Here is a 56,697-nt window from a genome sequence, read left to right as displayed (position 1 = left end):
CGCCGCTCGGCCTCCGCGCGCAGCTCCCGTTCCGCGCGCACCGCTGCGGCCAGGGCTGCGCGGGCCGACTCGGCCCGCGCCTCGGCGGCCTGCCGCGCCACCTCGTTGTGGTGGCGCTCGATCGCCAGCGCGGCGGTGCCCGCGAAGACCCGGATGAGCGCGAAGTCGTTGTCCCTCGGGGCCCGCGCGGCCGGGTGGTACATCGCGAACGTGCCCAGCAGGCTGCCGTCGCGGGCCAGGATCGGCGTCGACCAGCAGGAGCCCAGCCCGGCCCGCCCGGCCAGGTCGCGGAAGTCGTCCCAGAACGGGTCGGTGGCGATGTCGGTGACGATGACCGGTTCACGCCGGTGGGCGGCCGTCCCGCAGGAGCCCACGCCTTCGCCGGTGGCGATGCCGTCGATGGCCTCGTTGTAGAAGGCGGGCAGGCTGGGAGCGGCGCCGTGACGCAGGTGCAGGCCGTCGGGGTCGGCCAGCAGCACGGACACGTAGAGCTCCACCGGCGCCAGTTCCTCGATGCACCGGGCCATCCCGTCGAGCACCTCGGCCAGCGGCGCCTGGCGGGCGATCTGCTCCAGCAGCGCGCGATGTTCGGCCATCAACCGCTGGGCGTGCTTGACCTGGGTGGTCTCCACACCGATCACGCGGACCCCGTGCACCTCACCGGTCGCGCCCCGGCGCGGCTCGCAGGTGAGGTCGAAGGACACCTCCCGCTCGTGCGGGCCGCTGCCGAGCACGACCCGCACGTCACGGTCGGTGCGCGGCTCGCCGGTGCGGTACACCTCGTCCAGCAGGGTGCCGAGCCCCTGACCGTTCTCCCCGAAGGTGGCCTGGAAGGCCGCATTGGCCGTCTCGACCACGTGCGCGGGGCCCGTGAACTTCGCGAACACCGCGGTGGACTGCCCGAACAGCGCGCGGACATCCTCGTCCGCGGTCTGCTCCTGCCTGCCGAACGCCCTCATGGCCGCCCTCTCGCCATGCGTCACCGGCTCGCTGCTCGACCTCGGACGCTGCCTCTTGCCCCCGCGCCACCGCGAGGTACCGAAGATCGTACGCAACGCGCGAAACCCCGTCTCAGCCAGCGGCGGTCGCCCGGGGCTCGGCGCGGTCCGCGTTGTCGACGTCGAGCAGGGTCAGCAACGACTCCACCTCGCCTCCCCGGAACGCCTCGCGCTGACGGTCCGCACCGCCGCCCCTGCCGTCCAGGAGGCGCAGACCTCGTTGTACCGCAGGCAGATCACCGTTCGCCTCGAACACCGGCGTCAACCGGCGCACCAGGTCGTCCAGCTGCTGCCGCACCGGCCGCTGCTCACCGGACCACACGTCGAGCGTGCTGCCCCGCAGACCTTCGTTGGACGCGCCCCAGCAGGCCTGGCGCAGTGTCTCCTGTGGAATCGGCTCCGCCTCCACGCCCCGTCCGACGTCGACGACCGCCTGCGCCACGAGCGCCCGGACGAGGGCCGCGAGCAGCACCGCCTCGTCCACGGTCGCCGCGACGTCCGAGACCCGCACCTCCACGGTCGGCAGGTCGGTGGCGGGCCGGACGTCCCAGTAGATCATCGCCCGGTCCAGCGCCGTGCCCGCCGTGATCATCGTGTCGCAGAGTTCCTCGTACTGCTGCCACGACTCGAAGACCGGCGGCGGCCCGGACACCGGCCAGCGCGACCACACCGTCGAACGCCAGCTGGCGAACCCGGTGTCCTCACCGCCCGAGAACGGCGAGTTCGCGGTCACGGCGGCCAGCACCGGCAACCACGGACGCACGTGGTTGCACACCTGGACGGCGGTCTCCCGGTCGGGCACGGCGACGTGCACGTGACACCCGCAGATGAGCTGTTGTTCCGCCAGCGCACCGAACTCGCGCGCGATCCGGCGGTACCGCAGGCTGTCCGTCACCTCACCGGTCGCCTCGCCCAGCGGGGGCGCCCCGACAGCGATGGCCCGGCAACCCGCCGTGCGCGCTGCCTCCGCGACGAGACGCCGCGTCTCGAGCAGCTCCCGGCGAGCCTGTTCCACGTCGCGGCACACGGTCGTGTTGATCTCCACCTGCGCGCCGGTGAGCTCGCGCTCGAGGTCGAGTCCCAACTGCTCCCGCGCGACGGCGACGACCTCGTCCGCCAGGTTCACCGGGGCGCCGGTCTCCGGGTCCACGAGGAGGAACTCCTCCTCCACCCCTACCGTCGGACACCATTCGTCCTTCGATGGCGGTCTCTCCACGTCACACCGTCCTGCTCATAGGGAACCGCCGAATACCCCTTTTCGGTGAACGGAAACCACACCTTCGCGTGGACAGCGAAAGGCGGGACCGGCTGATGCCGGCCCCGCCCTGAGAACACCTCGTGGTCACGCCGTCACGGAGTGCTTCCCGTGGGTCCAGGACGAGGCGTCGCCGCCGTCGCCCGCCGGACCGGAGTGGCCACCGGTCGTGCTGCTGTGGTTGGAGGCGTCGCCGGTCGAACCCGTGGCACCGGTGTCACCGGAGTCGCCCGAGGTGACCTCGGTCCAGGACTTGGTGCCGTGGTTCTTCCAGTCGTGCTTCCAGCCGGAGTGCTTCCAGCCGTGGTTCTTCCAGCCGTGGCACTTGTCGCCGCGGTGGTCGTTCCACTTCTTGTTCTCGGTCTTCACCACGGCCGAGTTGCCGCCGGTGTCACCGGAGTTCCCGGAATTGCCCGAGTTGCCGGTGGTGGCGTTGTTCGAGCTGGTGGCGTTGCCGCCGTCGCCCGAGTTGCCGCCGTTGCCCGCGGTGGCCTCAGTGGAGCCGTTGTTGCTGTGGTGGCCCCACTTGCCGTGGTTCCAGGACTTCTTGCCCTGCTCGGTCACTGCCCAGGCGCCGCCGCCGTCACCGGCCGGGCCGGAGTTGCCGCCCTTGGTGGCGCTGTGGTTCCCCGCGTCACCGGTCGAGCCGGTGGCACCCGTGTCGCCGGAGTCGCCCGACGTCACGGTGGTCCAGGACTTGCTGCTGTGCCACGACTTGCCGTGGCCCTTGTCCGAACCGGTGGAACGCACGACGGCCTTGTTGCCGCCGGTGTCGCCCGAGTTCCCGGAGTTGCCCGAGTTGCCGGTCGTGGCGCTGTTCGAGCTGGTGGCGTTGCCGCCGTCGCCCGAGTTGCCGCCGTTGCCCGCGGTGGCCTCAGCGGAGCCGTTGTTGCTGTGGTGGCCCCGCTTCTGGTCCTTGCTCACGGCCTTCGCGTCGCCGCCGTCACCGGCGGGACCGGAGTTCCCACCCACGGTGGTGCTGTGGTTGGAGGCGTCACCGGTCGACCCCGTCGCGCCCGTGTCCCCGGAGTCACCCGAGCTCACGTTCGTGTGGCACTCCGCCAGCACGCAGACGCCGTAGGCGCTGTTGCCACCGGTGTCACCCGAGTTGCCCGAGTTGCCGGAGTTGCCCGACCGCGCGGTGTTCGAGCTCGTGGCGTCGCCGCCGTTGCCCGAGTTGCCACCGTTGCCCGCGGTCGCGCCGGCGTTCTGGGTGCGGCCCGCGGCGGTGGCGTCGCCACCGTTGCCCGCGGCACCGGACTTGCCGCCCACCGTGTTGCTGTGGTTGGAGGCGTCGCCGGTCGAGCCGGTCGCGCCCGTGTTCCCGGAGTCACCCGAGCTCACGTTCGTGTGGCACTCCGCCAGCACGCAGAGGCCGTAGGCGGTGTTGCCACCGGTGGCGCCGGAGTTCCCGGAGTTGCCCGAGTTGCCGGACGTGGCGTTGTTCGAGCTGGTGGCGTTGCCGCCGTTGCCCGAGTTCCCGCCGTTGCCACCGTTCACGACCGAGTGCACGACGTCGCCAACGCCGCCGAGGAGACCGTTGCCCCCGGTGTCAGCGCTCGCCATCGCCGTTCCGAACAGGAGGAAGCCTCCCGAGAACGCTGCGGCCATCAGGCCGCGCCGTACGTAGCTGTGCATTGCCGAACCTTCCTGTCAAACAAGCTTGGTGATCTGCCGGCTTGGTTGTCAGGACTGCTCAACTGGGATGGTTCCGGCCGTAGTAGTAACACCACGACCCGTGGACCTGGTGGTCAGGACCCACGACGAGCGACTCGCCGTGCGCGTGAACCCCCTGGCCCGCTGGGAGATCCGACACCGCCGTGCTCGCCGATCCGTTCGACGAGACCGATCCCGTCGTGCCGGGCAAAGCGAACGGCACTTCGGGCAGCGGCTGCTGCTGCGGCGCCTCGATCGGTGGCGCCACGTCAGGTGCGGAGATCTGTTGCTGCTGCGGGAGAAGTGCCACCGCAGCTCGGTCGGCCGGCACCACAGCGTGCGCCTGCGGCACGACGGCCGTGGCCTGTGGCGCGTCCGGCACCTGCGGGACCGGTGGGGCCTGCGGCACGTCCGCCGGAGCGGAAGGCCGTGCCACCAGCGGTTCCGCGATCCGCGGTACCACCGGCAGGTCCCGCACCGTGCCTGCCACGGGGGCGAGCAGCGGCGCCGTGACGGGCTGGAGTGGTTCCAGCACCGGACCCACCACCCTCACCGCGGAATCGACCACGGGTGCCAGCGGTGCCAGCAACGGTTCGGTCGCCGGCTCGGCGGCCGTCAGCACCGGCTTCAGCACCGGATCGGCCACCGCGGCGACCTCGCGTGTCACTGGCGCCAGCGCGTTGGTCACCGGCGCGACCGCTTTGGTCACGGGTGCGACCGCGTCAGTCACCGGCGTCAGCGCTCCGGTCACCGGTGCGACCGCGTCGGTCACCGGGGAGACGAGACCGGCGACGCCGCCCAGCAGGCCGGGCGAGTCGTCGGCGCTCGCCACTCCCGCGGAGAGCAGGCCGAACCCGATCAGGAACCCGGCCACGCCGAGCGTCCGCCGCAGAACCGTGGAGCATGTCGACTTCATGTAATCACCCCCTCTCGATTGATCAGCACCTGTCATCCGGGTATTCGGAGTCCCTCAGGAGCCGGTTCACTCGAAAGTGGAGAAATTATTTCGTCGCAGATCAACGGCCGCAAATAAATCGAAACATCTATTTCCAACTACTTTGCGACATATTTCGGATCACCAGATGTCAACTCACAGTGATCAAGCCTGTGTCGCCATGACGCTGACGATCCAGGTGACGCCGAACCGGTCGGCCAGCATCCCGAAGCCGGGTGAGAACCGCGAGGGGCCGAACTCCTCGATCACGGTCGCGCCGTCGGCGAGCCCGTCCCAGACCGGGGTCAGCTCGTCGACGCGCTCCCCGCCGACGGACAGGAAGAAGCGCTCCTCGGTGATCGTCGTGCCGTTCTCGCGGCGGGTCTTCGGCTCGCCCTGCGGCAGCGGCTCGGTCGCTCCGGGGACGTCGTAGGCGAGGACGCGGAACCCGTTCTCGGCGACGACCTCGCCGAACACGACGTTGCCCGCGCCGGGAACCTCGGCGGGCATGCCGAAGTCGCCGTAGGTGACGACGTTGAGCCGTCCGCCGAAGACCGAGCGGTAGAACTCGAGGGCCTCCCGGGCCTGGCCGCGGAAGTTGAGGTGGGGTGCTGCGTTGAGTGCCATGGGAGCGACTCTGTCAGCAGTGGCGGACAGGGAACGTCCGCTTCTCGTGCGAAGCTGGATCCATGCCGATCGCCGCGTCGACGACCACCTCGGGACGTCTGCTGTCGTTGCTGTCCCTGCTGCAGGTCCGCCGCGACTGGCCGGGGCTGCAGCTGGCGCGGCGGCTCGGCGTCAGCGAACGCACCGTGCGCCGGGACGTCGACCGGCTGCGCGAACTCGGCTACCTCGTCCACGCGGTCAAAGGTCCCGACGGCGGCTACCGGCTCGAAGCCGGCAGCCAGGTGCCGCCGCTGCTGTTCGACGAGGAACAGGCGATCGCGCTCGCCGTGGCGCTGAGGATCGCCGTCGGCACCGGCGCGGGCATCGAGGAGGCCGCCGCCCGCGCGCTGGCCACCGTGCGGCAGGTCATGCCGTCCCGGCTGCGGCAGCGCATCGACGCGCTGGAGGTCGAGCCGGCCGGGCGCGGCACGCAGGTGGACACCGACCTCCTGCTCGCGTTGAGCACGGCGGTGCGCGCCTGCGAGGAGCTGCGGTTCGACTACCGCTCCCCCGGCCGGCCGGAGTCCGAGGGACCGCCGCGCCGGGTGCAGCCGCACCACCTCGTGGTCCGGGCGGGCCGCTGGTACCTCGTCGGGTGGAGCCCGGACCACGAGGACTGGCGGACCTACCGCGCCGACCGGATGACGCTCCGCGTGCCCAACGGACCGCGCTTCACGGCCCGGCAGGTCCCCGGCGGTGACGTCGCGACGTTCCTGTCCGCCCGGTTCAAGGGCTCGGACGGCGCCGACGCCTGGCCGTGCCGCGGCGAGGTGGTGCTCGACCTGCCCCTCGCCGACGTGGCGCCGTTCGCCGGTACCGACACCGCCGAGGAGGCAGGTCCCGGCCGGACGAGGCTGCTGACCGGCGCCTGGTCGTGGGGCGCGCTCGCCGCGAAGGTGGCCCGCTTCGACGCCGACGTCGAGGTGGTCGGACCGCCCGCGCTCCGCGAGGCGTTCGCCGGACTGGCCCGGCGCGCCGCCCGTGCCGCGTCGGATCACCCCGGTTCGTAGAGGCTCGCGATCGCCCTCGCCTGCCGTGCCAGGGCGTGACGCGCCTCCTCGGGGCTGAGCACCTCGACGCCCGCGCCGAAGGCGAGCAGGGTCTCGACGTTGCGCAGCGAGCGGAAGCGCAGTCCGACCTGGCTCCAGCCGGGCTTCTGGGCTTCGACCGGGCCCTCGGCGAGATCGGCCTGGTGCACGCGCAGGAACAGAGCCAGGACGTCGTCCTCGACCAGGGCGGTGACGGCCACCGGCGAGGGCAGGTCGTCGATGCGCCGCCGCAGGGCGTCCCAGGCGTCGTCGAGCTCCACGCCGGGCCGGCGCCGGACGGGGTCGGCGAGCACGACGGCCGACTGGGTCCGGTCGACGCGGTAGAGGTTCGGTTCGCCGTCATGGTCCGCGACCAGGTACCAGACGCCGGCCTTGTTCGCGAGGCCGTACGGGTCGACGGTGCGGGTGCGCACCCGGTTGTCGCGGCCGTGCCGGTAGCGCAGCCGCAGCCGCCGGTCGGCGAACACGGCTCGCTGGAAGACGTCCAGGTCCGCAGACCCCGGCGCGCCACGCCAGCGGACGGGGTCGATCAGCACGCGCCTGCTGGTCAGGTCGGCGCCGTCCCGGTGCGGGGCGGGCAGCGCGGCCATGACCTTGCGCAACGCGGAACCGAGCGCCTGGCCGAGACCGAGGTCGGTGTGCGCGGACCCGGACAACGCCACGAACAGCGCGCGGGACTCGTCGGCGGTCAGGCCGGTGACGTCGGTGCGGTAACCGGGCAGCAGCGCGATACCGCCCTGAGGACCGCGGACGGTGTAGACGGGCACGCCCGCCGCCGACAGGGCCTCGAAGTCGCGCATGATCGTCCGGGCCGAGACCTCCAGGCGCGCGGCCAGGTCGGTCGCGGACAGCTGCCCGTGGGTCTGCAGGAGCAGCAGGATCGAGAGCAGGCGGTCGGACTTCACAGCGGCGAATCTCCTCCCCGTACATGACAGAAGATGTCATATAACGCGCGCGAAGCTGTGGTCATCGGGTCGCGACGAACGTGATCCGGCCTTCGGAAAGGGACGTTCATGACCACCACCGCTCTCACGATCGCCCGCGCCTATGTCGAGGCCTGGACCAGCGGCGACGCCGAGAAGGCGCTGAGCATGGTCGCCGACGACGTCGTCTGCGAGGCGCCCTCCGGCCGGATCGAGGGCATCGACGGCTACCGCCGTTTCCTCGCGCCGTTCGTGGGCAGGATGCTCCGCGGCGAGGTCCTCGACGTGCTCGGTCACGACACCCGCGCCGTGACGGTGTACTCCGTCGACCTGCCGTTCGTGCGGAACCTGCACGGCGCCGAGCACATCACCGTCACCGGCGGCAGGATCAGCCACGTGATCAGCGTGTTCGACATGTCGCCGATGCTCGCCGCCCAAAGCTGACCCCGCGGGAGCCCGTGTCCTCAATGGACTCGGGCTCCCAGTTTGCCGTTCACCCGGACGGGTACCTGGACAGTTCTTCGACAGGAGGCTGACGGTGGATCCAGGACCGCTGCTGTACGCCGGAGCGGGTCTGGCCACTCTCGCCGCCGCGCTGCTGCCCCGGCTGCTCGACCGGGCACCGGTCTCGATGCCGATGCTCTTCCTCGGGGCGGGCGCCCTGACGTTCACGGTGGCGGGGCCACTGCCCGATCCCGACCCCGTCGAGCACAGCGGCGTGCTCCTGCACCTCACCGAGATCTGCGTGATCATCTCGTTGATGGGCGCGGGCCTCGCGCTGAACCGGCGGGTCGGCCTGCGCGGCTGGGCGAGCACCTGGCGGCTGCTCGCCATCACCATGCCGCTGTCCATGCTCGCCGTCGGCCTGCTCGGCTGGGGCGCCCTCGGCCTCGGCGTCGGGGCCTCCGTGCTGCTCGCCGCCGCGCTCGCCCCCACCGATCCGGTGCTCGCGAGCGAGGTCCAGGTCGCCGAGCCCGCCGAGAACCCGGAGTCCGACGAGGACGAGGCCAGGTTCGCACTCACCTCGGAGGCGGGCCTCAACGACGGGCTGGCGTTCCCGTTCACCTACGCCGCCATCGCGATCAGCGTGGCCGGGGTGGCGCCGTCGGCGTGGCTCGGGCACTGGCTCGCGGTGGACGTGCTGTGGCGGCTCGCGGCGGCGATCGCGATCGGCCTGCTCATCGGGTGGGCGCTCGGCAAGCTGTTCTTCTCGGCGCCGTCGGAGAAGTTCCGCCTGGCCGAGCACGCCGAGGGTTTCGTCGCGCTCGCGGCGACGTTCCTGGCCTACGGGATCACCGAACTGGTCGAGGGCTACGGGTTCATCGCGGTCTTCGTGTGCGCGTGCGCGATCCGGTCGGGCGAACGCCGGCACGGTTACCACCAGGTCCTGCACCGCTACGTCGAACAGGCCGAGCGCATGCTCACGGTGCTGATCGTCTTCCTGCTCGGCGGCGCCGCGGCCACCGGGCTGCTGGCCGGCGTCGGCTGGACGCAGATCCTGGTCGCGGCCGTGGTGCTGCTGCTGGTGCGGCCGCTCGCGGGGTGGATCGGCCTGCTCGGCGGCAGGACCGGCCCGCGCGAGCGAACCGTCATCGCGTTCTTCGGGGTGCGCGGCGTCGGGTCGTTGTTCTACCTCGTCTACGCGTTGCAGAAGGGCGAGTTCCCCGAGCAGGACACGCTGTGGCAGATCGTCGGGCTCGTCGTGATCGGCTCGATCCTGCTGCACGGCGTGTCCGCTTCACCCGTCATGTGGCTGCTCGACCGGAAACGGCAGCGGAAGGCCCAGGCGCAGCACGAAGAACCTTCCGACACCCACGTGTGACCGGGGGCGCTCCGCGCGTGGTCCGTGCGGGCGAAGGTGTCGCCCCCGGACCGGCGCGCGGGAAGCCGCTGGGCGTCACGCCACCTTGGTGGAGCCGGCGTCGACGGTCCAGTTCGACCCCATCACGCTCGGCATCGTCGGCGACGACAGCAGCAGCACCGCGCGGGCGATCTCGTCCGGCTCGATCATCCGGCCGGTCAGCATGCCCAGTTCCTCGGGCAGCCCGCCCAGCAACGTGGCGTGCTCGACGCCGAAGGCGCCGGCCACCTGCGAGATGTAGCCGCCGTCGCCCGCGATGCTGAAGGTGCGCGTGAGCGACGGCGAGACGGCGTTGACCCGCACGCCCTGGGGCCCCACCCGCTCGGCCAACGCCCTGGTGAACATGTTCAGCGAGGACTTGGCCGCCGCGTAGGGCAGCGGGGTGGCACCGGGGGCACCGATGCGGCGTGCGGTGTCGGAGCTGATGTTGACGATGGCACCGCGTGCCTCGAGCAGAGCCGGGAGCGCGGCTCGGGTGACGCGCACGGCGGAGTGCAGGTTCATCTCGAAGACGTCCTGCCAGATCTGGTCGTCGCCGTCCAGCACGTTGCCGATCGACCCCTCCGGCAACGTGCCGCCGCCCGCGTTGTTGACCAGCACGTCCAGCCTGGGCTCGGCCCCGAGCACGGCCTCGACCACGCGTCGCGGCCCGTCGGGCACGGAGAGGTCGGCGGCCACGAAGGTCGCGCCGGTCGCTTCGAGTTCGGGCGTGCTGCGCCGCGACACCGCCGTGACCAGCGCTCCTTCCTCACGGAACGCCTGCACGACCGCGAGGCCGATGCCCTTGCTGGCACCCGTGACGAGCACGTGCTTGCCGGCGAGATCGAGATCCATGGTGCACAACTCCTGTGGTTCGACGTGTCTCCTTAAATGCAACATGAGAGTCTCACTTCTGTCAACAAGCGAGACTTGCCTGTCGCACTTACGCTGATCGTTAGGCTGGGTCACCACCCTGGAGGTCAGATGAGCGCGCCCACCCCGCCCCGTCCCGTACGCGCGGACGCCGAGCGCAACGTGGCGCGCATCCTGGAGGCCGCCAAGATCGTCCTGGCCGAGGACCCGACCGCGTCGCTGGAACGGATCGCCGACGAGGCCGGGCTCGCCCGCGCCACCGTCCACCGCCGCTTCTCGTCCCGCAAAGCCCTGCTCGACACGCTCTTCGCACAGCTCGACGAGCAGTACCGGCGCGCTCTCGAACAGGCCAAGGTCGACACCTCTCCCCCGCTCATCGCCCTGCACCGCGTCACCGAGCTCGTCATGGAGATCAAGTTCAGCCACCGGCTGATCGTCGACGTCGTGAACGGGACGAACTCGGGCCACGGGTTCCTCAGCGACGAGGTCCAGGAGGGGGCGAAGCTGCTCTTCTCCCGCCTGCACGCCGCCGGCACCATCACCGCGGCGTGCCCGTCCTGGTGCCTGCGCGTCTACCTGGCGATCCTCGACGTGGTGCACCAGCTCCCGCCCGGCGCGCCGGAACTGGGCGCCGGCGACGACACGGCCGCGCGCACCGACCTCCAGGTCTCGACGGTCCTGGGCGCGCTCGGCGGACCCGGTCCTCAGTAGACGCGCCCCGGAAAAATCTCCGCGAGGTTTCTGTTATCCCCGGGCTCCCGGGACATCTCCTGGTCAGAAGAACCCTGACCGGCACGTGAGGTGTCCGGCGCGACGACCGTGCTCACCTCACCGCGCCGTCTCGCCCTGCTCGAAAGGATCTCAATGCCCTCCACCTCCAAACTGCGGCGGCGCGTGTGGATCGCCGCTCTCGCCGTGGCGGGTGTCGCGGCGTCCGCGGTGACCGCGAACGCGATGTTCTTCACCCCGCCCGCGAAGCCCCAGGCGAGCCAGACCTCTTCACCGGCGGCCACGCCGTCGCCGACCGCCACCGCGAACACCACGACGCCGCTCCCGGCCGGCACGCCCGCCCCGCCCGCCGAGACGACGAAGGCCGCCGTCGCCCCGACGACGCCGCAGGAGCCGATCCCGCCGAACGCGGTGCGCGTGGCGGAGTTCGTCGCCGAGTGCCCGTTCACGCACCGGCTCCCGGACGACCCGATCGTCCTGCCGAACCTCCCCGGCGCCTCGCACATGCACAGCTTCTTCGGCAACGACTCCACGAACGCCCACTCGGACGTCACGAGCCTGAGCAAGGCCAAGAGCTCGTGCAGCCCGAAGGTCGACCTGTCGTCGTACTGGGTGCCGACGTTCCTGGTCGACGGCCAGCCCGTCGAACCGACCGGCACGACGTTCTACTACCTCGGCGAGGGCGTGCGCGACGACGTCACCGCGCGCATCCAGCCCCTGCCGTACGGACTGCGCATCGTCGCGGGTAACGCCAAGGCCACCGCGCCGGACGACAGCACGAGGTCGCGCTGGTCCTGCCTGCACGCGGGCCACGTCGGCTCGTCCAAGGACTTCGTGAACTGCCCGGCCGGCACCATGATCGAGTCCTATCTGGACTTCCCGCAGTGCTGGAACGGCAAGGACCTCGACTCCGCGGACCACAAGAGCCACATGGCGTACCCGGTCGCCGGTGACTGCCCGTCCACGCACCCGGTGCCCGTGCCGAAGCTGCGCCAGGTGCTGCGCTACCCCGCGAGCGGTGACCCGGCGCGGTTCAAGCTGTCGTCCGGGCCCGGCTTCACGATGCACGGCGACTTCTTCAACGTCTGGCCGGAAGCCGAGATGGCACAACGCGTCCGCGACTGCATCAACCGGATCGTCAAGTGCGGACCGGACGGCCGCCCCTAGTGCGAGCCCTCCTCATCGCCGCGGTCCTGGTGGTGACGGGCTGTGGAGCGCCGGTGTCCCCCGCCGGCGCTCCCCCGGTCGAGCTCGGCCCGACCGACCAGGCGTTCGCGGATCTGGTGATCCCGCAGAACGAGTCCGCGCTCGCCGCCCTGGCCCTGACCGCGGACCGGCCCGGTTCCTCGCTGCGTCCGGTGGCGGACCGGGTCTCGTCCCGCTACCGCGACGAGCTGGCGCAGGTGCGGACCCTGCTCGCTCAGGCCGGTCGGCCGGAAAGTGACCAGCACGACGGCCACGACATGCCCGGCATGATCACGGCCGCCGAACGGGCCGCCGTCGGGTACGCGCAGGGAGCCGACTTCGACGAGCAGCTGAAGGTGTTGCTGCGCGCACAGTTCGAGGAAGCGCGCACGGTCGCCCGTGCGGAAATGGCATCGGGCAAGAGCACACCGTTGCTGGAGCTGAGCGCGCACATCGACAGCACGCGCGCGGAGTTCCTGACGTTGCTGAAATGACCGGTGCCGTCCCCGGGGACGGCACCGGTCATCTGGCCGATCTGCCTACGAGGCCAGCGGTTTGTCGCCCTGCACACCCCAGGCGACGCTGAACTGGTTGCGCACGAACCACTGCCCGGTCGACGGACGCCAGACCGCGAGGTCCCCGACGCCGTCGGCGTTGTAGTCGCCGGGCACCGGCACGTCGCCCTGCTGACCCCACTGCGTCGAGCTGACACCGCGGACGTGCCACTCGCCGGTGGACGGGCGCCAGACCGTCAGGTCGAAGCTGCCGTCACCGTCGTAGTCGGCAGGCACCGGCACGTCACCGCTCTGTCCCCATGGGATGGACACGACGACCCCGAACATCGCGACGTAGTGCCAGGTCCCGGTCGACGGACGCCACACGGCAGCCTGCGCCGCACCGTCACCGTCGAAGTCGAGCGCCAGCGGGATGTCACCCTGCTGGCCCCACTGCTGCGTGAACTGGTTGCGCACGAACCACTGCCCGGTCGACGGACGCCACACCGCGACGTCGGTGATCTGGTCACCGTTGAAGTCGCCGGGCACCGGGATGTCTCCCGGCACACCCCACACGACGGTGAACTGGCCGTGCACGAACCACTGCCCCGTGGACGGACGCCACACCGCGACGTCGGACACGCCGTCGCCGTTGTAGTCACCCGGTACCGGGACGTCGCCCTGCTGACCCCACTGGGTCGTGCTGACGTTGCGCACGAACCACTGGCCCGTCGACGGTCGCCACACGGTGGTGTCCGTGCGCTGGTCGTCGTTGTAGTCGCCGTCCGGCCCACCGAACGTGAAGCGCGAGTTGAGCAACAGGTTCGGCGATTCGGGCCCGGGGTTCACCACGACGTCCTTTGTGGACCCCACGAACGCCATCTCGAACCACACCGAGGTCGGTGAGGCGTTCGGGCCGCGCTGCAGCTGCAACGCGGCGACACCGGCGGCGTGCGGTGCGGCCATCGACGTGCCGCTGAGCACCCTGGTCGCCGTGTCACTGGCGTTCGACGCCGACGTGATGTCGTCGCCGGGCGCGAAGATGTCCACGCAGGAGCCGAAGTTGCTGCCCCCGCTCGACCAGTCCGTCGGCCGCACGTCGTCGCGGTCGGTGGCACCGATGGTGATCGCGTTCGGTGTCCTGGCCGGTGAGGTCGTGCAGGCGTCGCGGTCCGCGTTGCCCGCGGCGACCGTGTAGGTGATGCCCGAGGCGATCGACGCCTCGACCGCCGCGTCCAGTGCCGCACTGGCACCCCCGCCGAGGCTCATGTTCGCCACGGCCGGGCGCACCGCGTTCTGCGTCACCCAGTCGACACCGCTGATGACCCCGGCGGTGCTGCCGCTGCCACCACAGGTGAGGACCTTGACCGCGACCAGCCGCACGGACTTCGCGACGCCGTGGGTGGTCCCGCCGATGGTGCCGGCCACGTGCGTGCCGTGGCCATTGCAGTCGGTGTTGTTCCCGTCCCCCGAGGTGTTGGTGCCCCAGCTCGCACGACCGCCGAAGTCGGTGTGCGTCGTGCGGATGCCGGTGTCGATCACGTACGCACGCACGTTGCGCGCACCGGAACCGCTGGAGACGTACTGCCCGTTGGATCGGCCGGTGATCTGGTCGAGCCGGTCGAGACCCCACAGCGCCGACGGCGTCGGCTGGGTCGCGTCCGCGGTGATCTCGGCGTCCTGCTCGACGTAGGCGACCCTGGGGTCCGCCGCGATCCGCCTGGCAGCCGTTTCGCTTGCCCCGACGGAGAAGCCGTGCAGCGCGTGCTGCCACGTCTCCCCCACCTCACCGCCACCGTTCCTGGTGACGATGTCGGCGACGGTCTCGGTCGTGCGTGCCTTCTCCGTGGCGCCTTCCTTGAGCACCACGACATATCGGCCGTCGATGGTCTTCGCCCCCGCGCCGACGCGGATCTCCCCCTCGGCCGCCATCGCGGGCGTGGTCAGCCCTGCTGCGGCCACCGCCGCGACGGCCAGGGTGAGCGCCACCTGTCTTGATGAGTACGACAATTCCGTCCTCCCCACGAAATCCTGTACCTCCCTGCGGACATGTCCCCCGACGTCCGTGGATGACGATGGCTGCTGGAAACGGGTGGTGGCGAGGAAAACCGCCGGAGTTTCCGGTGAACTTCCGCTACGGTCGGCCGGTGCCGCCGGAGGGTTCCGCGTTCGCCGAGCTGCTGCGCCGCCATCGGGCGAACGCCGCGCTCAGCCAGGTCGAACTCGCGAAGCTCAGCGGGATCAGCGATCGCGCGCTGCGCGATCTGGAGCAGGGCAGGCGGGTGCCGCGGTCGCAGTCGGCGCGGTTGATGGCCACGGCGCTGAAGCTCACCGGCGACGACCTCACCGCGTTCCTCGCCGCGGCCCACCCGCGGTCGGCGCCCGTGCGTTCCGCGCCACCGAGCACCGACGGCCTGGTCGGACGGACCGGCGAACTGCGGTCGTTGCTGGACCTCGTTCTCCAGGCACGGCACCGGCTCATCTCGATCACCGGCCCGGCAGGCGCCGGCAAGTCGCGCCTTGCCGCGGAACTGGCCGTGCTCCTCCACGGACGCACCGATCTGGTGGTGAGCACGCTCGACCTGTCCGCCGTCACGGACGTCGCGCTGGTCGGTGACCTCGTGGCGGACGCGCTCGGCTGCGGCCCGTCCCGGCTGGCACCACCGGACCGGGTGGCCGCGCACCTGCGGGACCGGCGGGTGGTGCTGGTGGTGGACCGGTTCGAGCAACTGGTGGACGCCGCGGCCGAGCTCGCCGCGCTGCCCCGCCGCTGTCCGGGGCTGACCGTGGTCGTCACGAGCCAGCGGCCGCTGCGGGTGCGCGACGAGCGGGTGGTGGCGCTGGCGGGGCTGCCTCCCGAGACGGCCGCCGAGCTGTTCGTTCGACGTGCCCTGCTGGCCAGCCCGGAGTTCGCCGTGGACCAGGACACCGCGGCGGCGATCGAGACCATCTGCCGCAAGGTCGACCACCTGCCTCTCGCGATCGAACTGGCGGCGGGGTGGGTGCGGCTGATGCGCCCGGCGGACCTGGCCGAGCGGCTCACGCACCGGCTGCGGTACCTCACCGACGGGGCACGCGATCTGCCCGCGCGGCACCGTTCGCTGCGCACGGCGATCGAGTCGACCCTCGACCTCGTCAGCGTCGGGGCACGAGCCACGTTCGGACGGCTGGGCGGGTTCGACGGCGGCGTCCGGCTGGACGACCTGGAATCGGTGCTGGGGCGGTGTTTGACGGAGCTGACCGAGCTGGTCGACATCAACCTGGTGCGGATCACCCCCGACGGCGGCTCGTCGCGGTGCACGCTGCCGGACACGGTCGCCGAACTCGCCGGGGAACAGCTCCGCGCCTCCGGTGAACGCGATGACGTGCGCAGGCGGATCGCTTCGCACTACCTGGGCGGATTGCGTGACGGGTCAACGGTGTTCGGCCCGCTGGATGCCGCCAACATCCGTGCCTCGGTGCGCTGGGCGGTGTCCGAGGACCCGGCGCGGCTCGACGCGGACACGGCCATGGCGCTGGTCCGGTACTACGAGTCCACCGGCCGGCTGGGCGAGGGCGCGGAACTGCTCAGCCAGGCGGGTGCCGACGACTTCCCGGTGCTGCTGGTCAGGGCGGGCCAGCTGGCGGCGTTGCGGGGCGACCTGGAGGGAGCCGCCGAGACGGCGCGGCGGGCCCTGGCAGCGGCCGCGGAGACGGACTACAGCACGCGCACCGCCGCGTTGAGCCTGCTCGGCCTGGTCGCCGTGGAGCAGGGAAAACCGCGCGCGGCCATGACGCACCTGCGCACCGCGCTCGTCGCCGCCCGGCGCTCCGGCGACGACGCGATGCTCGGCCGCGTGCTCAACAACTTCTCGTCGGTGTTCGCCGAGATCGGCCGTCCCGGGGACGCGTTCCGGCAGCTGGAAGCCGCGCTGGCGGCCAAGAAGCGCGCCGGCACCGGCCCGGTGGACCTCGGTCGCACGGTGTTCAACCTCGCTTTCCTGGCACTCGACCTCGGCGACACCGCGACCGCGGTCAGCCGGGCCGGGGAGGCCGTGCCGCTGCTCACCACCGGTGGCCACACCCTGCTGGCCGCGTTCGCCGAGTGCACCGCGGCGCTGGCGTTGCTGGGTGAGGACCCCGCGGCGGCGGCCGCGGCCCTGCGACGGACCGACCTCCTGCTCGCGCACTCCTCTGGTGGCAACGGGAACGACCGCGTCGAGGCCACGGTCCACCTGCGCGCGAGCGTGGTCCGGCACGGACTCGGTGACGCGAAGGCGGCGTGGCGCGAGCTGGCCGCCGCCCTCCGGATCTCGTTGAGCCACACGACGCGCGACCGCGACGCGGTGGCGGAGGCCCTGGAGCTGCACACGCGGTACCTCTGCGCGCACGATCCCGCAGCCGCCACCGTGCTGCTCGGAGCGAGTGACCGCCTGCGGCGCAAGAAGATCACCCCGTTCGCGACCGCCGCGCGGGACCACTCGGTCGCGGTCGCGTCGGCCGTGCTCGGCCACGACCGCTGGGCCGAGCACTTCGAGATCGGCCGTGCGTTCGACGACGCGACGCTCACCGCGTTCGTCGACGGGCTCGCCGGTCAATCGGCGTACCGCCAGACGACCTCACCGCCGGCCATGTCGGCGACGTGATCTGCCAGCACCGGCTCACCGGTCCGCAGCCCGCGCAGCACGTCGGTGAGCATGGCGTCGACGCTGGGCCACAGCTTCTTCCACATGTGGTCGTCGTGCCACCACAGGCAGACGCACCCGGTCTCCGGTCCCGGCCGTTCGTCGACGTAGAGGAAGTCGCCCGAGCCGTTCGAGGCGATCGGCAGGAAGGTCCTCCGGAAGTCGGCGGACGGGGTGCCCGCCAGTCCGTCCGGATCCTCGGGGTGCGGCGACTCCTCGCAGAGCTTGACGAGCCAGGCGCGCATCTCGGCGGACGCCTCGGCCGTCAGCGGTTCCCACATCATCGGGGCCAGGTAGCGCAGCCCCGCCAGCTTCCAGATGCCCTGGGCATCTGGCTCGGCGTTGATCGTGGCGAACGTCTTGGGTGCGTGGGCGCGCAGCCACCCGTGCAGGAGGCCGGCCGGGTTCTCGATCACCGGGCCATCTTGCCGTCGCCCCCGGGACGAATATTGGTTGCAGCAGCTGTCGCCGCCCTCCAGACTGGGCCGCCGACTCCAGGACCTGCGGAAACAGGTGGTGCATGTTCGATGTGATCATTGCCGGGTGCGGCCCGGCCGGCGCGATGCTGGCCGCCGAACTCCGGCTGCACGACGTGCGGGTGCTCGTGGTGGAGAAGGAGGCCGAGCCCGCCTCGTCGTTCGCCCGGATCGTCAGTCTGCACGCTCGCAGCCTCGAGATCATGGCGATGCGCGGACTGCTCGAGCGCTTCCTGGAACGTGGGCGGCAGCGTCCGGTCGGAGGTTCCTTCGCCGGCATCCCGAAACCCACGCCCGAGGGCCTGGACTCCGACTTCACCTCGTTGCTGGGCATCCCGCAGCCGGTGGTCGAGAGCCTGCTCGAAGACCACGCCCTCACCTTGGGCGCGCAGGTCCGGCGCGGGTGCGCGGTGGCCGGATTGGCACAGGACGACGAAGGCGTGACCGCAGAACTGGCCGACGGCGAACGCCTGCGGGCGAAATACCTGGTCGGCTGTGACGGCGCGCGCAGCACCGTGCGAAAGCTCCTCGGCGTCGGTTTCCCCGGCGAACCCTCGCGCAACGACACGCTGATGGGTGAGATGGCGGCGAGCGCGCCACCGGAGGAGATCGCGGCCAAGGTCGCCGAGGTCCGCGAGACCACCGGGGCGTTCACCTTCGGCCCGTTCGGTGAGGGGATCTACCGGGTCGTCATCCCGGTCGCGGGCGTCAGCGAGGACCGCGCCGAGCCCACGATCGACGACTTCGCGCACCAGCTGCGCACGCTCGCCGGAACCGACTTCGGCATCCACTCCCCGCGCTGGCTGTCCCGCTTCGGCGACGCCACCCGCCAGGCCGAGAGCTACCGCACCGGACGGGTGCTGCTCGCGGGCGACGCGGCGCACATCCACCCGCCCGCCGGCGGCCAGGGCCTCAACCTGGGCGTGCAGGACGCGGTCAACCTCGGCTGGAAGCTCGCCGCTCAGGTCCGCGGCTGGGCGCCGGAGTCGTTGCTGGACACCTACCACGCCGAACGTCATCCGGTCGCCGCCGACGTCCTCGACAACACCCGTGCCCAGGTGGCACTCGCAGCCGGCGAACCAGGCGCGCGAGCCGTGCGCGGGCTGCTCACGTCGTTGATGGACATCAACGAGGTGAACCGGTACCTCATCGAGAAGATCACCGCGCTCGGCATCCGCTACGACCTCGGTCCGGGTCCCGACCTGCTCGGCCGCCGCCTGCGCGACTTCGACCTGGCGCACGGCCGTCTCTTCGACCACCTGTGCCGGGGCCGCGGCCTGCTGCTCGACCGCACCGGCCGGCTGTCCGCCAACGGATGGGCGGATCGCGTCGACCTCGTCGCGGATCCCACCGCGGCGCTGGACGTCCCGGCTCTCCTGCTGCGACCCGACGGCCACGTCGCCTGGATCGGCGAGCACCAGCGGGATCTCGGCGACCACCTCACCCGCTGGTTCGGCCGGAGCCGCTAGCGCTTCCCCGGTGCCCGCTCACGAGTTCGCACTGAACCGTGTGAGCCGCGCACCGGCTGGGTACTGAGAGAACGCCGAACACGCGCGTGTTCGCACGGAGGACCTCCCTCGGGTGGTCCGGCCGGGGTCGGCACGGGAAGTTGAGACCTTGCAGCGACCCGTCGCCGGCCCCGGTTCCGGTGCGATGGGTCACGGCCGGCGGTTGCCGGTGGCCGTACGATGCCCAGGACGTGCGTCAAGCAGCCGGCGCCGTGGACTCCGAGGCCGACGAAGGGGCACCGCGGCATGGCGGATTACGTTCGGACGGGTTCTGTGAGACCGGTCGACGAGGAACGTCCAGACCCGGTGTCACGCCTGGACGAGGCCGCCGAGGCGCTGACGGAACTGCACGAGGCGTTCACCGGTGAGGAATCGCTCGACGACGCGTTGCAGCGGGTCGCGGAGACCGCGACCAGGGCACTCGCGGACGCCGACGCGGTGACCGTGTCGGTGGTCACCGGACAGCGGCCGCACACCGCCGCCGCCACGGACCGGAACCTGGTCGCGCTCGACGAGGAGCAGTACGAGTCAGGTCGCGGGCCGTGCCTGGAATCAGCGCGCCGGCTCACGCCCGTGCGGGCCGTGATCGGCGAGCACCGCGACCTGTGGCCGGAGTTCGAGGCCGCCGCCGCGCGAGCCGGGATCTGCGCGTACCTGTCGGTGCCCGTCGTGCTGCCCGCGTCGAACGACGCCGAGGCGCGGCACGTCGGGACCCTCAACGTCTACAGCTACACGTCGACGGCCTTCGACCCCTTCGACGAGGGGCTCATGCGGCTGTTCACGGCGTCCGCGTCCGCGACGATCACCAGTGACCAGCGGTGGCGGCACTCGCAGGGGAAGGTCGAGCACCTCGAGCAGGCCCTCGCGTCACGTGCCGCGATCGAGCAGGCGAAAGGCGTGCTGATGGCCGTGCACACCTGCAGTGCGGACGACGCGTTCGAGATGCTCGTCGAGCAGTCGCAGCGCGCGAACGTCAAGCTGCGCGACGTGGCGGCGAAGCTGCTCGATTCGGTGACGAAGCCGTGACTCCCGGGGCGGCGTCCCCGGTGTGCGCCGCCCCGGTCACGTTTGTCGCGTGCGCCGCCCCGGTCACGTTCCTCACGAGGTGGGGCGGCCCGGTCAGGATCGGCCGAGGCGGGCGAGCCTGATCCCTGCCCAGATCAGCACGGCGAGGACGCCGACCAGCAGGTACTCGATCAACGGGATCCGCACGACCTCGTCGATCCGGCCCAGGCCGCGCCAGGAGTAGACCGCGAGCGCCGCCACCACGAACGTGCCACCGATCCACCACCGCGCCAACGTGCTGAGCCCGACGCCGTGCATCTGGGTGAGAACGAAGATCGCCACGAACCCGAAGAAGAACATCGGCCACATGCCGTTGGGACCGGAGTTCATCACGGCGACAAGCGTGCCGTGCACGGCCACGAGCAGTTCGAGGGTGAGCGTCCACCAGCGGTTCGTGTGGGATGTCGTGAACATCAGACTGCTCTGCACCAGCAGCAGGAACACGTAGAAGAACCCGATGAGGTGCCCGCTCGACGACTCCATCGGGTGGTACCAGAACGTGTAGATCGCGGCCCAGCTGAACAGGTAGCCGTGGTAGCGGCGCGCGAAGCCGACGACCTGGGCGGAGATCGGCGCGGACCAGGTCAGCACCAGCCCGCGGCGGCGGTTCTCCATCAGCAGCACGACCACCAGCAGCAGGACGACGGAGCCCTGCGAGCTGAAGATCGAGACGTCCTGGGCGAGGCCGTCGTAGAACACCTGGGTCTGCACGGCGTGCAGGCCGATGAACGCGGCGTTCGCGGCAAGCGCGATGACGTTCACGCGGTGCAGGCCGGTGGTGTAGCGCCGGATCCGGGTCTGCGCGTGGTAGATCAGGCCCCACGACACGAGTTGGTGCGCCGCGTAGCCCACCCAGGCGGACGCCCTGGTCCAGAAGGTCGGGTCCGGCAGCTTCCAGTAGTACCAGGAGGCACCCTGGTCGGGCAGCAACGCGACGCCGTGCAGCCGCTGGCCCAGCAGCCACACCAGGCCCGTGAGCAGCGCACTCGCCGCCACACCCCACACCAGGACCGCCCTGTCGGACCGCCGCAGATCGTTCAGCATGCTGAGCATTATGCACGGCCGGGCGTGATACGTTCAGCGCGCTGAGCAATCTGGGAGGATCGCGGTGGCCCGATATTCGTTGCGCGTCAACGGTGAACGGCGCGAGGTCGACGTCGAGGGTGACACTCCCCTGCTGTGGGTGTTGCGCGACGAGCTGGGACTGACGGGGGTCAAGTACGGGTGCGGGGTCGGCCTGTGCGGTGCCTGTACGTCCCATGTGGACGGTGAGGCCGCCAGGCCGTGCGTGCGCACGGCGGCCGACAGCGTGAAGACCAGGATCACGACGATCGAGGGGTTGTCGCGCGACGGCGACCACCCGGTGCAGCGCGCGTGGCGGGAGCTCGACGTGGCGCAGTGCGGGTACTGCCAGCCTGGCCAGGTGATGGCCGCGGCGGCACTGCTCGCCCGTGACCCCGACCCCGACGACGCCGCGATCGAGGAGGCCCTGCGCGACAACGTGTGCCGGTGCGGCAGCTATCCGCGCATCCGCGCCGCGGTGCGCCGGGCGAGCCGGATCATGCGGGAGGAACGATGATCAGCAGGCGGACGTTGTTGCGCGGCGCGGGAATCGGCGCGCTGGTCGTCGCGGTGCCGGTGCCCGCGCTCGCCGCCGGGGGCCTCGTGCCGAACGTGTTCGTGCGGCTGGACGACTCCGGGCGGATCACCGCGACCGTGCCCCGTCCCGACACCGGCCAGGGCGTGCGGACCGTGGTGGCGCTGATGGTCGCGGAGGAGCTGGCGGTCGAGGCCGGCGATGTCCGTCTCGAACAGGCGCACGGTGACACCGCACGGTTCGGCTCGCAGGGCGTGGCGAACTCGACGTCGGTGCGGCAGCTCTCGACGCCGATCCGCACGGCCGCGGCGACCGCGCGCTGCCTGCTCGTCACCGCCGCCGCCCAGCGCTGGGGCGTGCCGGTCGCCGAGTGCACGGCTCGCGACGGCTTCGTGTGCCATCCACGCCGGGGCAGGCTCCCCTACCGGGCGGTCGTGCGCGGTGCGGCCGCGCTCGATCCCGCCACCGTGCCCGTCGAGCTCACGCCGCCGGAGAAGTGGCGGCTGCTGGGCAAGACCCGCGGCGGGCGCGTCGACGCCCGCGACGTCGTCACCGGCCGCACCCGATACGGCATCGACTCACGGCCACCCGGCGGTCTGGTGGCCGTGGTCGCCCGCCCGCCGTGGATCGGCGCGGTTCCCGACACGATCGACGACGCCGCGGCCCGCGCTCTGCCGGGGGTGGTCGACGTCCTCACCCTCACCGCGCCGGCCGAGGGGCAGGGCGGTGTCGCGGTCATCGGCAGGTCGACCCACCAGGCGTTGCGGGGCCGTGACGCGCTGCGGATCACCTGGCGCGGCGGCACCCCCACCGCGGACAGCCGCGCGTGGCTGGCGGACCTCCGCGCGTCGTTGCCCGCGCAGAGCCCGATCGACGGCGTCCAGCAGGTGTACTCGATGCCGTTGCTCGCGCACGCGCCGATGGAACCGATGAACGCCACGGCGGACGTCCGCCCAGATGGCGTGACCATCTGGGCTCCGACGCAGGACCCCGGTTCACTGCGCACCCAGTTGGCCCGTCAACTCGGCGTGCCGGCGGCGTCCGTGCGGGTGGAGGCGACGGCGTCGGGCGGCGCGTTCGGGCGGCGCATCGAGCCGGATCCGGTCCTGGAGGCGGTGGCCTGCTCACAACGGGCGGGCGCGCCGGTCCAGGTGCTGTGGACCCGGGCCGACGACATGCGCCACGACTCCTACCGGCCGATGTCCGTGCATCGGCTGTCCGCGGAGATCGGTCCGGATGGTCTGCCCATCCGACGTGCGCACGAGGTCGCCACCTGGGGCCTGACGGTCCTCCCCATCTTCTCCAACCCGGCCCTGGTCAAGGCCAGCGGCGACCACTTCCCGTACACCGTGCCCGGCGAGGTCTCGGTCGTCGTGCGGCCGGCGCCGCTGCGCACCGGGTTCTGGCGGTCCGTCTACGCGGGACAGTTCGTCTACGCCGAGGAGAACTTCCTCAGCGAGATCGGCAAGCGGTCCGGCCTCGACCAGGTCGCGCTGCGCCGCAAGCTCCTGCCCGCGGGCTCCCGGCTGCACAAGGTGCTGGACACAGTCGCCGACCGCGCCCGCTGGACCAGCCCGCCGGCGCGCGGCACCGCACGGGGCGTCGCGTGCCTGGAGGAGTACGGCTCCGCGATCGCGGTGATCGCCGTGGCCGAGCCGGAGTCGCGCCGCGTGCTGCGCGTGCACGCGGCCGTCGACGTCGGCGTGGCACTGCACCCGTCCGGCGTCCGTGCCCAGGTGGAGGGCTGTGTGATCGACGCGTTGTCCACTGTGCTCGGTGCGCAGATCACCGTCCGCGAGGGGCACGTCGCGGAGTCGTCGTTCGGCGACTACCGGTGGGCGAGAATCGGTCAAACTCCCGAGATCGACGTCACCATCGTGCAGTCCGACTCCCCGCTGGGCGGTCTCGGCGAGCTCGCCTACCCACCCGCTGCCGCGGCCATCGCGGCCGCCATGGCCGGCGACACGCCCGTGACCAGCATGCCTTTCGGGACCGACGTGGGGTGATCGGGCGGCTCTGGGATGATGGGGCCGTGGCCGAGGTAGACGAGCCGGCGGTGACCGACCGCCCGGACCAGATGCGCGCGGACGTCGCCTCGTGGCCGACGGGCAGGTTGCTGTCGGTGGCGGCACGCGTGGTGGAGAAGCGCTTCGAGGACTTCCTCGCGGGCCGCGGCCTCACGCACGCCGGCATGATCACCCTGCACCACCTGGCCGACGGCCCGCGCTCACAACGAGAACTGGCAGTGCTCTGCCGCGTCACCGACCAGACCATGAGCCGCACGATCGAACACCTGGACCGAGGCGGCCACGTGGCACGCAGCCAGGACGCCAAGGACCGCCGCCGGACGTCGGTGAAGATCACCCAGTCCGGCCGCCGCGCCCTGGCCGCCGCACGCCGCGAGGAGCGCGAGTCCGACACGCTGCTCGGCGCCGTCGAGGACTACGAGCACTTCCGGCAGCAGCTGATCGCGCTCATCGCGGCGGCGTCCACAGAGGACTAGCGGGGCGCGACTCGGCACCGCGGCTGGGCAGTTCACACCTGGCAGCACGCCTCAGGCGTCCGGCCGCGACCTCGCCGGCTCGCCGGGGAGTCACGCCGCCGGCGCCTCCGCAGGCCTCCCCCGCCACCGGCCGACCGGCAACGTCCAAGCTCGCGCCGCCGTTGCTTGCATCACGGCTGCGACGCACCGCTCGACATCGTCCACAGAGGACCAGCGGCGTGACTCAGCACGCCAGCCGGGTGGGTCAAGCCCAGCCGGGCGCTTCGCAGCCGTCCGGCCACTCCGTCACCCGTCCCCAACGGCTCCGCAGGACTCCCTGACCACCAACCGCGCCGGCAACACCAAGGGCCCCTCGCACTCACCACCGGTGATCATCGCCATGATCGCCTTCGCGGCCGCCACCCCGAACCCGGGCTTGTCCTGCGCCACCGTCGTCAGCGCCGGCTCCACCACCGAAGCGATCTCTATGTCGTCGAACCCGACCAGCGCCAGGTCCCGCGGCACCCGCAACCCGGCAGCACGGGCGGCCAGCAACGCCCCGACCGCCATCTCGTCACTGGCCGCGAACACCGCGGTCGGAGGCGACTCCAGCGCCAGCAACCGTTGCGTGGCAGCGGTTCCACTGGCCCGGTAGAAGTCACCGGAGACCACGTACTCGTCGCGCGACTCGAGACCGGCCTCGCGCAACGCCGCCCGATATCCGGAGACACGGGCGTCGGACGGCTGGTTGCCCGGCGGGCCGGTGATCGTGGCGATCCGCGTGTGCCCCAGGCCCACCAGGTGCCGGACGGCGTCCCGCGCGCCGCCGAAGTTGTCCGACGTGACGTAGGTGGCGCGGGGTCCGTCGACCGCGACGTCGAGCGCCACGCACGGGACCCCGGACTGCGCGAAGGCCTCGAACGCCTCGGCATCCGAGCCGCTGTCGATCAGGACGAGGCCGCCGAGGTGGTGGCGGCGGGTCATGTTCACGTAGCCGACCGGGTCCGCGAGCGATGCGCCGACCTCGCGGGCGTCGCCGCTCGTCGCGAGCATCAGCAGGTGGTAGCCGTGCGCGCTCAACGCGGACTTCAGGCCTATCAACAGGTCCTGCAGGTACGGGTGGCGCCAGCCGGGCCTGCGGTGGTCGGTGTCCCAGACCAGCCCGATCATCGTCGACTGCTTCGTCGACAACGCCCGCGCGGACTCGTTGGGGCGGTAGTCCAGCTCTTTCGCGACGCGCAGGACGCGGGAACGCGTTTCCTCGTTGACCGTTTCCGGCTGGTTGAAGACGCGCGACACCGTCGCGACGGACACGCCGCAGAGCTGGGCGATCTCTCGCCCGGTCGCCATCTGACCTCCCGATCCCACCGTAAGCGGTTACATAGACCCTACGAGCAGCACTTCTGCTAGTCAAACGGCTGCGCGAAACGATCTGTTTATCGTTTCGTTACTTGACGGACGCCCCGCAACCCAGTTGTCATAGGCGCCACACAAATCTTCTCGAAGAACCACATCTCTGTTTCAGCGCGCCCAAAAACCAACGGAGGCCCGGAAAATGCGCCCCAAAGCACTCGCACTCGGCTGCGCCGCGCTGGCTGCGGCCGTGGTGCTCAGCGGCTGCGGCAGCGGCACCGCGTCCGGCGGCAAGACGAAGCTGACCATCGGGTTGTTCGGCAACTTCGGCTACGCCGAGCTGTTCAAGGAGTACATGGCCGCGCATCCCGACGTGGAGATCTCGGACCGCACCGCCTCGTACTCCGACCACCACAAGAACCTCGCCGCGCACCTCGCCACGAGCAGCGGCAACGCGGACATCGAGGCGGTCGACACCGGGTACATCAACCAGTTCAAGGCCACGCCGGACAAGTTCGTCGACTTCAACACCAAGGGCGGCGAGCAGCTCAAGGACCGTTGGCTGCCCTGGAAGTGGGAGGGCTCGCTCAGCAAGGACGGCAAGCAGATCGGGTACGGCACCGACGTCGGCGGCCTCGCCATCTGCTACCGCCGCGACCTGCTGCAGAACGCCGGTCTGCCGGCCGACCGCGACCAGGTCGCCGCGCTGTGGCCGACCTGGAAGGACTTCATGGCCGCGGGCAAGAAGTTCCAGGAGAAGGCGCCCGAGGGCGTGAAGTGGTTCGACGGCGGCCCGTCCGTGCTCAACGCGATCGTCGGCCAGACCCCGGTCGGCTACTACGACAAGTCCGACAAGATCATCGTCGGCGAGAACAAGGACATCAAGGACGGCTGGGACCTCGTGGTCGACGGCGTGAACTCCGGCCTGTCCTCGAAGCTGCTGTACTCCACGCCCGTCTGGAACACCGGCTTCAAGCAGGGCCAGTTCGCTACCGTGACGTGCCCCGCCTGGCAGATGGCCAAGATCAAGGACCAGGCCGGTCCGGAGGCCGCCGGCAAGTGGGACGTCACGTCCGTGCCCGGCGGTGGCGGCAACTGGGGCGGCTCGTACCTCACGGTGCCCAAGTCCGGCAAGAACATCGACAAGGCCGTGGAGCTGGCGGCCTGGCTGACCGCGCCCGAGCAGCAGGCCAAGGTGTTCAAGAGCGCCGGGCTGCTGCCCTCGACGCCGAAGCTGTACGAGGACCCGGCGATCGTGGACTACAAGAACCCGTACTTCAACGACGCGCCGATCGGCAAGCTGTTCACCGACGCGGCGAAGAAGCTGAACCCGCAGTACCAGGGCCCCAAGGCCGGTGACATCCAGACCGCGATCGGCAGCGCGATGCAGCGCGTCGAGCAGGGCAAGCAGAACGGCGAGGAATCGTGGAACCAGTTCGTCGCCGACGTCCAGAAGTGACGAGCTGACCAATGGCAGTGATCGACAAGACGACCCGAAGGCACCGCTGGGACACGAGGTTCGCGCCGTACGGGTACGTGGCACCGTACTTCCTGATCTTCGGTGTCTTCGGGCTGTTCCCCCTCCTCTACACGGTCTGGGTCTCGCTGCAGCAACGCAACCTGATCGACGCCGACGCCGCGCGGTTCGTCTGGTTCGCCAACTACGCGCAGCTGCTCGCGGACCCGTACTTCTGGAACGCCATGGGCAACACGCTCAGCCTGTGGCTGCTGACGACCGTCCCGCAGATCCTGCTGGCGCTGTGGATCGCGCAACTGCTCAACCGCAAGGTCCGCACCCGCACGCTGTTCCGGATGGGCGTGATCCTGCCGAACATCACCTCGGTGGCGGCGGTGACGATCATCTTCGCGCAGCTGTTCGGCCGGGACTTCGGCCTGATCAACTGGTCGCTCGGCCTGTTCGGGGCCGGGCAGATCGACTGGCAGGCGGGCACGGCGTCCTCCCACATCGCGATCGCCGTGATGGTGGTGTGGCGCTGGTCCGGCTACCACGCGCTGATCTTCCTGGCGTCCATGCAGGCGATCCCGAGCAGCCTGTACGAAGCGGCCACCCTGGACGGTGCGAACGGCCGCCAGCAGTTCTGGCGGATCACCGTTCCCCTGCTGCGGCCGCAGATCATCTTCTCCACGATCATCGCGACCACCGGCAACATGCGGCTGCTCGCCGAACCGCTGCTGTTCAACCCCGGCGCGGCGGCCGCGACGGGTGGCTCCGACCGGCAGTTCCAGACCGCCGCGCTGTACCTGTACGAGCAGGGCTTCACGAAGTACGAGTTCGGCTACAGCTCGGCGATCGCGGTCGTGCTGGCGATCGCGACGGTCATCGTCGCCGGTCTCGGCTACTTCGTGACCAAACGGATCCGGACGGAGTGACCCCATGACCGCTGTGCTGGAACGCCCCGCGCCGGTGCGGCCCACCGGCCCGACGGCCAGAGCACGCAGGCTGGCCCGTCGTGTCGCTGGGCCGTGGACGTACGCCGCCCTGGTCGCCGTGCTCGCCGGGTCCGCCTTCCCCGTGTACTGGTCGTTCGTGGTGTCCTCGCAGACACCGGACGCGATCGACACCGTGCCGCCCGTCCTGGTGCCGGGCGGCAACCTGTTCGCGAACATCGCGCGCGTCTTCGACACCACCGACTTCTGGCTGGCGTTGATGAACTCGATGGTCGTGTCGGGCACGGTGACGCTGTCGGTCGTGCTGTTCTCGACGCTGGCCGGGTTCGCCTTCGCCAAGCTGAAGTTCCGCGGCCGCAACCTGTTGCTGCTGCTCATCATCGGCACGCAGGCGATCCCGACCGAGCTCGGCATCATCCCGCTCTACATGATGATGGCCGAGTTCGGCTGGGCCGGCGAGATCCACGCGGTGATCGTGCCGGGGCTCGTGACGGCGTTCGGCGTGTTCTTCATGCGCCAGTACTTCGAGCGGGCGATCCCGGACGAGCTGCTCGAGGCGGGCCGGATGGACGGGTGCCACTCGCTGCGGCTGTTCTGGCACATCGCGCTGCCCGCGGCGCGTCCGGCGGCGGCCGTGCTGGGGCTGTTCACGTTCATGCAGGCGTGGAACGACTTCTTCTGGCCGCTGGTGGTGCTCACGCCGGAGAACCCGACCGTGCAGACCGCTCTGTCCACTTTGGCCAGCGGATACACCACGGACTACACGTTGGTGCTCACCGCGGCGACCATCGGCACGGTCCCCGTGCTGGCCGTGTTCCTGTTGTTCGGCCGCCAGATCGTCGGCGGCATCATGTCGGGCGCCGTCAAGGGCTGACCCTTTTCCTTGGGAGACTGCTGTGAGCTTTCCGGACGGCTTTCGCTGGGGTGTGGCGACCTCGGCCTACCAGATCGAGGGGGCGGCGCGGCTCGACGGCCGCGGTCCGTCCATCTGGGACACCTTCGCCGCCGCGCCCGGCGCCGTCGCCTCCGGTGACACCGGTGACGTGGCGGCGGACCACTACCACCGCTGGGCGGAGGACGTGCGGCTGCTCGCCGACCTGGGCGTCGACTCGTACCGGTTCTCCGTCTCGTGGTCCCGGATCCTGCCGGAGGGACGGGGAAAGGTCGAGCAGCGCGGCCTCGACTTCTACCGGCGGCTCGTCGAGGCGATGCTGAGCAAGGGGATCGAGCCCTTCCTCACGCTGTACCACTGGGATCTGCCGCAGGCGCTGGAGGACCAGGGAGGCTGGCGCAACCGCGACACGTCCCACCGGTTCGCCGACTACGCGGCACTGGTGCACGAGTCACTCGGGGACGTCGTCCGGAAGTGGACGACGCTGAACGAGCCGTACTGCTCGTCGATCGTGGGTTACGGCGAAGGCCGGCACGCACCCGGCGCGCGGGAAGGCCACGGCGCGCTGGCGGCGGTGCACCACCTGTTGCTCGGGCACGGCCTCGCCGTGCAGTCGATGCGTGCCAACGGGTTGCCCGAGCAGGAGTTCGGGATCGTGCTCAACCAGTCCCCCACCGTGCCGGTGAGCGACTCCCCCGCCGACGTCGCCGCCGCGACCCGCCAGGACGTCCTGCTGCGCAGGCAGTTCAGCGATCCGTTGTTCGGCGGGGCCTATCCGGACGAGCTGACGTCGATGTTCGGTGACATCACGGACTTCTCGTTCCAGCAGGACGTCGATCTCGCGATCATCGGCGAACCGCTCGACTACGTCGGCCTGAACTACTACTACCGGCTGCACGTCGCCGACGCCCCGCACCGCGAGCCCGATCCCGCGAAGCGCACGGCGCACGACATCGGCGTCGACACGACCCAGCTCCCGGACGTGCCGCGCACCGGCATGGGCTGGCCGGTCGAACCGGCCGGCATGACGACCGCGCTGGCCGACCTCAAGGCGCGGCACCCGGACCTGCCGCCGGTCTACGTCACCGAGAACGGCTGCGTCTACCCCGACGTGGACGGCTTCGAGGACACCGAGCGCATCGCCTACCTGCGCGACCACATCGCGGCGGCACAGGCGGCGGGCGTGGACCTGCGTGGCTACTTCTGCTGGTCGTTGCTCGACAACTTCGAGTGGGCGCACGGCTACAAGCACCGGTTCGGCCTGGTGCACGTCGACTACGAGACGCTGGTCCGCACCCCGCGCGCCAGCTACCACTGGTACCGCTCGTTCATCGAGGGAGCACGGCAGGGCAGCTGACGGCCGGGGTCCTCAGCTCCAGCAGGTAGTCGTCGACGTTCGTCCGAGTGCAGGCACTGCGCGGGTAGGCAATGTGGCCTCGGCCCTCGTAGGTCAGCAGTGCCGTGGTGCGCGGTGCCTGCCTCTTGATGTCGACCGCCCACCAGGGCCTGCGGCCCGTCCCAGTCCAGCGGCACGCTCAGCGTGCCTCATTCGCCCCGGGATCGTCCTGGCAGCGCCGCCCACGTGATCGGCGGCGCTGCTTCGGCGTGCGTCGCACCTGCGGTGTTTCGACGCCCCGACTTGCGTCGTTTCTGAGTCGATTTTAGGATGGCCATCCCAAGAGAGGTCGACCTTCAGAGGACGTGCTCGTCATGCCTGAACTGTCCCGTCTGCCTCAGCCGGTCGTGGAGTCGTGGGATTGGCAACTCGCTGGTCTGTGCCGTGGCATGGACAGCGCCAGCTTCTTCCACACCCCGAACGAACGAGGCGCCGCACGCGACCGGCGCGAGGCTGAGGCCAAGGCCATCTGCCAACGCTGCCCGGTCATGGAAAAATGCCGTCAACACGCGTTGGAGGTCCACGAGACCTTCGGCATCTGGGGCGGGCTCGGTGAAAGTGAGTTGAGGGCGATTCTCGCGAAACGCGCACGTAGGACGTGACGTACACGCCCCGTGCGGTGGCAGGCATGCTCGGCATCGCCCCCACCACGCTCCGCACCTGGGACCAGCGCTACGGCCTGGGTCCCTCCGTTCGCACCGACGGCGGCCACCGCCGCTACGAGGACGCGGACGTCGAGGTGCTGCGCCGCATGGTCGGGCTGACCGCGCAGGGCGTGGCCGCGTCCGCCGCGGCGGTGCTGGCGCGTCAGCCACCGGCCGCCCGGCCCCACGGCCCGCGCGTCCCGATCGCCGCCGGGGAGGCCGTGGTCGCGCAACGGGGCTTCCTGGCCGCGGCGAAACGCCTCGACGAGCCGGCGATGGCCGAGCTCGCCGCGGAGCTGCTGGCCGCGCACGGGGTCGTCTCCTCGTGGGAGTCGGTGTTCGTGCCCGCCCTGGTGGAGCTGGGCGAGCTGGTCGCCACGAGCGGTGAGGGCGTCGAGATCGAGCACCTCGCCAGCGGCAGCGTCCTGCACGCGCTGCGCTCGATCCCGCGTGCGAGCGGCCCGGGGGTGCTCTCCGCGTTGCTCTCGTGCGCACCGGACGAGCAGCACTGGCTGCCGCTGGAAGCCCTCGGTGCCGCGCTGTCCGAGGAGGACTGCAGGTGGGGCAACCTCGGCGCGAGGGTGCCCGCCGAGGCGTTGTGCGACGCGGTGGACCGCCTGCGGCCCAGGGTCGTGCTGATCTGGGCGCACCGGCAGGACCTGGCGTTGCGCGTACCGCTGGAGGAGCTCGGCACCCGGCCGGGAGTGGTGCTCACGGTCGCCGGTTCCGGGTGGGAGGGCGTGCGGTTGCCGTCGTCCGTGCACCGGCCGAAGTCCCTGACGGAGGCGATCGGGCTCGTGCTGTCCTACGTCCGCTAGAAGATTTCCCGGTCGCGTTCCCGCGCGCGGACCTCGTCGAGTTCGGAGATGCGGCGCAGGCCCTGCACGGCCCGCCTCATGCGGTGGTTGCCGCTGACCTGGGCCTCGTGCCGGTCGAGCCACGCCCAGTACCCGGCGGTGAACGGGCACGCCCGCTCCCCCGTGCGCCGTTTCGGGTCGAACCAGCACGTCGCGCAGTGGTCCGTCATCCGGTTGAGGTAGGCGCCGCCGCTGAGGTACGGCTTGGTCGCGATCACGCCACCGTCGGCGTGCTGGCTCATCCCGATGACGTTCACCGGCATCACCCACGGGAAGCCGTCCACGAAGGACGTGACGAACCAGTCGTTGAGCGCGGCCGGGTCGTAACCCCGTTGCAGGGCATGGTTCCCGAGGACCATCAGCCGTTGGATGTGGTGCACCCAGCCGTGGTCTCGGACGCCTTCCAGCGCGGTGCGGAGGCAGGCCGCGCGCACCGTGGCGGGCCGGAGTTCCGCCCACCACGACGGCAGCGCGGCGGTGGCGCGGAAACCGTTGCGCCGCTGGTACTCCGGGCCCAGGTGCCAGTACAGGTGCCACACGTACTCGCGCCAGCCCAGCACCTGCCGGACGAAACCCTCCACGCTCGCCAGGGGCGCGGCGCCGTCGCGGTAGGCGTCCTCCGCCGCGTAGACGACCTCCAGCGGGTGCAGGAGCCCGTGGTTGAGCGGCACCGACAGCAGCGAGTGCGCCATCGTCCAGTCCTTGGTCAGCACGGCGTCCTCGTGCGGACCGAAGTGCGGGAGGCGGTCGCGCAGGAAGACCCCCAGTGCCTTCAGCGCTTCCTCGCGCGTGATGGCGAAGCGGCGCGGGCCGTCCCTGCCGACCGCGGGCAGGTCCATCGCGTCGAGGTCGGCACGCACCTGCGCGTCGATCTCGTCCTCCTCCGGCCACCAGGGGGCCGGAACGCCGAGCAGCCCGCGTTTCGGCGGTGGTTCGCGGTTGTCGGTGTCGAAGTTCCACCGGCCGCCGACCGGCTTCTCGCCCTCCATCAGCACGTCGAAGCGAGTGCGCTGGTAGCGGTAGAAGTCCTCCATCAGGAACCGCTCGCGCGTGCCCGCCCACGCGGAGAACTCCTCGCGGGACAGGGCGAACGCGGGAGTCGGCAGCACCTCGACGCCGAGGTCGAGCAGCATCCGGTGCGCGGCGGCGGATCCGGGCTGGTACGCGACCAGCGGACGGTCCAGCTCACGGATCGCCTCGCGGTAGCCGTTGGCGCGCACGAGCGTGATGCGGCCGGGGAACTCGGCGGCGAGATGACGCATGCCCGACAGCACGAGGTGCAGCTTCTGCCGGTGGTACGGCTTGCGGCGCAAGGCAGCCGCCGACTCGATCATGACGATCTCGTCGTGGCCGCTGTGGAACTGCGGCCCGAGCTGATCGCCGAACAGCAGCAACGTCACCGAGCACCGCGCAGGTCGGCCAGCACGGCGTGCGCGGCCCTGCGGCCCGAGTGCAGCGCTCCCTGGATCGAGCTGGTGTCGCGGTGATCACCGCACACGTACCGGCGTTCGCCCGCGCGGACGGACTGCTTGAGCCGGTGCGGCGCGGTCATCGCGGGGATCGCGTGCGGGATGTCGTAGCGCCGCAACACTTCCCAGCGGCTCGTGTCCGTGCCGTACAAGCGGTTCAGGTGCTGGCGCACGGCCTGTTCGTCGGCGTCTTCCAACACGGATGCCTGCACGAGCGGAGCGCGCGGTGAGTACGGGCGCGACACCTCGGACATGACGGCGGTGTTCACCACCGGTCCTCCGTTGGCGTCCACCACCAGGCACCCGTCGCGCAACGGGGACCGCGGCGGGCGGAAGTACCAGGTGGTCACGCCGTTCCAGCGAGGTTCGGCCAGCCCCGGCAGGAGCCGGGCCGCGGTCGTGCCGTCCGTCGCGACCACCACGGCGTCGGCGGCGACCCGTCCGCCCTCCTCCAGTTCGACCCCGTTGTCGTGCACGGCCCTCACCGCGGTCTCCAGCTGGACGGTGTCCTTGGGCAGCCGTTCCGCCATGGCCTTCGGCAGCTCGCCCATGCCGAGCGCGGGCACCGCGGCACCGCCTCGGGCGAAACTGCGCCACACCAGGTGGAAGAACCTCGACGACGTGGTGAGCTCCCGTTCCAGGAACACGCCGGACAGGAACGGCCGGAAGACCGCCTCGACCGCCTTGTCCGACACGCCCATCCGCCGCAACGCCTCGCGCGTCGTCCGGTCCGGCGCGGTGAGCAACGGCTTTGCCGGGCCGAAGGCGTCCGGGCCCGAGAACCGGGCGACCGCCGCCACGTCACGCGCGCTCAGCACGTGCTGGCGCAGGAACCCGTCCCACGCGGCGCGCCCGCTGCGCGGATCGGCGAGCAGGTCGTGCCTGCCGTTGTCGTGCACGAACGCGCCGGGCCTGAAGTACCTCAGCGGGAACGGATCCAGCCCGAGCCGCACCAGCCCGGGATAGGCGGGCAACATGATCTGGAACCCGCGGTCGAACCGCACGCCGTCCTCGACGTCGGTCCGCACCCGGCCACCGACCTCGTCGCCCGCTTCCAGCACCGTGACCTCGACGCCCGCCGCGGCCAGTTCGAGCGCGGCGCTCAGCCCGGCCAGACCGGCTCCCACCACGACGATCACTCATGTCCTCCAGCGCCGGACCGGCTTCGCGTCGCCGGCCTCCCTGTGACGACCGTATGGGCGGCGCTCATGGACCGCACAACGACGGGAGATGTTGGGGGACGTCAGGTCATCTCCGCCTTGGAGATCGCGTAGTAGGCGTCCACGGTGTCGCCGTCGACCCCCACGTAAGCGTCGACCCAAGCCGCCGCAGCGCGTACCAACACCAGCAACGCGTCGAACTGCTGATCTTCCGTCAACGTCTCCAACACCGCAGCGACGCGCCGATCGTGCCCGCAGGCCAAGCCGCTCAACACCTCCGAAGCCACGCCAACCGCCCGCGCGGACGCTTGGTCACCCCGCGTCGCCGGCACGTCGACCGGAATGCGGGCAGCCGGATTCAACGAGCCGCGCGGAACACCGCGCAACAGGATCGCCGCGCACGTGTCGATCGCGACCACCCGCGTCCGTTCGTCCGATGCCAGGCACCGCACGGCATCGGACGACCACAGGTGATCACGCCTGTTGATCGCCCCCACCGCGGCCAGCGTGAGCTCTCTGGCCTGCACGTCGTCGAGTCGGTGCATCGACTCCCCGTCTCTTTCGCGATCGGCCCCGACCTGTGGCCCCCGCACACGGAATTGTGTGTTGCTACAACCGCAGCTCAATCATGGTCAAACGACCATCCCGCCCTTGCATGACGAGTGGCGCGCAGTTCACCCGTCCGCACCAGCGCATTCGAGACCTCTATGCACTAACCGTGGCATCTCAGATGTTGCTAACATCCGGATGTTCACAACTCGGGAGGAGGTCAGATGGCAACCAGGCACCTCTACGTGGTGCGCCACGGCGCAGCGGACCCGTTCGGCCAGCTCGTCGACACCGGCGTCCGGCAGGCGCACCTCCTCGGCGAACGCCTGGCCCGGCTGCCGATAGACACCGTGTGGCACTCCCCGTTGTCCAGGGCAGCGGGCACAGCGCGAATCCTCGGCGAGCACCTGCCGGGCGTGGTTGTCGCCGAGGCACCCGAACTGGTGGACCACGTGCCCCACGTGCCCTCTGACCCACCGCCCGCGTGGGCAGGCTTCTTCGACGGCTACGACGCAGCGGAGGCAGCCGCGGGCGCGACCCTCGCGGAATCCCTGACGACCAGGTTCGCGCGCCCAGCCGACACCGAGTCGCACGAGGTCCTGGTCACGCACGCCTACCAGGTGGCATGGCTGGTACGACACGCCCTCGGCGCACCGCCGGACCGGTGGCTAGCGATGAGCTGCGGCAACACCGGCCTGACCGCGGTGCAGTTCCGCGACGGGACGCCGCCGGCTTTGCTGGTGTACAACGACATGAGCCACCTGCCGGAGGAGCTGCGGTGGACGGGGTTCGGGCCGGGCGCCCGGCCTTGAGTCGCGATGGCGGCTGAGGGCGTTGCCGCCTGAGGGCGGGGCCGGCGGCAGGCACGCGTCGCGTGCCGCTTCGGCTGCTGGTGTGCCGTCTGCACCCGCCGACGCACCCCACAAACGCCGACTGCCGGACGAGCGCGCCGCACACGTCGCTTAACGGATCAGCTCGCCACGCACGCCGCTTACAGCACCGGCTCGCCGCGTACGCCTTTACCGGACCGGCGATCTCGCGGCGGCCGCCTGGCCGACGCATCCCACCCTCCGCCTGCCTGGCTCGTTCCCACGCCGCCTGCGAGCTGGCGGACCCGCGCACCACCCGCCGACCCAGCGCGCCCCCACCAGCTCACCCGCCTGACTCACGCGGACCCGCGTCTCTGCCACCGCCCCGCGCCCCGCGCCCCGCCAGCGAACCCCCTACCGCTCCCGAAGCACCGCCTGCGCGGCGCGAAGCCGCTCGACCTCCCCCCGCGCGGACCGATCCCCCGACACGTCGTCCGCCCACCCCAACAGCCGGCGCAGGTCCTCGTCCGACCCCGAAGTGACAACACGCGGCCTACCCACAACGACAACCCCGCTGGTCCCGTCGATCGCGACCACCTCGCCCGCCCTGACAACGTGCCCAGGCACCGCCACCGAGTCGGTGCCCACCACGAGGTCGGCCACCCCGACGACGGCGGGTTTGGCCATCGAGCGCGCTACGACCGCGGCGTGACTCGCTGGGCCTCCCCGTGCGGTCACGATGCCGGTGGCCGCTGCCAGGCCGCAGATGTCGTCCGGCGACGTCTCCGGTCGCACCAGGACCACCGGGCCTTCGGCGGCCATGCGCACGGCCTCGTCGGACGTGAGCGCCACCCTGCCCGCCGCCACTCCCGGGCAGACTCCCAGGCCTCGTGCGATGACGTCGGCATCTGAAGTGATCCGGGGTGTTCGGGCGTGCTGGAGGTGGTGCGGCGACACGCGTTTGAGTGCTTCTTCGCGGGTGATCTCGCCGCTGTCGGCCAGCGCGGTGGCCAGGTGGATGGCGGCGGCGCCGGTGAAGCGGCCTGGTCTCACCTGCAGCAGCCACAGGGTGCCTGACTCGTAGGTGAACTCGACGTAGCAGGCGTCGCGGTAGTGCTGTTCGATGCGGTTCAAGAAGTCGAGCAGGTCTCGCCAGACCAGCGGTTCGCGGTCGGCCAGCGCACTCAAAGATTGAGTCAGGGAGCGGCCGGAGACCACGTCGGAACCCTGGTGTCCGAAGAGGACCTCGCCGAACGGCACGTTCTCGCCCGTGTTGGGGTCGCGGCTGAACGCCACGCCGGAGCCGCTGTGGTCGTCGCGGTCGCCGAAAACCATGCGTTGCACGATCACGGCCGTGCCCAGGTCGTGCGGGATGCCGTGCAGGGTGCGGTAGGTGCGGGCGCGCGGGGTGTCCCAGGACGCGAACACGGAACGGACCGCCTCGGCCAACTCGTCGGGGGTGGGGCGCAGGTCGAGGATCGTGTCCATCATGCCGGGCATCGAGACGGCCGCGCCGGAACGCACCGAGACCGACTGGCCCAGGGTGGTGGCCGACAGTTCGACCACCAGCCCGGCGGGGAGCTCGCCGTCGCGGAGGAACGCCCGGCAGGCCTCGGTGGTGACGACCACGCCAGCGGGCACCGGGAGGCCTAGGCGGTGCAGCAGCACGAGGCCGTGTGCCTTGCCGCCCACCATTTCTGGCGGGTCGTCGAGCTCGGCGGAGAGGTGCCTCACCCAGTCCATCGGGCGATCCCCAGCGTGGCGAGCAGGTCCTCGTGCAGTTCCGCCCAGATCGCGTGGAACGAGTCGATCGTGTCGGCCAGGCGGTCCAACTCCCCCGACTGGGCGTGGGCCAGGGCTTCGGACAGGCGGGCGTCGTAGCGCGCGAACCTCGGTGCCGCGGCGGCCAGTGCGGCGATGACCACGACAGCACGGGCGTGCAGGTCGGCGAACAGCGCGAGCACGCGGGCGTCGTAGGCGGTGTCGGTGTGGTCGTTGACGACGCCGTCGGCCGAACGGATCTGCCACGCCGTGCACAGCTCGAGCAGTTCGGGGTTGAGCACGAGGAACGACTCGAACGCCTCCGCCAGCGCGGCACGGGTGCCGGCTGACTCCAGCTCGGCCTTGGTCGCGGCGGCGTCGGCGGCCCGGCCGGACTCCGTCAGCGCCCACCCGCCGAAACCCTTGTGGTGCGTCACGAGACCGGCGACCGCGAGGTCGATCAGCTCGGACTCCACATCGGACTCCGGCAGTCCCGTGAACGACGCCACGCGAGTGAGCCCGCTCGTGCCGACACAACGCAACGCGTGCAGAACCACCATCACTGCGTCGCCTCCGGGCGGCGCGCTCCAGCGGCGTACCCGGCACCACGGCCGTGCGCACGGGCGACAATCACGCCGCCGCGCACGCTGACCGCGGACTCGGTGTCGTCACCGGAACTCGTGAGACCGATCGCCGACGCCACCCGCGCGTCGTCGTCGAGCACCAGCCGCACGTGCTGCCAGACCTCGCGCGCGTACACCCTGCGCAGACAGCCCACCGCGTCCATCACCCGGAGCCGGACGAGGCGGCCGGTCTCCTCCGGATCGCCGGTGACGACAACGATCGTGACGGTCTCACCGGACTTCGCGGACCGCACGGCCTCCTCGGCCGCACCGAGACGCCCGGCGCCCAGCACCACGACCAGGCCGTCCGCCAAGTCGACCGGATCCCCGCTGATCTGGTCCACGAGGCCCTCCAGCGCGGTCCAGGCATCGGAGCAGGCCTGAGCCGGGGCGACGTACGGCAGGTGCGGCGGCGCCCAGACGTCCTCCAGCTCGATCCCGGCCAGGTGCCTGCACGCGTGCGCCACGTCGAACGGGTCGCCGAACCCCGGCGACGTCTCGGCCCGGTGCCCCGCGCCGGACAGCATCGTCAGCACCAGCTCGGCCACCCGCACCCGCCGGACCGGCGCACCCCGTTCGAGGGCGACGGCCAGCAACAACGCCTCCAGCCGGGCCAGCTGCGCCAGCACCGCCGGACCCCGCTCGTCCTCGAAGACGCCTTCCAGCGACCGCAACTGCAGGCGCCCGCCCGGCGCCGAGTCGTCGACCAGCGGCAACCGTTCGAGCCAGACCCTCGCGAACACCCCCAGCGCGTCCACCCTGGACGTCGGCGACACCGACGCCCGCGGCTCACCCACGGCGGCCTTCTCGACCAGGTCGATCAGCACCGCCAGGTACAGGGCGCGCTTGCTCGGGAAGTTCGAGTACACCGCGCCCCGCGTCAGCTCCGCCCGCTCGGCGATCCGGTCGACCTTCGCCGGCAGGAACCCGTGCTCGGCGAACTCCTCCCTCGCCGCCGCCAGCACCGCGGCACGTGTCCGCGCCTGCTGCTGCACCCGCGTCAGCCGAACCATCGCCACTCCCCGCCGAACAGATCGAGATGTTCTGAACATCCAGATTACCTCATCGTCCGAAATGCGCTACGCGAGTCATACCCGGCGGGCATCGGGGACGACAGAGCAGGTCTTGGACGGTCCGCCAGATCCCGCAGAGGCTGGAGACACCACTCGGGAAAGGAACCACTCATGAAGGTGTTCATCACCGGGGCCTCCGGTTACATCGGCAAGGCCACCCTCGCGTCTCTGCTGCGGCAGGGTCACGTCGTCGAGGCGCTCGCCCGCAGCGACGCGTCGGCCACGGCCGTGCGTGAGGCGGGCGCGACACCGGTGAGCGGCGGACTGGCCGACCTCGACGTCCTCACCACCGCCGCGAGCCGCGCGGACGCCGTGATCCACCTCGCACAGGCCGACAGCGCCGAGGCGGACCTGGCCGCGGCGACCGCGATGCAGCACGGCGAGGGCACGTACGTCCACACCGGCGGGACCTGGGTCTACGGCGACACGAACGGTGTCGCCGACGAGGACGCGCCCTGGAACCCACCGGCGCTCGTCGCATGGCGCAAGGAGGTCGAGGAGCAGGTGCTCGCGCGCGGCCGGTCCGTCGTGATCAGGCCCGGCCTGCTGTACGGCGGGGAGAACCGCCTGATCGACCTCTTCTTCACCCGGCCCGGCAAGGAGTCCGGCGCTGTCCCGTACATCGGCGACGGCACGAACCACTGGTCGCTCGTGCACGTCGACGACCTCGCGGACCTCTACGTCGCCGCACTGACCGCGCGGGCCGGTTCGGTGTACGTCGGCGTGGGCGGCGTCGACCCGACGGCGTACGAGATCGCGACCGCGCTGAGCCACGGCGCCGGCCTGGAGGGCAAGACCATCTCGCTCACCCTCGACGAGGCCCGCGCGAAGATGGGCCCGATCGCCGACGCGTTCGCGCTGGACCAGCGTTTCACCCCGGCCCGCGCCACACAGGAACTCGGCTGGAAGCCCAAGCACACCGATCCACTCGCGGACTTCGCCCGGAGCTGAACAGAAGACCGCCACCTCGGATGGTGACGGCCTCGACGTTCACCCAGCCGCCCGCCAGGCGTGGTGACCGAGCGCGATCGCACCGGCGGCCATCGGAACGCTGGTCAGCAGGCCCGCCAGCCCGTTCCCCGGGATCACGAACGAGACGACGATGAACAGCAGGAGCACCGGTACCCACTTCGGCACGGCGTGCGAGCGGAACAGCCCCACGCACTGCAGGACGGTGCCGAGCAACACGAGCGCCGCACCGGGAACCAGGAACGCGAACAGCTGGGCCGAGTCGTTCGCCGCCTGGACCACCGCCTCACCGGCAGCAGCGCCCACGGACGGGTCGGTCGGGAAGAAGTAGGCCGCCGCCCAGCCCGCTCCCCCGGCCCCCTGCAGCCCGGTGCCGATCCACATGAGCGCGGCACCCCAGGTGGCCCAGGCGCTGCCGCGGCGCCGGACCAGGAACATCGCCGCCAGCGCCTGCAACGGGATGTTGAGGACCTGCATCGCCGCGAGGCCGGTGAGCAGACCCCACCACAGGTCGCGGCGGCCGACGATGTCGGCGTACGAGTAGGTCTCGCCACCGGACGCGGGTTCAGGCCAGAGCAGTCCGCCCGCGACCGCGGCGACGGACGTGACACCCAGGACGACCGCGAGGACGGCGACGCGTCCCCGCGTGGAGGTGGCGGCGGTGTCGTGCGCCGCGGTGATGTCGACGGACATGATCCCTGGCTCCTTCGGTGAGGTTCGGTGGCCCCATGCAACCGGCGTGGGCACTCCCGCCACATCGGTACGGGCCCGGTACCGCTTCTCCGTGCTGACACGGAGGCCATGTCGCCGCACCGGCCTTACCCTGGGCCGATGAGGTGGCCGCGACCGGCAGCACTGGGTCTTCTGGGTGTCTCCGCCGTGCTGACGGCGGGCGGCACCTGGCTCCTGGTCCGCACGCCCCAGCCGGCCCTCGCCTTCGCCGGCCTCGCCGTCCTCGGGCTGGCGATGGCGGCGCTGGGCGTGACGATCGAGTTCCGCGTGCGCGCCAACCCCGTCGGCCCGCTGCTGGCCTGGGTCGGGGCGATCGTGGTCTTCCTGGCCGCGCGCGACGTCTACTACCGGACCTGGCTCACCGATCCGGGATCGGTGCCGCTGGACGCCCGCGTGGTCGCGTTGCTCAACGAGAGCGGCTGGTGGCTGCTCGCCGCGGTCGCGTTGCTGTTGCTGCACTTCCCGGACGGCTCGTTGCCCAACGAGCGGTGGCGGGTGCTGCCGCCCCTGATCGTCGTCCTTTCCCTGGTACAGCAGGGAGTGGGCGCGACGCCAAGGGAACCGTTCACCGAACCGATGGAGGGCCTCGCGCACCCGTGGGGGCCGCCGTCCGACGTGGTCCACGTGCTCAGCTACGTCGTGACCATCGGGCTCGTCCTGACGGTGCTGGCTGCGGGGATCTCTTTGGTAGCAAGGTTCCGGAGTTCGACCGGAATCGTGCGGGCACAGCTGAAGTGGCTCGCGTTCGCCGGGCTCGCGGTGACGGCGTACCCGGTCGTGTGCCTCGCCGAGATCGTCGTGACCGGTCGAAGTGGTGTCGTGGCAACGGTGCTCGGCATCGTCACGATCGTCGCGCTGTTCTGCTCGGTCGGCATCGCCATGCTGCGCCACGACCTCTACGACGTCGACCGCGTGCTGGCCGACACCATCAGCTACACGATCGTCCTGCTGGTCCTGATCGGCGCGTACGCCCTGTCCGCGCTGACACTGGGTCTCGTGGTGGGCCGGGACTCCCCTGCCGCCGCCGCGGGTGCCACGGCGATCTGCGCGGTCCTGCTCACGCCCGTCCGGCGGCGCCTGCAGCGGCTGGTCGACCGGAGGCTCTTCCCCCGGACCAGAGCGGCTCTGCTCGCCATTGAGGACCTCCAGCACCGCGTGCACACCCAGGCCGCGCAACCGGAAGAGCTCGAGGCGACCCTCCGCACGGCGTTGCGCGATCCCACGCTCCGAGTCGGGCTGCTGCTCCCCTCCGGCTTCAGGGACGCGCACGGTGCGCCGGTGGCCGACACCGCGCTGGTCCCGATCACCCTCGGCGGCACGCAGATCGGCGTGCTCGCCGCGTCCGGCACCACCCCGGCGGTGCTCAAGGTCGTCGCCACCGCCGCCGCGAGCCTCGTCGAGGTCGCCCGGCTGCGCGGTGAGCTCGCCACCGCCCTGCGCGAGGTCGAGGCGAGCCGCACCCGGATCATCCAGGCCGGGGACGCCGAACGGCACAAGCTCGAACGCGACCTGCACGACGGTGCCCAGCAACGACTTGTGTCGCTGGGAATGGCGATGCGGCTCGCCCAGCGGCGGCTGCCCACCGGCGAGGTCGACGTGCACGCACTGCTCGACCAGGGCGTCGCCGAACTGGCCACCGCCATCGCCGAACTCCGGCAGATCGCGCACGGCCTGCGTCCCACCAGCCTCGACGACGGCCTGCACAACGCGCTGGCCGCGCTCACGAACAAGCTGCCGGTCCCGGTGGCGCTGGAGATCATGTCCGAACCGCTGACCGACGACGTCGCGATCACCGCCTACTACGTCGCCGCCGAGGCGATCACGAACGCCGCCAAGCACGCGCACGCCAGCACGATCACCGTCCGCGTCACGCAGCAGGCGGACGAGGTCAACGTGTGGGTGAAGGACGACGGCTGCGGCGGCGCCGACCCGAAGAGCGGTTCGGGACTGGCCGGGCTGGCCGACCGCGTCGCCGCGCTGGGCGGTTCGCTGCGGCTGAGCAGCAGGCCCGGCTCGGGCACGACGATCCAGGCGGTGCTGCCGTGCGCATCGTGATCGGTGAGGACTCGGCGTTGTTCCGGGAGGGCCTGGCGAGCCTGCTCTCCCACGCGGGTCACGACGTCGTGGGCCGGGCCGCCGACGCCGAGACCCTGGTGTCCGTGGTGACGCGGGAAGAACCCGATCTGGCCATTGTGGACGTCCGGATGCCGCCCGACCTGACGGACGACGGCGCGAGGGCCGCCCGCCGCATCCGCGAGACCCGTCCCGGCGTCGCGATCCTCCTGCTGTCCCAGCACGTGGAGACGAAGCACTCGGTCGAACTGGTCAGCCAGGGTGCTTTCGGTTACCTGCTCAAGGACCGCGTGCTCGACGTCGACGACTTCCTGGAGGCGATCGCGCGCGTCGCCGCCGGCGGGTCGGCGCTCGACCCCGAGGTGGTGGGCCGGCTGCTCGGACGGCCCACCACCGGGGCGCTCACCCCGCGCGAACGCGAGGTGCTCGGACTGATGGCGGAGGGCTGCACGAACGTCGCCATCGCCCGCAGGCTCTGGCTCAACGAACGCACGGTCGAGACCCACATCGGCAGCATCATGGCGAAACTGGGGCTGGCCGCCAACGTGGAGGAGCACCGCCGGGTGCTGGCCGTCCTGACCTACCTGGCCGAGTACGGCTGATGCTCCTCCACTGGCGGACTACAACGCGCAGAGCAGTGAACAGGCCTTCGCCGACGACCACTCGCTGTACAGCCGCGCACCGTTGACCGGCGTGTACTTCGCCTTCGCCTTGTTGGTCAAGGGGAACAGCGCGAGCAACGCGTAGGTCGAGCAGTGCACCACTTTGGACTCACCGGGCTGCAACGTGAACGGCCCGGTCTGGCAGGCGGGTTCCACGTCGTCGACCACGTAGGCGTCGACGATCGGGATCGGGCCGTTGTTCGTCACGGTCACCCGCCAGTACGCCGTGGCGAACAGCAGGCCGAGAACACCCACGGGCGCTTGCTTCACCCACGGACCGGCTCCGCCCGCCTTGCAGTGCGAGGGCGTGTACGAGCCGCAGATCTCCTTGTTCACCACCACGTTCGGCAGGCACGCCGCACCCGGTGCGACCTGGCGGGTCACCGTGTTGGACGAGAACCCACCGGTCGCGTCGGTGCCGCCCGCGGTGTTCGCGACGGACGTGACCGCGCACTCCGCGGCGACCGTGGTGCGGAAGCACACCTGCGGCGCGTCACCGGTGAACTCGATGGCCAGCGACGGCTGGTTGCCCCCGCCGAAGTCCGTGGCGTTGTTCAGCACCAGCGTCGTCGTGAGGGTCAGCGAGGACGCCGTGACGCCGGTCAGGTCGACCGTGCCGTCCGGGGCGAAACCCGGTGTGGCGACGGGGTTCCCGCCACCGTCCACGGCCTTCACGGTCGACGCGCCGAAGTTCACGTTCGCCGGTGTCACGCCGACGAGCCGCGCCTTGGTGTAGCTGGTGGTGTGCGGTTTGCCATCGCAGTAGAACTGGGACGGGGTGATCGACACGGAGGCGCCGCTGCGGACGCAGGGCGACGCCCCCGTGTCAGGATCCATCGAGAACAGCACGCCCGCGTCACCCAGCCCGAGCAGGCAGCCGGTGGGTTCGTCGTAGGCGTAGCCGTAATCCCTCGTGATGCCGTTGTTGGCGGCCGGGTGGGTGACGGGCGAGGAGAACCCGGGGCACGAAGTCCCGGTGCTCCAGTCGTGGCACACCGTCGCGCCTGCCGGGTAGGCACCGTTCCAGATGCCGAAGTAGCTGCGCACGCGGTCACCGGTGCGGACGACCTCCGGGGTGAACACCCAGATGTGGCTCGTCAGTCCGGTCACACCGTTGGGCAGGGCCGAACCGTCGACGGCGTAGCAGGTGGTGATGTTCGTGGCGCCGGCCGTGCTCGCACACGCACCGGTCTCCTGACCCGTCGTGCCGTAGGCGGTGAAGGCGTTGTAGGTGTAGTTGCCCAGTGGCCCCAACGGCTTCGGGGAGGGCCAGCCCGCGCACGCGCTCGTCGTCCCGGGGTCGAAGCAACCCATCGTCGGCGTCCCGCTGTTCATGTTGGACGACGAGGCGAACAGCTTGCCGCCGGCGACGGCCAGCGCGCCGAGGTAGTAGTTGCCGTGGTTGGTCAACGGCACGATCGGCGCGTAGGGCTGGCCACCGCAGGCGCTCTGCGTGGCGGGCGTCCAGCACACGACCTGGCCGGTGTTCGCGACGCCGTAGAGGTTTCCGCCGACCTGGACGAGTCCCGCCATCTCGATCGTCTGGCCGGCCCGGTTGATCAGCGGCCAGTACCCGCAGTTGCCGGGGGCGGCGAGGTCGAGGCAGCCGACGCCGAGCGTGCCCGGCGTGGTGGCCGAGTAGTACACGCGGGCGGGATTGGTCCCGTCGCGGACGTACTGCGCCGCGAGAGGACTGGCGATGTCGCCGCTGTAGCCGGAGCCGAACGGGCCGGTTGTCGTGTTGAGCGGCTTCGGCCACGGTCCGCCCGCGCAGAGCGAGCTGGTCGCGAGGTCGGTGCACACCAGCTTCGGGTCGGCGAAACCCAGGTGGTGGTAGATGTTCCAGGCCTGCAGCCGGCCCTCCGGCGTGCGGTGCAGCAGCGGGATGAACCCGTCACCGCCGGTCGAGGTCGCACTGGCCTGCACGGGCGGCGTGAGGACGCTGGACAGCGCCTTGCCGCCGTTGCGCACGTTCGGATGCGTTGCGGTGACGGGGTTTCCCTCGGTGCCGGTCCAGCCGGGCGGTACCTGCAGCGAGCCGGCCAGGAGGGTCTGGCCCGCGCCGATGGGGTCGGTGATCGTCGCGGCACCGTTGGCGCCGTTCGAGTACGACACGACCCAGGAGGCGATGTCTCCGTGGGAGGCGGGGTCGGACACGCCCTGCACGGACTTGGTCAGAGTGGACACGGGTGGCTGGGCGGCCACCGGAACAGCGGCGGTGAGCGTGCTGCCGGCGAGCACGCCCGCTAGCACCAGCGCCGGCACACGTCTTCGCACGAGCGAGATCCCTTCAGCGGCGGTCAGTTCGGGAACAGACCGCCGACGCTAAGGACCTCGGCCGTGCTCGAAACACCCCCTCACCCGCGTGCACGTGATGTCTGCCTCATCAGACCAATGCCGGGGCGCGGAACAGCTGACCGGGCAGTGGATTCCAATTCATAGCCGAATGAAGTTTCACCTGAACGCCGCACAAGTGCCTATGCGAGAAGCGAATGCTCCCGGTGCGGGGTCCAGCGCAGGTGCACGTCCCGGTCCGGCGGCTCGGCCCGCAACAGGGACAACCGCGGCCGGACGGCGTCGGTGCGCGCGGACGGCGGCTTGCGGCTGCCCGCCCGGTACTGGACAGGCCACTCGGCGCCGCGGTAGTCCTGCTCGGCCGCCGCGTGCAGCGTCCAGTGCGGGTCGTAGAGGTGTGTGCGGCCGATCGCGCACAGGTCGGCGCGGCCCGCGAGCAGGATGGAGTTGACGTCGTCGTAGGAGGCGATGGCGCCCACCGCGATGACGGCGGCACCGGTCACCTCGTGGCGGATCCGGTCCGCGAACGGGGTCTGGTAGCTGCGGCCGTACGCCGGGCGTTCGTCGGCCGTGACCTGGCCAGTGGACACGTCGATCGCGTCTGCGCCGTGGGCGATGAACGCGCGGGCGATCTGCACGGCGTCGTGCTCGGTGTTGCCGCCGTCGACCCAGTCGGTCGCGGAGATGCGCACGATCATCGGGCGCTCGGCCGGCCACACCGCCCGCACGGCGTCGAACACCTCCAGCGGGTACCTCAGCCGGTTCTCCAGCGAGCCGCCGTACTCGTCGGTGCGCTGGTTGGCCACCGGTGAGAGGAACGACGACAGCAGGTAGCCGTGCGCGCAGTGCAGTTCGAGCAGGTCGAACCCCGCTTCGGCACCGCGTCGCGCGGCGGCGGTGAACTCGGCCGTGATCCGGTCGAGGTCGCCGCGGGTCGCCCCGGCGGGGACGGGTGACCCCGGCCCGTACGGCAGCGGCGACGGGCCGACGACGTCCCAGCCGCCCTCCGGCAGTGGTTCGTCCATGCCCTCCCACATCAGGCGGGTCGAGCCCTTGCGGCCGGAATGGCCGAGCTGCAAGCCGATGCGCGCGGTGCTTCGCTCGTGCGCGAAGGCCACGATCCGTGCCCACGAGTCGCGTTGCTCGTCGGTCCACAGGCCGGTGCAGCCGGGCGTGATGCGGCCTTCCGGCGATACGCAGACCATCTCGGTCATGACCAGTCCCGCGCCGCCCATGGCCTTGGAGCCCAGGTGGACGAGGTGGAAGTCGCCGGGCACGCCGTCTGCCGCCGAGTACATGTCCATCGCGGAGACGATCACGCGGTTCTTGAGCTCCAGCCGCCCCAGGCGGAACGGCTGGAACATGGCCGGGACCGTGGTCTCGAGCCCCTGCGACGCGGCGAACGCGGCGTCGACGCGGTCGGCGAACTCCGGGTCGCGGGTGCGGAGGTTGTCGTAGGTGATCCGGCGCGAGCGCGTGAGCAGGTTGAAGCAGAACCGGGTCGGCTCCTGCCCGGCGTACATGCCGATGTTCTCGAACCACTCCAGGGACGCCTGCGCGGCGCGTTGAGTCGATTCCACGACGGGGCGCCGTTCGGTCTCGTAGGCCGTCAGCGCGGTCTCGACGTCGCGGTGTTCGTGCAGGCACGCGGCGAGGGCGAGCGAGTCCTCCATCGCGAGCTTCGTGCCCGAGCCGATGGAGAAGTGCGCGGTGTGCGCGGCGTCGCCGACGAGGACCAGGTTGCCGTCGTGCCAGCGGACATTCCGCACGGTGGTGAAGCTGAGCCACTTCGAGTTGTTGGCGAACACCTGGTGGCCCGCCAGCTCCTCCGCGAACAACTCGCGGATCCGGTCGACCGCGCGTTCGTCCGACACACCCGGCGCGAACTCCTCGGCGGTGTCGAACCCGGCGCGGCGCCAGACGTCCTCGTGCATCTCGACGATGAACGTGGAACCGCTGTCGGAGTAGGGATAGCCGTGGACCTGCATGGTCCCCCACGGCGTGTCCTTGATGAAGAACTGGAACGCCTCGAACACGCGGTCCGTGCCGAGCCACATGTACTTGTTGTGCCGTCGGTCCACAGTGGAGCGGAAGACGTCCGGCGAGGACTGCCGCACCAGCGAGTTCACGCCGTCCGCGCCGACCACGAGGTCGTGACTCCCCCGCAGGACGTCGACGGGCGGCGCGGGCGTCGAGAAGTGCACGACGACGCCGAGGTCGCGACACCGCTGCTGGAGCAGGTGGAGAAGCTCCTTGCGGCTCATCGCGGCGAACCCCTGCCCGCCCACGGTGTGGCTCTCGCCGCGGTGGTGGATGTCGATGTCCGTCCACCGGGCGAACCGGCGGGACATGGCGCCGGCGAACTCCGGGTCCGCGTTCTCGATCCCGCCGAGCGTCTCGTCGGAGAACACCACGCCGAAGCCGAACGTCACGTCCGCTGCGTCGCGTTCCCAGATGGTGACGTCATGCGAGGGGTCGAGCTGTTTCATCAGCGCGGCGAAGTACAGGCCCGCGGGGCCACCACCGACGACAGCGATCCTCACGCCGGCACCTCCTCCTCGACGATCTTGCGGAGTGCGAAGCGCTGCAGCTTGCCGCTCGCGTTGCGGGGCAACGAGGTGCGGAACCGGACCTCACGCGGGTACTTGTACGGCGCGATGGTGCGCTTCACGTGGTCCTGGATCTCGCGGGCCTTCGCCTCGTCGCCCTCGACGCCCTCGCGCAGCACCACGAACGCGCAGACGACCGCGCCGCGTTCGTCGTCGGGCTTGGCGACGACGGCGGACTCCAGCACGTCCGGGTGGGTGTCGATGGCCTCCTCGACCTCGGGGCCGCCGATGTTGTAACCGGATGACACGATCATGTGGTCGCTGCGGGCGTGGTAGTGGAAGTAGCCGTCCTCGTCGCGGTGGAAGACGTCGCCGGTGACGTTCCAGCCGTTCACCACGTAGTCCTTCTGCCGCTCGTCGTCGAGGTAGCGGCAGCCGACGGGGCCGATCACCGCGAGCCGTCCGGGTTCGCCGGGACCGAGCTCCTCGCCGCCGGCGCCGAGCACGGTAGCGCGGTAGCCCGGCACGGGCCTGCCGGTGGAGCCCGGCCGGATGTCGTCCCCGGCGGCGGAGATGAAGATGTGCAACAGCTCCGTGGCGCCGATGCCGTCGATCACGCGGAGCCCGAGCCGGTCGTGCAGCCGTTGCCAGGTCTCCTGGGGGATGTGCTCACCGGCCGACACCGCGGTCCGCAGGCCGCCGAGCTTCGCCTCGACGCCGTTGCGCAGGATCGCCTTGTACGCGGTCGGCGCGGTCGCGAGCACCGTGACTCCCTGCTGTGCCACGAAGTCCGCGACCTGGGCGGGCGTGCCGGCCTCGGTCAGCAACGCGCAGGCACCGGCCCGCAACGGGAACACGACGAGCATGCCCAGGCCGAACGTGAAGGCGAACGGGGCCGTGCACGCGACGACGTCGTCCTCGGTCAGCCGCAGCACGTGCCGGCCGAAGGTGTTGTCGATCGACAGGACGTCGCGGTGGAAGTGCGCGGTGATCTTCGGTGACCCGGTGCTGCCGGACGTCGGCGCGAGCAGTGCCACGTCGTCCGCGGCGGTGTCCACGGCGGCGAACTCCCCCGGCTTGGTGGCGGCGAGCACCTGGAGGTCGTCGTAGTCCACCACGGTCAGCGACGTCAGCTCCTCGACGTCCGCGGTGAACCGCGGATCCACCAGCGCGATCGAAGGACGGGTCCGCTCGACGATCGGCAGGAGCTCGCGGGTCCGCAGCGCGGCCATGGTCGTCACCGCGACACCGCCCGCCTTGAGGACGCCGAGCCACGCGGCCACGGTCCACGGGTTGTTGGGCGAGCGCAGCAGAACCCGTTGCCCTGGCACGAGACCGAGGTCCTCGGCCAGCACCTGGGCCACCTGGTTGGCGCGGGTCCGCAGCTCGCCGTACGACCAGACCTCGCCGGCGGGGGTGCGCAGTGCGGGGCGGCCGGGGCCGAACCGCGCCACCGGGACGTCGATGAGCTCGGTGGCGGCGTTCAGCCTGGCCGGGTACTCCAGCTCGGGCGTCGTGAACTCGATCGCCGGCCACAGCGCCGGGGGAGGTAAGTGGTCACGGGCGAAGGTGTCCATGGTGGGTCCTTCCGCGGGCGGCGGGTCAGGAAGCGCGGATCATGCCCTCCTGGGCAACGGTGGCGAGGTGCAGACCATCGCGGGTGAAGAAGCGGCCGTACCCCAGGCCACGGCCCTCGTCGGCGGCGACGGCCTCCTGCACGTAGAGCAGCCAGTCGTCGACCGGGCCCGCGCGGTGGAACCACATGGCGTGGTCGAGGCTCGCGGTGACGAGGCCCGGCTGAGCCCACGGCAGGTCGAGCACCCGCAGGACCGGCTCGAGGATCGTGTAGTCGCAGACGTAGGCCAGCGCGGCGAGGTCGCGCTGGGCTGCGGTCAGTCCGTCGACCGGCCGCAGCGGGTCGAATGGCTTGATCCACACGGCCTGGTGCGGCACCTCGTCGCCCTCGACGTCGAGGTAGACGGGGCCGGGCACGTGCCGCATGTCGAAGCTGCGGCCCGCCGACCAGTAGGCCTGGGACTCCTCGGTCATCGTGCCGCCGGAGCGTCCGGCGAGGAAGTCCGCGGTGCTCGGCACCTCGTCCGGGCCGGGCAGCGCGCCGGTCTCCGCCTGGAAGCTGCCACCCGGTTCCCCCGCGGCGAAGTTCGCGAGGCAGACGTAGAGGGGCTTGCCGTTCTGGTAGCCGCGGACCTGCCGCGTGCTGTAGCCGCGGCCGTCGCGCAGCACCTCGACCTCGTACCGCACACTCGCGCCGATGTCGGCGGGGCGCAGGAAGTAGCTGTGCATCGAGTGCAGCGTCTTGCCGTCGGTGACCGAGCGCATGGCGGCGGCCGCGGCGGCGGCGACCAGGTCCCCGCCGTAGGCCTTGGGCCACGGGCAGGGCTGGGTGACGGCCGTGAAGGCCAGGTCGAAGTGCTCCGCCTCGGCCTTCTCCAGCGTGATGGCGTCGGTGAACGTCCTGGAGGTCGTCATCGGGTCAGCCAGTCGCGCAGGTCCTCGTCCGGCACGTCGTCGAGGTTCACGACGATGTTCTCCGGCGTCCGCGTGGTCATCCACGTGAGCGGGTTGTTGCGGTCGAGGTTGCACTCGATGTGCGGCATGAACGGGGGCACGAACACCCAGTCGCCCTCCTGCATGTCGACGTAGTCCTCGAACCTCTCGCCGAAGTAGATCCGCGCGCGGCCGGACAGCACGTACCCGCCGGTCTCGGCCTCACCGTGGTGGTGGGTGACCGAGCGGTAGCCGGGCTCGTTGGTGACCTTGCCGAACCACAGCTTCGTCGCCGGGGTGTGCTGGATGCTCACGCCCGAGATCCGGATCGCGCCGCCGGAGTTCGCGGTGTCCGGGTTCTCGGCACCGCCGCGCGTGACGACCGGCGCGACCAGGCCGCTGGGCAGCCGGTACATCGAGTTGTCGCCGTCGAGCTGGTACTTGCTCAGGTCGGGCTCCATATCTCGTATTCTTCACGACCGTCAGATAGTGTCAATACTCATGAGGCCAGCAGCAGTGAACCCGGCCAGCCTTCCGGCGCCGAGCGGCTACTCCCACGGCACCCTGGCGGGTTCGACGTTGTACCTGGGCGGGCAGACCGCGCTGGACGCGGACATGAAGATCGTCCCGGGCGGGATCGTCGAGCAGTTCCGCCAGGCGTTCGGCAACGTGCTCACCACGTTGCGCGCGGCCGGTGGCGAGCCGGAAGACCTGGTCAGCATCACGATCTACCTCACCGACATCCCCGGCTACCAGGCCCACGGCAAGGAGATCGGCAAGGTGTGGCGCGAGCTCGCCGGGCCCGTCTACCCGGCCATGGCGGGTATCGGCTGCACCGCGTTGTGGCAGCCCGAGGCACTCATCGAGATCCTCGGCGTCGCGGTGATCCCCGAGGAGCGCCTGGTCAGGCCGAGCTGAATCGATAGCGTATTCATGATCTACGAAACGCGAACGCGATATCCGAGGAGGTTCGCGGGTGAAGCTCGCATCCGTGACGGTCGGCGGCGTGCGGCGCGCGGCAGTCATTGACGAGACGAGACGTCTCGTCTCGGTGTTGTCCACCACGGTCGACGACATCGTGCGCGGGGCACCGGCCGACGTGTCCGGCGCCGAGGTGCTGCCGTTGGCCGAGGTGCGGCTGGAGGCGCCGTTGCACCGGTTCAACCGCGACATCCTGTGCACCGGCTGGAACTACTGGGACCACTTCGACGAGTCCGCGGGCAAGCGCGAGGGGCAGGACCCGGTCTCCCGCCCGCTGCGGCCGACCTTCTTCACCAAGGGCCCGGACACGGTCATCGGTCCGTCCGACCCGATCGCGTACGACCCGGCGGTGTCCCAGAAGTGGGACTACGAGGCGGAGATCGCGATGGTCATCGGGCGCGACGGCCGGTCGATCCCGGAGGAGAAGGCGCTGGACCACGTGTTCGGCTTCCTCGTCGCGAACGACGTCTCGCAGCGCGACCTGCAACGCGCGCACGGCGGCCAGTGGCTCAAAGGCAAGAGCCTCGACGCGACAATGCCCCTCGGCCCGTGGCTGACCACCGTCGACTCCGTCGACCTGACGGGGATGCGGGTGCAGTGCGAGGTCAACGGCGTGCTGCTGCAGGACGCGTCGAGCGAGCAGATGGCGTTCTCGTTCGCGCAGATCATCGCCGAGCTCAGCCAGGGCATGACCCTGCGCGCGGGCGACGTGGTCCTGACCGGCACCCCCAGCGGCGTCGGCAACGCCCGCGAGCCGCAGCTCTTCCTGCGCGACGGCGACGTCGTCGTGACGCGGGTCAGCGGCCTGGGCGAGCTGCGCAACACCGTCACGCTGACGGACCTGGGCGGGCCGGGCGTTGTCGTCGGGCGATAGTGGCAGCCGAGGGATCGCCCGCGCCTCTCACCGAACGACATCGTCGGACACCGCCTGGGCGGGCCGGGCGTTAAGCTCGGCTGATCAAGGTGAGGAGAGGGCACTGGACGTCGCGGACATGACCGTGGAAGCCGCGGCTCCCGCCGGGCGCGACCGGCTCGGCCCGCTCATCATCACGATCTTCGGCCTTTATGCGCGCGGCGAGCACAACTGGCTCTCCGTCGCGTCCGTCGTGCAGCTCATGGCCGACCTGGGCGTCGAGGGTCAGGCGGTGCGGTCGTCGATCTCGCGCCTGAAGCGCCGGGGCGTGGTGCGGGCCGAACGCCGCGACGGTGCCGGTTACGCGCTGGCCGAGTCCACCCTGGAGACGCTGGCCGAGGGCGACACCCGCATCTTCGAACGCCGCCGCGCCACCGCCGAGGACGGCTGGCTGGTCGTCGTCTTCTCCGTGCCCGAGTCCGAACGCGACAAGCGCCACGCCCTGCGCACCAGCCTGACCCAGCTCGGCTTCGGCACCACGGCCCCCGGCGTGTGGGTGGCACCGGGCAACCTCGCGACGGAGACCCGCCGCACCCTGGAACGCCGCGGCCTGTCCGAGTACGTCGACATCTTCGCGGGCCAGCACTTCGCGTTCGGCGACCTGCGCTCGAAGGTGCGCGCCTGGTGGGACCTCGACGAGCTGACCGACCTGTACGCGGACTTCGTGCGCCGCCACCGCCCGTTCCTGGATGATGGCGTCATCTCACCCGAGCAGGCCTTCCAGACCTATGTCCCGATGCTCACCGCGTGGCGCCGCCTGCCGTACAGCGACCCCGGCCTCCCGTTGTCGCTGCTGCCTCCCGGCTGGAACGGCGTCACCGCCGAGGCCCTGTTCGAGGAGCTCAACACCACCCTGAGCGCACCGGCCCGCGAACACGCGCTGGCCGTGATCCACGGCCGTTAGCCGGCGTTGCTCTGCGGCTGCGGACACTGCCCACCGGGCGTCGTGAGCAGCTCGAAGTGCCACATCTCGTTGGCATAGGCCTGGCACAGCCCGTAGTCCGAGCCGTGCTGGATAAGCCAGTCGTCGGCGTTGGTCGGCCCGACGTCGATCGCCTTGCCCGTGACGTGCGCCGACTTCTCCGGCGGGTGCACCCACCGCCGCGCCTCCTCCTCGCTGCGGTACAGCTCGACCGCCTCGTCCAGCAGCCGCTGCTGGTACTCCGCACTGCGCCAGCCCGACGTCACCCGGAACTCGACACTCTTGAGCTTCGCGTCGGCGGCGGCCTTGCGCATCGCCGCGAGCAACTCGGGGTCGAGGTTCGCGATGGCCGCGTGCTGGTCGTCGTCCAGCGAGATGGTCTCGTTCTTCGGGATGCTGCCGTCGCCGGTCGTCTTCACCTGCATCGTCGCCGGCTGCGGGGGCGCGGGTGTGCAAGCCGTCACCATCGCGAGCAGGAGCATCGTCCACATTCCTTTACCAGCCACGACTTCGAGCTTTCAGCAGCGATGTCCCCGGACGGCCAGCGGAATGTGCTCGTTGTGCAACGAACCGTCCACGACGTAGAACGGTGATCATGAGTTCCCGGATCACCGTGTGCCGCGGCTGCTGCTGCGGCACCGCGCGCAAGCACCCCGAGGTCGACCACGACTACCAGCTGGAGGTGCTGCGCGAGCGGATCCCCTCCGTGCTCGTGGCCGACTGCCTGGACGCGTGCGAGGCGTCGAACGTGGTCGTCGTGCGGCCCAGCCCGGCCGCCCGCGCCACCGGGGCGCGGGCGGTGTGGGTCGGGTCCGTGCTGGACGACGAGGCGGTGGAAGGCGTGATCGACTGGGTCGAGGCGGGCGGTCCCGGACTGGCCCCCGCGCCACCCTCGCTCACCTCGCGGATCGTGCCCGCTCCCGGTGGCAGCAAGGCATGAACTACGTTGGCGGCATGGAGATCTACGACATCCCGGTCCGCACGCTCGCGGGTGAGCCCGGCGACCTGAGCGCGCTGCGGGGCAAGGTGGCGCTCGTCGTCAACGTCGCCTCGCGCTGCGGCCTCACCCCGCAGTACGCGGGTCTGGAGCGGCTGCAGGAGAAGTACGGCGCCGAGGGCTTCTCCGTGGTGGGCTTCCCGTGCAACCAGTTCATGGGCCAGGAGCCGGGCACGTCCGAGGAGATCGCCACGTTCTGCTCGGCGACGTACGGGGTGTCGTTCCCGCTGTTCGAGAAGATCGAGGTCAACGGACCGGACCAGCACGCGGTCTACCGGGAGCTGACCCAGCACGCTGACGCCGACGGCACGGCCGGTGACGTGCAGTGGAACTTCGAGAAGTTCCTCGTCTCACGCGACGGTCAGGTCATCGGCCGGTTCCGGCCGCGCACCGAGCCCGAGGACGCCACCGTCACCGAGGCGATCGAGGCCGCGCTCCGATAGCACTGCTTGACCGGGTCAAGTGGGCGCGCGCCCGATTTCACCCGGCAACGACACACCTACGGGTGGAGTGCCACCCCGCGACCCCCGCGGCGGCGTCTCCGGTCCCACCCATAGATATCTTGTCGCGCCACGACGGCCGGCGGAACGTTGAACGGGTCCAAACCCCTTCCGTTCCGAGGCCGCCATGACGATCCTGCGCATCACCCCGACCGAGACCACCGAGCTGCTCCTCCCTGCCCCGCGCGAGCCGCACGCCAACCCCGGTGACCTGCTCGCCGGCCACCTGCACGCCCCGAGAAGAGGCGAGAACGCACCCGGCACCGCCAGAGGTGAGGGACCGATCGTCTCGCTGAGCGAGCCGATCCCCGCCGACCAGCTGGACGCGAACACGCCGTACGTCATCCAGGACTCCCACGGACGGGTGCTGAGCGTCCAGGACGCGGGCAGCGGCGCCTGGGAGTGGGCGTACTTCGGCGCCTACAACAGCTACTGGACCGACGTGTTCCCGCTGCAGTTCTCCGCGAACCCGGTCAGCACGCCCTCGTCGATCACCATGCCGGCACGCACCTGGCCGCTGCACGCGAACGGCACCGCGACCTCCTGGGAGTACGCCTTCTGGGCGCCGTCCGACTACGGCACCGGCTATCCGGTGATGTCGCTGACGGCGAAGGCCGCCCAGACCAACCCCGACGGCTCGCAGTCCTACACCCTGTCGTGGAACAACAACGGGACGACCATGACGCTGTGCTCGGACTCCGGTTCGTGGAACTGGGCGTACGTCTCGAGCACGCACCCCGCCGCCGCGCTCACATTCCACAAGTTCTACGTGCAGCAGAAGAAGCTGAACAGCCTGTTCAGCGCCGCGTGGCCCGATGCGAGCTACGACCTGAAGCTCAACACCGGGGACCTGTACTACCAGGCCGTCACGACCGCGCAGGCGATGTCGACATACCAGAACTCCGGACTCGCGCAGTACAGCTGGAAGGCCAACTACTTCGACTGCGACGACTTCAGTTACGTCTACAAAGCACAGTCCTCAAAGGACGCCTACGCGACCAGCCCGGAGTACGGCTACGCGGTCGGCATCATCTTCGGGACGACGAAGAACAGCGCGCACGCCGTCAACGTCTTCATCGACACGAGCGGCACCGTCCAGGTCATCGAGCCGCAGAACGGTCAGATCTGCCAGGGCAAGGACTGGAAGGACTCCACCGGCGCCGTGTACTCGCCCTACTTCATCCTGATGTAGCCGGTCGTGGGGGGG

At 70.8% G+C, this 56,697-nt stretch carries 52 protein-coding genes and 1 pseudogene (1 of these 53 only partly in view); 28 read left to right on the top strand and 25 right to left on the bottom strand.

All coding sequences use genetic code 11. The annotated features are described in order from the left end of the window. From IEY88_RS04235 to IEY88_RS04215, 5 genes are all read right to left on the bottom strand, one after another. On the bottom strand, positions 1-983 hold the 5' portion of the coding sequence (locus tag IEY88_RS04235) for a GAF domain-containing protein (protein ID WP_229693067.1). The gene continues 256 nt to the left of window position 1, outside the view; the window shows 983 of its 1,239 coding nt (coding positions 1-983); the start codon lies at positions 981-983; its stop codon lies off the left edge, out of view. Between the two features lie 88 nt (positions 984-1,071). Further along, positions 1,072-2,214 (bottom strand): carboxylate-amine ligase, encoded by a 1,143-nt coding sequence (locus IEY88_RS04230; protein ID WP_189153185.1) that lies wholly within the window; start codon positions 2,212-2,214, stop codon positions 1,072-1,074. Between the two features lie 126 nt (positions 2,215-2,340). After that, the gene (locus IEY88_RS04225) at positions 2,341-3,891 is read right to left on the bottom strand and encodes a serine-rich family protein (protein WP_189153184.1); all 1,551 of its coding nucleotides are present in this window, start codon (positions 3,889-3,891) and stop codon (positions 2,341-2,343) included. Between the two features lie 58 nt (positions 3,892-3,949). Beyond that, a complete protein-coding gene (locus tag IEY88_RS04220) occupies positions 3,950-4,825 on the bottom strand; it encodes a hypothetical protein (RefSeq protein WP_189153183.1) in 876 nt (291 codons plus the stop codon). A 183-nt stretch (positions 4,826-5,008) separates the two neighbouring features. Next, positions 5,009-5,470 carry a VOC family protein gene (locus IEY88_RS04215; protein ID WP_189153182.1) on the bottom strand — a complete coding sequence of 154 codons (462 nt, stop codon included), beginning with the start codon at positions 5,468-5,470 and terminating at the stop codon, positions 5,009-5,011. Between the two features lie 62 nt (positions 5,471-5,532). Between IEY88_RS04215 and IEY88_RS04210 the strand changes: the two genes are divergently transcribed. Then, positions 5,533-6,519: a helix-turn-helix transcriptional regulator gene (locus tag IEY88_RS04210; protein WP_189153181.1), complete on the top strand. Its 987-nt coding sequence runs from the start codon at positions 5,533-5,535 to the stop codon at positions 6,517-6,519. Here the strand turns inward: IEY88_RS04210 and IEY88_RS04205 are convergent. Beyond that, positions 6,504-7,463, bottom strand: a complete 960-nt coding sequence (locus IEY88_RS04205; RefSeq protein ID WP_189153180.1) for a helix-turn-helix transcriptional regulator — start codon at positions 7,461-7,463, stop codon at positions 6,504-6,506. The two genes, IEY88_RS04210 and IEY88_RS04205, sit on opposite strands and share 16 nt — an antisense overlap. 108 nt (positions 7,464-7,571) lie before the next feature. Here IEY88_RS04205 and IEY88_RS04200 point away from each other — a divergent pair, with 108 nt between their 5' ends. Continuing rightward, positions 7,572-7,925 carry a nuclear transport factor 2 family protein gene (locus IEY88_RS04200; protein ID WP_189153179.1) on the top strand — a complete coding sequence of 118 codons (354 nt, stop codon included), beginning with the start codon at positions 7,572-7,574 and terminating at the stop codon, positions 7,923-7,925. A gap of 94 nt (positions 7,926-8,019) precedes the next feature. Beyond that, the gene (locus IEY88_RS04195) at positions 8,020-9,303 is read left to right on the top strand and encodes a cation:proton antiporter (protein WP_229693065.1); all 1,284 of its coding nucleotides are present in this window, start codon (positions 8,020-8,022) and stop codon (positions 9,301-9,303) included. A gap of 75 nt (positions 9,304-9,378) precedes the next feature. On the opposite strand, the gene IEY88_RS04190 is transcribed toward IEY88_RS04195, so the two are convergent. Further along, positions 9,379-10,176, bottom strand: a complete 798-nt coding sequence (locus IEY88_RS04190) for an SDR family NAD(P)-dependent oxidoreductase (protein ID WP_189153178.1) — start codon at positions 10,174-10,176, stop codon at positions 9,379-9,381. A 129-nt stretch (positions 10,177-10,305) separates the two neighbouring features. On the opposite strand from IEY88_RS04190, the gene IEY88_RS04185 reads away from it, so the two are divergent. The 3 genes from IEY88_RS04185 to IEY88_RS04175 all read left to right on the top strand — a co-directional run bounded on the left by IEY88_RS04185 (position 10,306) and on the right by IEY88_RS04175 (position 12,602). Continuing rightward, on the top strand, positions 10,306-10,905 hold the full coding sequence (locus IEY88_RS04185; protein ID WP_189153177.1) for a TetR/AcrR family transcriptional regulator: 600 nt from the start codon (positions 10,306-10,308) through the stop codon (positions 10,903-10,905). Between the two features lie 153 nt (positions 10,906-11,058). Beyond that, positions 11,059-12,090 carry a DUF1996 domain-containing protein gene (locus tag IEY88_RS04180; protein ID WP_229693064.1) on the top strand — a complete coding sequence of 344 codons (1,032 nt, stop codon included), beginning with the start codon at positions 11,059-11,061 and terminating at the stop codon, positions 12,088-12,090. Continuing rightward, the gene (locus IEY88_RS04175; protein ID WP_189153176.1) at positions 12,090-12,602 is read left to right on the top strand and encodes a DUF305 domain-containing protein; all 513 of its coding nucleotides are present in this window, start codon (positions 12,090-12,092) and stop codon (positions 12,600-12,602) included. Before IEY88_RS04180 ends, IEY88_RS04175 begins: the two co-directional genes overlap by 1 nt. 45 nt (positions 12,603-12,647) lie before the next feature. On the opposite strand, the gene IEY88_RS04170 is transcribed toward IEY88_RS04175, so the two are convergent. Then, a complete protein-coding gene (locus IEY88_RS04170; RefSeq protein ID WP_229693063.1) occupies positions 12,648-14,591 on the bottom strand; it encodes a S8 family serine peptidase in 1,944 nt (647 codons plus the stop codon). A 134-nt stretch (positions 14,592-14,725) separates the two neighbouring features. Between IEY88_RS04170 and IEY88_RS04165 the strand changes: the two genes are divergently transcribed. Further along, entirely contained in the window at positions 14,726-17,227 is a 2,502-nt protein-coding gene (locus IEY88_RS04165; protein ID WP_189153175.1) for an ATP-binding protein, read from the top strand. Here IEY88_RS04165 and IEY88_RS04160 read toward each other — a convergent pair. Beyond that, positions 17,176-17,682, bottom strand: coding sequence for an SMI1/KNR4 family protein (locus IEY88_RS04160; RefSeq protein WP_189153174.1), 507 nt, complete (start codon positions 17,680-17,682; stop codon positions 17,176-17,178). The two genes, IEY88_RS04165 and IEY88_RS04160, sit on opposite strands and share 52 nt — an antisense overlap. Before the next feature lie 104 nt (positions 17,683-17,786). Here IEY88_RS04160 and IEY88_RS04155 point away from each other — a divergent pair, with 104 nt between their 5' ends. After that, positions 17,787-19,211: an FAD-dependent monooxygenase gene (locus tag IEY88_RS04155; RefSeq protein WP_189153173.1), complete on the top strand. Its 1,425-nt coding sequence runs from the start codon at positions 17,787-17,789 to the stop codon at positions 19,209-19,211. A 312-nt stretch (positions 19,212-19,523) separates the two neighbouring features. Further along, positions 19,524-20,276 carry a GAF and ANTAR domain-containing protein gene (locus tag IEY88_RS04150; protein ID WP_229693062.1) on the top strand — a complete coding sequence of 251 codons (753 nt, stop codon included), beginning with the start codon at positions 19,524-19,526 and terminating at the stop codon, positions 20,274-20,276. Positions 20,277-20,369: 93 nt separating this feature from the next. Here IEY88_RS04150 and IEY88_RS04145 read toward each other — a convergent pair whose 3' ends face one another. Beyond that, a complete protein-coding gene (locus tag IEY88_RS04145) occupies positions 20,370-21,359 on the bottom strand; it encodes a hypothetical protein (protein ID WP_229693061.1) in 990 nt (329 codons plus the stop codon). A 64-nt stretch (positions 21,360-21,423) separates the two neighbouring features. Between IEY88_RS04145 and IEY88_RS04140 the strand changes: the two genes are divergently transcribed. The 3 genes from IEY88_RS04140 to IEY88_RS04130 are packed head-to-tail and all read left to right on the top strand — an operon-like array spanning position 21,424 to position 24,415. After that, entirely contained in the window at positions 21,424-21,894 is a 471-nt protein-coding gene (locus tag IEY88_RS04140; protein ID WP_189153170.1) for a (2Fe-2S)-binding protein, read from the top strand. Further along, entirely contained in the window at positions 21,891-23,918 is a 2,028-nt protein-coding gene (locus IEY88_RS04135; RefSeq protein ID WP_189153169.1) for a xanthine dehydrogenase family protein molybdopterin-binding subunit, read from the top strand. Before IEY88_RS04140 ends, IEY88_RS04135 begins: the two co-directional genes overlap by 4 nt. A 26-nt stretch (positions 23,919-23,944) precedes the next feature. Beyond that, positions 23,945-24,415, top strand: coding sequence for a MarR family winged helix-turn-helix transcriptional regulator (locus IEY88_RS04130; RefSeq protein WP_229693060.1), 471 nt, complete (start codon positions 23,945-23,947; stop codon positions 24,413-24,415). 285 nt (positions 24,416-24,700) lie between these two features. Here the strand turns inward: IEY88_RS04130 and IEY88_RS04125 are convergent, their stop codons facing one another. Beyond that, complete coding sequence (locus tag IEY88_RS04125) at positions 24,701-25,744, bottom strand: LacI family DNA-binding transcriptional regulator (protein WP_189153168.1); 1,044 nt, start codon at positions 25,742-25,744, stop codon at positions 24,701-24,703. Positions 25,745-25,949: 205 nt separating this feature from the next. On the opposite strand from IEY88_RS04125, the gene IEY88_RS04120 reads away from it, so the two are divergent. Genes IEY88_RS04120 through IEY88_RS04105 form a run of 4 tightly spaced genes read left to right on the top strand, consistent with a single transcriptional unit; the run spans position 25,950 to position 30,405 of the window. Then, positions 25,950-27,206 (top strand): ABC transporter substrate-binding protein, encoded by a 1,257-nt coding sequence (locus IEY88_RS04120; RefSeq protein WP_189153167.1) that lies wholly within the window; start codon positions 25,950-25,952, stop codon positions 27,204-27,206. 11 nt (positions 27,207-27,217) lie between these two features. Further along, positions 27,218-28,138 carry a carbohydrate ABC transporter permease gene (locus IEY88_RS04115; protein WP_189153166.1) on the top strand — a complete coding sequence of 307 codons (921 nt, stop codon included), beginning with the start codon at positions 27,218-27,220 and terminating at the stop codon, positions 28,136-28,138. A 4-nt stretch (positions 28,139-28,142) separates the two neighbouring features. Continuing rightward, entirely contained in the window at positions 28,143-29,030 is an 888-nt protein-coding gene (locus tag IEY88_RS04110; RefSeq protein WP_189153165.1) for a carbohydrate ABC transporter permease, read from the top strand. A 22-nt stretch (positions 29,031-29,052) separates the two neighbouring features. Next, positions 29,053-30,405, top strand: coding sequence for a GH1 family beta-glucosidase (locus IEY88_RS04105; RefSeq protein ID WP_189153164.1), 1,353 nt, complete (start codon positions 29,053-29,055; stop codon positions 30,403-30,405). Here IEY88_RS04105 and IEY88_RS04100 read toward each other — a convergent pair. Beyond that, positions 30,377-30,541: pseudogene (locus IEY88_RS04100) on the bottom strand (alpha/beta hydrolase); the annotation flags it as partial. The gene IEY88_RS04105 and the pseudogene IEY88_RS04100 overlap by 29 nt on opposite strands. Positions 30,542-30,758: 217 nt before the next feature. On the opposite strand from IEY88_RS04100, the gene IEY88_RS04095 reads away from it, so the two are divergent. Beyond that, positions 30,759-31,046: a WhiB family transcriptional regulator gene (locus IEY88_RS04095; RefSeq protein ID WP_189153163.1), complete on the top strand. Its 288-nt coding sequence runs from the start codon at positions 30,759-30,761 to the stop codon at positions 31,044-31,046. Continuing rightward, complete coding sequence (locus tag IEY88_RS04090) at positions 31,043-31,906, top strand: MerR family transcriptional regulator (protein ID WP_189153162.1); 864 nt, start codon at positions 31,043-31,045, stop codon at positions 31,904-31,906. Before IEY88_RS04095 ends, IEY88_RS04090 begins: the two co-directional genes overlap by 4 nt. Here the strand turns inward: IEY88_RS04090 and IEY88_RS04085 are convergent. The 3 genes from IEY88_RS04085 to IEY88_RS04075 all read right to left on the bottom strand — a co-directional run bounded on the left by IEY88_RS04085 (position 31,903) and on the right by IEY88_RS04075 (position 35,119). Continuing rightward, positions 31,903-33,345, bottom strand: a complete 1,443-nt coding sequence (locus IEY88_RS04085; protein WP_189153161.1) for a cryptochrome/photolyase family protein — start codon at positions 33,343-33,345, stop codon at positions 31,903-31,905. The two genes, IEY88_RS04090 and IEY88_RS04085, sit on opposite strands and share 4 nt — an antisense overlap. After that, complete coding sequence (locus IEY88_RS04080) at positions 33,342-34,553, bottom strand: NAD(P)/FAD-dependent oxidoreductase (protein WP_189153160.1); 1,212 nt, start codon at positions 34,551-34,553, stop codon at positions 33,342-33,344. Before IEY88_RS04080 ends, IEY88_RS04085 begins: the two co-directional genes overlap by 4 nt. Before the next feature lie 104 nt (positions 34,554-34,657). After that, positions 34,658-35,119 (bottom strand): hypothetical protein, encoded by a 462-nt coding sequence (locus IEY88_RS04075; RefSeq protein ID WP_189153159.1) that lies wholly within the window; start codon positions 35,117-35,119, stop codon positions 34,658-34,660. Between the two features lie 228 nt (positions 35,120-35,347). Here IEY88_RS04075 and IEY88_RS04070 point away from each other — a divergent pair, with 228 nt between their 5' ends. Beyond that, positions 35,348-35,935, top strand: coding sequence for a histidine phosphatase family protein (locus IEY88_RS04070; RefSeq protein ID WP_189153158.1), 588 nt, complete (start codon positions 35,348-35,350; stop codon positions 35,933-35,935). Between the two features lie 411 nt (positions 35,936-36,346). Here the strand turns inward: IEY88_RS04070 and IEY88_RS04065 are convergent, their stop codons facing one another. From IEY88_RS04065 to IEY88_RS04055, 3 genes are read right to left on the bottom strand one after another with little or no spacing between them, the layout of a single operon-like run. Continuing rightward, positions 36,347-37,675, bottom strand: a complete 1,329-nt coding sequence (locus tag IEY88_RS04065) for a PEP/pyruvate-binding domain-containing protein (protein ID WP_189153157.1) — start codon at positions 37,673-37,675, stop codon at positions 36,347-36,349. Next, positions 37,663-38,253 (bottom strand): transcriptional regulator, encoded by a 591-nt coding sequence (locus IEY88_RS04060; RefSeq protein ID WP_189153156.1) that lies wholly within the window; start codon positions 38,251-38,253, stop codon positions 37,663-37,665. Before IEY88_RS04060 ends, IEY88_RS04065 begins: the two co-directional genes overlap by 13 nt. After that, a complete protein-coding gene (locus IEY88_RS04055) occupies positions 38,253-39,329 on the bottom strand; it encodes a TetR family transcriptional regulator (protein ID WP_189153155.1) in 1,077 nt (358 codons plus the stop codon). Before IEY88_RS04055 ends, IEY88_RS04060 begins: the two co-directional genes overlap by 1 nt. 171 nt (positions 39,330-39,500) lie before the next feature. Between IEY88_RS04055 and IEY88_RS04050 the strand changes: the two genes are divergently transcribed. Then, positions 39,501-40,340 (top strand): NAD-dependent epimerase/dehydratase family protein, encoded by an 840-nt coding sequence (locus IEY88_RS04050; RefSeq protein WP_189153154.1) that lies wholly within the window; start codon positions 39,501-39,503, stop codon positions 40,338-40,340. Between the two features lie 39 nt (positions 40,341-40,379). On the opposite strand, the gene IEY88_RS04045 is transcribed toward IEY88_RS04050, so the two are convergent. Further along, the gene (locus tag IEY88_RS04045; RefSeq protein WP_189153153.1) at positions 40,380-41,051 is read right to left on the bottom strand and encodes a hypothetical protein; all 672 of its coding nucleotides are present in this window, start codon (positions 41,049-41,051) and stop codon (positions 40,380-40,382) included. A 138-nt stretch (positions 41,052-41,189) separates the two neighbouring features. Here IEY88_RS04045 and IEY88_RS04040 point away from each other — a divergent pair, with 138 nt between their 5' ends. Then, positions 41,190-43,145: a sensor histidine kinase gene (locus IEY88_RS04040; protein ID WP_189153152.1), complete on the top strand. Its 1,956-nt coding sequence runs from the start codon at positions 41,190-41,192 to the stop codon at positions 43,143-43,145. Further along, positions 43,133-43,765, top strand: a complete 633-nt coding sequence (locus IEY88_RS04035) for a response regulator transcription factor (protein WP_189153151.1) — start codon at positions 43,133-43,135, stop codon at positions 43,763-43,765. The genes IEY88_RS04040 and IEY88_RS04035 overlap by 13 nt, the downstream gene beginning before the upstream one ends. 18 nt (positions 43,766-43,783) lie before the next feature. Here the strand turns inward: IEY88_RS04035 and IEY88_RS04030 are convergent, their stop codons facing one another. From IEY88_RS04030 to IEY88_RS04010, 5 genes are all read right to left on the bottom strand, one after another. Then, positions 43,784-46,102, bottom strand: a complete 2,319-nt coding sequence (locus tag IEY88_RS04030) for a DUF7617 domain-containing protein (protein ID WP_229693059.1) — start codon at positions 46,100-46,102, stop codon at positions 43,784-43,786. 200 nt (positions 46,103-46,302) lie between these two features. Beyond that, positions 46,303-48,663: a bifunctional salicylyl-CoA 5-hydroxylase/oxidoreductase gene (locus IEY88_RS04025; protein WP_189153150.1), complete on the bottom strand. Its 2,361-nt coding sequence runs from the start codon at positions 48,661-48,663 to the stop codon at positions 46,303-46,305. Further along, entirely contained in the window at positions 48,660-50,246 is a 1,587-nt protein-coding gene (locus IEY88_RS04020) for an AMP-binding protein (protein ID WP_189153149.1), read from the bottom strand. Before IEY88_RS04020 ends, IEY88_RS04025 begins: the two co-directional genes overlap by 4 nt. A 25-nt stretch (positions 50,247-50,271) precedes the next feature. Next, positions 50,272-51,159: an acyl-CoA thioesterase gene (locus tag IEY88_RS04015; RefSeq protein WP_189153148.1), complete on the bottom strand. Its 888-nt coding sequence runs from the start codon at positions 51,157-51,159 to the stop codon at positions 50,272-50,274. Beyond that, positions 51,156-51,638: a cupin domain-containing protein gene (locus tag IEY88_RS04010; RefSeq protein WP_189153147.1), complete on the bottom strand. Its 483-nt coding sequence runs from the start codon at positions 51,636-51,638 to the stop codon at positions 51,156-51,158. The genes IEY88_RS04015 and IEY88_RS04010 overlap by 4 nt, the downstream gene beginning before the upstream one ends. 40 nt (positions 51,639-51,678) lie before the next feature. Here IEY88_RS04010 and IEY88_RS04005 point away from each other — a divergent pair, with 40 nt between their 5' ends. From IEY88_RS04005 to IEY88_RS03995, 3 genes are all read left to right on the top strand, one after another. Then, positions 51,679-52,095, top strand: coding sequence for a RidA family protein (locus IEY88_RS04005; protein ID WP_189153146.1), 417 nt, complete (start codon positions 51,679-51,681; stop codon positions 52,093-52,095). A gap of 58 nt (positions 52,096-52,153) precedes the next feature. Continuing rightward, on the top strand, positions 52,154-53,032 hold the full coding sequence (locus IEY88_RS04000; RefSeq protein ID WP_189153145.1) for a fumarylacetoacetate hydrolase family protein: 879 nt from the start codon (positions 52,154-52,156) through the stop codon (positions 53,030-53,032). A gap of 118 nt (positions 53,033-53,150) precedes the next feature. After that, complete coding sequence (locus tag IEY88_RS03995) at positions 53,151-53,975, top strand: PaaX family transcriptional regulator (protein WP_189153144.1); 825 nt, start codon at positions 53,151-53,153, stop codon at positions 53,973-53,975. Here IEY88_RS03995 and IEY88_RS03990 read toward each other — a convergent pair. Continuing rightward, complete coding sequence (locus tag IEY88_RS03990; RefSeq protein ID WP_229693058.1) at positions 53,972-54,499, bottom strand: M15 family metallopeptidase; 528 nt, start codon at positions 54,497-54,499, stop codon at positions 53,972-53,974. The genes IEY88_RS03995 and IEY88_RS03990 overlap by 4 nt on opposite strands. A gap of 89 nt (positions 54,500-54,588) precedes the next feature. Between IEY88_RS03990 and IEY88_RS03985 the strand changes: the two genes are divergently transcribed. The 3 genes from IEY88_RS03985 to IEY88_RS03975 all read left to right on the top strand — a co-directional run bounded on the left by IEY88_RS03985 (position 54,589) and on the right by IEY88_RS03975 (position 56,682). Then, entirely contained in the window at positions 54,589-54,933 is a 345-nt protein-coding gene (locus IEY88_RS03985; RefSeq protein WP_189153143.1) for a hypothetical protein, read from the top strand. 14 nt (positions 54,934-54,947) lie between these two features. Next, a complete protein-coding gene (locus IEY88_RS03980; protein ID WP_189153543.1) occupies positions 54,948-55,433 on the top strand; it encodes a glutathione peroxidase in 486 nt (161 codons plus the stop codon). 184 nt (positions 55,434-55,617) lie between these two features. Then, positions 55,618-56,682, top strand: coding sequence for a lectin MOA-related protein (locus tag IEY88_RS03975; RefSeq protein WP_189153142.1), 1,065 nt, complete (start codon positions 55,618-55,620; stop codon positions 56,680-56,682). Positions 56,683-56,697: the final 15 nt, after the last annotated feature.

The organism is Lentzea pudingi, from assembly GCF_014646255.1.
GTDB classification, from domain to species: Bacteria; Actinomycetota; Actinomycetes; order Mycobacteriales; family Pseudonocardiaceae; genus Lentzea; species Lentzea pudingi.
This window is presented reverse-complemented; position numbering and strand designations above follow the sequence as displayed.

Coding starts and splice junctions, on each gene's coding strand:
- IEY88_RS04225 (WP_189153184.1), bottom strand. CDS start 3,891: ATGCACAGCTACGTACGGCGCGGCCTGATGGCCGCAGCGTTCTCGGGA.
- IEY88_RS04220 (WP_189153183.1), bottom strand. CDS start 4,825: ATGAAGTCGACATGCTCCACGGTTCTGCGGCGGACGCTCGGCGTGGCC.
- IEY88_RS04215 (WP_189153182.1), bottom strand. CDS start 5,470: ATGGCACTCAACGCAGCACCCCACCTCAACTTCCGCGGCCAGGCCCGG.
- IEY88_RS04210 (WP_189153181.1), top strand. CDS start 5,533: ATGCCGATCGCCGCGTCGACGACCACCTCGGGACGTCTGCTGTCGTTG.
- IEY88_RS04200 (WP_189153179.1), top strand. CDS start 7,572: ATGACCACCACCGCTCTCACGATCGCCCGCGCCTATGTCGAGGCCTGG.
- IEY88_RS04190 (WP_189153178.1), bottom strand. CDS start 10,176: ATGGATCTCGATCTCGCCGGCAAGCACGTGCTCGTCACGGGTGCCAGC.
- IEY88_RS04185 (WP_189153177.1), top strand. CDS start 10,306: ATGAGCGCGCCCACCCCGCCCCGTCCCGTACGCGCGGACGCCGAGCGC.
- IEY88_RS04180 (WP_229693064.1), top strand. CDS start 11,059: ATGCCCTCCACCTCCAAACTGCGGCGGCGCGTGTGGATCGCCGCTCTC.
- IEY88_RS04155 (WP_189153173.1), top strand. CDS start 17,787: ATGTTCGATGTGATCATTGCCGGGTGCGGCCCGGCCGGCGCGATGCTG.
- IEY88_RS04145 (WP_229693061.1), bottom strand. CDS start 21,359: ATGCTGAACGATCTGCGGCGGTCCGACAGGGCGGTCCTGGTGTGGGGT.
- IEY88_RS04135 (WP_189153169.1), top strand. CDS start 21,891: ATGATCAGCAGGCGGACGTTGTTGCGCGGCGCGGGAATCGGCGCGCTG.
- IEY88_RS04125 (WP_189153168.1), bottom strand. CDS start 25,744: ATGGCGACCGGGCGAGAGATCGCCCAGCTCTGCGGCGTGTCCGTCGCG.
- IEY88_RS04120 (WP_189153167.1), top strand. CDS start 25,950: ATGCGCCCCAAAGCACTCGCACTCGGCTGCGCCGCGCTGGCTGCGGCC.
- IEY88_RS04115 (WP_189153166.1), top strand. CDS start 27,218: ATGGCAGTGATCGACAAGACGACCCGAAGGCACCGCTGGGACACGAGG.
- IEY88_RS04110 (WP_189153165.1), top strand. CDS start 28,143: ATGACCGCTGTGCTGGAACGCCCCGCGCCGGTGCGGCCCACCGGCCCG.
- IEY88_RS04095 (WP_189153163.1), top strand. CDS start 30,759: ATGCCTGAACTGTCCCGTCTGCCTCAGCCGGTCGTGGAGTCGTGGGAT.
- IEY88_RS04075 (WP_189153159.1), bottom strand. CDS start 35,119: ATGCACCGACTCGACGACGTGCAGGCCAGAGAGCTCACGCTGGCCGCG.
- IEY88_RS04070 (WP_189153158.1), top strand. CDS start 35,348: ATGGCAACCAGGCACCTCTACGTGGTGCGCCACGGCGCAGCGGACCCG.
- IEY88_RS04065 (WP_189153157.1), bottom strand. CDS start 37,675: ATGGACTGGGTGAGGCACCTCTCCGCCGAGCTCGACGACCCGCCAGAA.
- IEY88_RS04060 (WP_189153156.1), bottom strand. CDS start 38,253: ATGGTGGTTCTGCACGCGTTGCGTTGTGTCGGCACGAGCGGGCTCACT.
- IEY88_RS04055 (WP_189153155.1), bottom strand. CDS start 39,329: ATGGTTCGGCTGACGCGGGTGCAGCAGCAGGCGCGGACACGTGCCGCG.
- IEY88_RS04050 (WP_189153154.1), top strand. CDS start 39,501: ATGAAGGTGTTCATCACCGGGGCCTCCGGTTACATCGGCAAGGCCACC.
- IEY88_RS04045 (WP_189153153.1), bottom strand. CDS start 41,051: ATGTCCGTCGACATCACCGCGGCGCACGACACCGCCGCCACCTCCACG.
- IEY88_RS04040 (WP_189153152.1), top strand. CDS start 41,190: ATGAGGTGGCCGCGACCGGCAGCACTGGGTCTTCTGGGTGTCTCCGCC.
- IEY88_RS04020 (WP_189153149.1), bottom strand. CDS start 50,246: ATGGACACCTTCGCCCGTGACCACTTACCTCCCCCGGCGCTGTGGCCG.
- IEY88_RS04015 (WP_189153148.1), bottom strand. CDS start 51,159: ATGACGACCTCCAGGACGTTCACCGACGCCATCACGCTGGAGAAGGCC.
- IEY88_RS04010 (WP_189153147.1), bottom strand. CDS start 51,638: ATGGAGCCCGACCTGAGCAAGTACCAGCTCGACGGCGACAACTCGATG.
- IEY88_RS04005 (WP_189153146.1), top strand. CDS start 51,679: ATGAGGCCAGCAGCAGTGAACCCGGCCAGCCTTCCGGCGCCGAGCGGC.
- IEY88_RS03995 (WP_189153144.1), top strand. CDS start 53,151: ATGACCGTGGAAGCCGCGGCTCCCGCCGGGCGCGACCGGCTCGGCCCG.
- IEY88_RS03985 (WP_189153143.1), top strand. CDS start 54,589: ATGAGTTCCCGGATCACCGTGTGCCGCGGCTGCTGCTGCGGCACCGCG.
- IEY88_RS03980 (WP_189153543.1), top strand. CDS start 54,948: ATGGAGATCTACGACATCCCGGTCCGCACGCTCGCGGGTGAGCCCGGC.
- IEY88_RS03975 (WP_189153142.1), top strand. CDS start 55,618: ATGACGATCCTGCGCATCACCCCGACCGAGACCACCGAGCTGCTCCTC.